44 protein-coding genes, 1 tRNA gene and 1 other RNA gene (1 of these 46 running past the window's edge) are annotated in these 57,671 nt (G+C 69.3%); 25 read left to right on the forward strand and 21 right to left on the reverse strand.

Annotated features, from left to right (window positions below; genetic code table 11):
- Positions 1-77: 77 nt before the first annotated feature.
- Together QMO76_RS27660 and tgt are read left to right on the forward strand one after the other, a co-directional pair.
- Entirely contained in the window at positions 78-2,039 is a 1,962-nt protein-coding gene (locus QMO76_RS27660; protein WP_306364274.1) for an ABC transporter ATP-binding protein, read from the forward strand.
- Between the two features lie 75 nt (positions 2,040-2,114).
- Entirely contained in the window at positions 2,115-3,365 is a 1,251-nt protein-coding gene (gene tgt / locus QMO76_RS27665; RefSeq protein ID WP_306364275.1) for a tRNA guanosine(34) transglycosylase Tgt, read from the forward strand.
- Positions 3,366-3,412: 47 nt separating this feature from the next.
- Here the strand turns inward: tgt and QMO76_RS27670 are convergent, their stop codons facing one another.
- Positions 3,413-4,183, reverse strand: a complete 771-nt coding sequence (locus QMO76_RS27670; RefSeq protein ID WP_306364276.1) for a queuosine precursor transporter — start codon at positions 4,181-4,183, stop codon at positions 3,413-3,415.
- 49 nt (positions 4,184-4,232) lie between these two features.
- Here QMO76_RS27670 and QMO76_RS27675 point away from each other — a divergent pair, with 49 nt between their 5' ends.
- Positions 4,233-4,814: a DUF4190 domain-containing protein gene (locus QMO76_RS27675; protein WP_306364277.1), complete on the forward strand. Its 582-nt coding sequence runs from the start codon at positions 4,233-4,235 to the stop codon at positions 4,812-4,814.
- A 76-nt stretch (positions 4,815-4,890) separates the two neighbouring features.
- Here QMO76_RS27675 and QMO76_RS27680 read toward each other — a convergent pair whose 3' ends face one another.
- From QMO76_RS27680 to QMO76_RS27690, 3 genes are read right to left on the reverse strand one after another with little or no spacing between them, the layout of a single operon-like run.
- On the reverse strand, positions 4,891-5,610 hold the full coding sequence (locus QMO76_RS27680) for an RDD family protein (protein ID WP_306364278.1): 720 nt from the start codon (positions 5,608-5,610) through the stop codon (positions 4,891-4,893).
- Positions 5,611-5,663: 53 nt separating this feature from the next.
- The gene (gene gluQRS / locus QMO76_RS27685; RefSeq protein WP_306364402.1) at positions 5,664-6,620 is read right to left on the reverse strand and encodes a tRNA glutamyl-Q(34) synthetase GluQRS; all 957 of its coding nucleotides are present in this window, start codon (positions 6,618-6,620) and stop codon (positions 5,664-5,666) included.
- A 17-nt stretch (positions 6,621-6,637) separates the two neighbouring features.
- The gene (locus tag QMO76_RS27690; RefSeq protein WP_306364279.1) at positions 6,638-7,165 is read right to left on the reverse strand and encodes a DUF309 domain-containing protein; all 528 of its coding nucleotides are present in this window, start codon (positions 7,163-7,165) and stop codon (positions 6,638-6,640) included.
- A gap of 393 nt (positions 7,166-7,558) precedes the next feature.
- Between QMO76_RS27690 and QMO76_RS27695 the strand changes: the two genes are divergently transcribed.
- A complete protein-coding gene (locus QMO76_RS27695) occupies positions 7,559-7,768 on the forward strand; it encodes a DUF397 domain-containing protein (RefSeq protein WP_306364280.1) in 210 nt (69 codons plus the stop codon).
- A 116-nt stretch (positions 7,769-7,884) separates the two neighbouring features.
- On the opposite strand, the gene QMO76_RS27700 is transcribed toward QMO76_RS27695, so the two are convergent.
- Positions 7,885-9,513: a cytochrome bc complex cytochrome b subunit gene (locus QMO76_RS27700; RefSeq protein ID WP_306364281.1), complete on the reverse strand. Its 1,629-nt coding sequence runs from the start codon at positions 9,511-9,513 to the stop codon at positions 7,885-7,887.
- 105 nt (positions 9,514-9,618) lie between these two features.
- Here QMO76_RS27700 and QMO76_RS27705 point away from each other — a divergent pair, with 105 nt between their 5' ends.
- Positions 9,619-11,196: a WS/DGAT domain-containing protein gene (locus QMO76_RS27705; protein ID WP_306364282.1), complete on the forward strand. Its 1,578-nt coding sequence runs from the start codon at positions 9,619-9,621 to the stop codon at positions 11,194-11,196.
- Between the two features lie 22 nt (positions 11,197-11,218).
- Here QMO76_RS27705 and QMO76_RS27710 read toward each other — a convergent pair.
- A tRNA-Ser gene (locus QMO76_RS27710) sits at positions 11,219-11,304 on the reverse strand.
- A gap of 53 nt (positions 11,305-11,357) precedes the next feature.
- The gene (locus QMO76_RS27715) at positions 11,358-12,431 is read right to left on the reverse strand and encodes a hypothetical protein (RefSeq protein WP_306364283.1); all 1,074 of its coding nucleotides are present in this window, start codon (positions 12,429-12,431) and stop codon (positions 11,358-11,360) included.
- 99 nt (positions 12,432-12,530) lie between these two features.
- On the opposite strand from QMO76_RS27715, the gene ffs reads away from it, so the two are divergent.
- Positions 12,531-12,625: signal recognition particle sRNA small type (ffs, locus tag QMO76_RS27720), an RNA gene on the forward strand.
- A 149-nt stretch (positions 12,626-12,774) separates the two neighbouring features.
- On the forward strand, positions 12,775-14,070 hold the full coding sequence (locus tag QMO76_RS27725) for an aminotransferase class I/II-fold pyridoxal phosphate-dependent enzyme (protein WP_306364284.1): 1,296 nt from the start codon (positions 12,775-12,777) through the stop codon (positions 14,068-14,070).
- A 233-nt stretch (positions 14,071-14,303) separates the two neighbouring features.
- On the opposite strand, the gene QMO76_RS27730 is transcribed toward QMO76_RS27725, so the two are convergent.
- Entirely contained in the window at positions 14,304-15,146 is an 843-nt protein-coding gene (locus QMO76_RS27730) for a methyltransferase domain-containing protein (RefSeq protein ID WP_372342107.1), read from the reverse strand.
- A gap of 161 nt (positions 15,147-15,307) precedes the next feature.
- On the opposite strand from QMO76_RS27730, the gene QMO76_RS27735 reads away from it, so the two are divergent.
- The gene (locus QMO76_RS27735; RefSeq protein ID WP_306364286.1) at positions 15,308-15,886 is read left to right on the forward strand and encodes an HhH-GPD-type base excision DNA repair protein; all 579 of its coding nucleotides are present in this window, start codon (positions 15,308-15,310) and stop codon (positions 15,884-15,886) included.
- Between the two features lie 162 nt (positions 15,887-16,048).
- Positions 16,049-18,004 carry a GMC family oxidoreductase N-terminal domain-containing protein gene (locus tag QMO76_RS27740; protein WP_306364287.1) on the forward strand — a complete coding sequence of 652 codons (1,956 nt, stop codon included), beginning with the start codon at positions 16,049-16,051 and terminating at the stop codon, positions 18,002-18,004.
- Between the two features lie 23 nt (positions 18,005-18,027).
- Here the strand turns inward: QMO76_RS27740 and QMO76_RS27745 are convergent, their stop codons facing one another.
- From QMO76_RS27745 to QMO76_RS27755, 3 genes are read right to left on the reverse strand one after another with little or no spacing between them, the layout of a single operon-like run.
- Positions 18,028-18,402 carry a DUF742 domain-containing protein gene (locus tag QMO76_RS27745; protein WP_306364288.1) on the reverse strand — a complete coding sequence of 125 codons (375 nt, stop codon included), beginning with the start codon at positions 18,400-18,402 and terminating at the stop codon, positions 18,028-18,030.
- The gene (locus QMO76_RS27750; RefSeq protein WP_306364289.1) at positions 18,399-18,815 is read right to left on the reverse strand and encodes a roadblock/LC7 domain-containing protein; all 417 of its coding nucleotides are present in this window, start codon (positions 18,813-18,815) and stop codon (positions 18,399-18,401) included. The genes QMO76_RS27745 and QMO76_RS27750 overlap by 4 nt, the downstream gene beginning before the upstream one ends.
- A gap of 20 nt (positions 18,816-18,835) precedes the next feature.
- Positions 18,836-21,292, reverse strand: coding sequence for a nitrate- and nitrite sensing domain-containing protein (locus QMO76_RS27755; RefSeq protein WP_306364290.1), 2,457 nt, complete (start codon positions 21,290-21,292; stop codon positions 18,836-18,838).
- A gap of 459 nt (positions 21,293-21,751) precedes the next feature.
- Between QMO76_RS27755 and QMO76_RS27760 the strand changes: the two genes are divergently transcribed.
- Positions 21,752-23,011 carry an ROK family protein gene (locus tag QMO76_RS27760; protein ID WP_306364291.1) on the forward strand — a complete coding sequence of 420 codons (1,260 nt, stop codon included), beginning with the start codon at positions 21,752-21,754 and terminating at the stop codon, positions 23,009-23,011.
- Between the two features lie 19 nt (positions 23,012-23,030).
- Here the strand turns inward: QMO76_RS27760 and QMO76_RS27765 are convergent, their stop codons facing one another.
- Positions 23,031-24,629 carry a DUF2207 domain-containing protein gene (locus QMO76_RS27765; protein ID WP_306364292.1) on the reverse strand — a complete coding sequence of 533 codons (1,599 nt, stop codon included), beginning with the start codon at positions 24,627-24,629 and terminating at the stop codon, positions 23,031-23,033.
- Between the two features lie 78 nt (positions 24,630-24,707).
- On the opposite strand from QMO76_RS27765, the gene QMO76_RS27770 reads away from it, so the two are divergent.
- Positions 24,708-25,910, forward strand: coding sequence for a neutral zinc metallopeptidase (locus QMO76_RS27770; RefSeq protein WP_306364293.1), 1,203 nt, complete (start codon positions 24,708-24,710; stop codon positions 25,908-25,910).
- Between the two features lie 58 nt (positions 25,911-25,968).
- On the opposite strand, the gene QMO76_RS27775 is transcribed toward QMO76_RS27770, so the two are convergent.
- Entirely contained in the window at positions 25,969-27,270 is a 1,302-nt protein-coding gene (locus QMO76_RS27775) for an ammonium transporter (protein WP_306364294.1), read from the reverse strand.
- A 107-nt stretch (positions 27,271-27,377) separates the two neighbouring features.
- Complete coding sequence (locus QMO76_RS27780; RefSeq protein WP_306364295.1) at positions 27,378-28,259, reverse strand: hypothetical protein; 882 nt, start codon at positions 28,257-28,259, stop codon at positions 27,378-27,380.
- 443 nt (positions 28,260-28,702) lie between these two features.
- On the opposite strand from QMO76_RS27780, the gene QMO76_RS27785 reads away from it, so the two are divergent.
- The 4 genes from QMO76_RS27785 to QMO76_RS27800 all read left to right on the forward strand — a co-directional run bounded on the left by QMO76_RS27785 (position 28,703) and on the right by QMO76_RS27800 (position 40,164).
- Positions 28,703-32,554, forward strand: coding sequence for a DNA polymerase III subunit gamma and tau (locus QMO76_RS27785; protein WP_306364296.1), 3,852 nt, complete (start codon positions 28,703-28,705; stop codon positions 32,552-32,554).
- A 255-nt stretch (positions 32,555-32,809) separates the two neighbouring features.
- Positions 32,810-34,021, forward strand: coding sequence for an acetyl-CoA C-acetyltransferase (locus tag QMO76_RS27790; protein ID WP_306364297.1), 1,212 nt, complete (start codon positions 32,810-32,812; stop codon positions 34,019-34,021).
- A gap of 111 nt (positions 34,022-34,132) precedes the next feature.
- Positions 34,133-36,286 carry a 3-hydroxyacyl-CoA dehydrogenase NAD-binding domain-containing protein gene (locus QMO76_RS27795; protein WP_306364298.1) on the forward strand — a complete coding sequence of 718 codons (2,154 nt, stop codon included), beginning with the start codon at positions 34,133-34,135 and terminating at the stop codon, positions 36,284-36,286.
- A 371-nt stretch (positions 36,287-36,657) separates the two neighbouring features.
- Positions 36,658-40,164, forward strand: coding sequence for a serine/threonine-protein kinase (locus QMO76_RS27800; RefSeq protein WP_306364299.1), 3,507 nt, complete (start codon positions 36,658-36,660; stop codon positions 40,162-40,164).
- Between the two features lie 21 nt (positions 40,165-40,185).
- On the opposite strand, the gene QMO76_RS27805 is transcribed toward QMO76_RS27800, so the two are convergent.
- Both QMO76_RS27805 and QMO76_RS27810 read right to left on the reverse strand, forming a co-directional pair.
- Complete coding sequence (locus tag QMO76_RS27805) at positions 40,186-41,502, reverse strand: class I SAM-dependent methyltransferase (protein ID WP_306364300.1); 1,317 nt, start codon at positions 41,500-41,502, stop codon at positions 40,186-40,188.
- On the reverse strand, positions 41,499-42,935 hold the full coding sequence (locus QMO76_RS27810) for an FAD-binding oxidoreductase (RefSeq protein WP_372342104.1): 1,437 nt from the start codon (positions 42,933-42,935) through the stop codon (positions 41,499-41,501). Before QMO76_RS27810 ends, QMO76_RS27805 begins: the two co-directional genes overlap by 4 nt.
- Positions 42,936-43,213: 278 nt before the next feature.
- On the opposite strand from QMO76_RS27810, the gene QMO76_RS27815 reads away from it, so the two are divergent.
- Positions 43,214-43,648, forward strand: coding sequence for an SRPBCC family protein (locus QMO76_RS27815; protein WP_306364404.1), 435 nt, complete (start codon positions 43,214-43,216; stop codon positions 43,646-43,648).
- 9 nt (positions 43,649-43,657) lie between these two features.
- Here QMO76_RS27815 and QMO76_RS27820 read toward each other — a convergent pair whose 3' ends face one another.
- Positions 43,658-44,470: a MerR family transcriptional regulator gene (locus tag QMO76_RS27820; protein WP_306364301.1), complete on the reverse strand. Its 813-nt coding sequence runs from the start codon at positions 44,468-44,470 to the stop codon at positions 43,658-43,660.
- Between the two features lie 127 nt (positions 44,471-44,597).
- On the opposite strand from QMO76_RS27820, the gene QMO76_RS27825 reads away from it, so the two are divergent.
- Together QMO76_RS27825 and recR are read left to right on the forward strand one after the other, a co-directional pair.
- On the forward strand, positions 44,598-44,939 hold the full coding sequence (locus tag QMO76_RS27825; protein WP_306364302.1) for a YbaB/EbfC family nucleoid-associated protein: 342 nt from the start codon (positions 44,598-44,600) through the stop codon (positions 44,937-44,939).
- 12 nt (positions 44,940-44,951) lie between these two features.
- Positions 44,952-45,560 (forward strand): recombination mediator RecR, encoded by a 609-nt coding sequence (gene recR, locus QMO76_RS27830; protein ID WP_029932835.1) that lies wholly within the window; start codon positions 44,952-44,954, stop codon positions 45,558-45,560.
- Positions 45,561-45,594: 34 nt separating this feature from the next.
- Here the strand turns inward: recR and QMO76_RS27835 are convergent, their stop codons facing one another.
- The 3 genes from QMO76_RS27835 to QMO76_RS27845 all read right to left on the reverse strand — a co-directional run bounded on the left by QMO76_RS27835 (position 45,595) and on the right by QMO76_RS27845 (position 46,858).
- Complete coding sequence (locus QMO76_RS27835) at positions 45,595-45,816, reverse strand: hypothetical protein (protein ID WP_306364303.1); 222 nt, start codon at positions 45,814-45,816, stop codon at positions 45,595-45,597.
- 160 nt (positions 45,817-45,976) lie between these two features.
- Entirely contained in the window at positions 45,977-46,621 is a 645-nt protein-coding gene (locus QMO76_RS27840; RefSeq protein WP_306364304.1) for a hypothetical protein, read from the reverse strand.
- A gap of 24 nt (positions 46,622-46,645) precedes the next feature.
- Positions 46,646-46,858 carry a hypothetical protein gene (locus tag QMO76_RS27845; protein WP_306364305.1) on the reverse strand — a complete coding sequence of 71 codons (213 nt, stop codon included), beginning with the start codon at positions 46,856-46,858 and terminating at the stop codon, positions 46,646-46,648.
- Positions 46,859-47,141: 283 nt separating this feature from the next.
- Between QMO76_RS27845 and leuA the strand changes: the two genes are divergently transcribed.
- Together leuA and QMO76_RS27855 are read left to right on the forward strand one after the other, a co-directional pair.
- Positions 47,142-48,956, forward strand: a complete 1,815-nt coding sequence (gene leuA, locus QMO76_RS27850) for a 2-isopropylmalate synthase (RefSeq protein WP_306364306.1) — start codon at positions 47,142-47,144, stop codon at positions 48,954-48,956.
- A gap of 363 nt (positions 48,957-49,319) precedes the next feature.
- Positions 49,320-51,101 carry an AAA family ATPase gene (locus QMO76_RS27855; protein ID WP_372342105.1) on the forward strand — a complete coding sequence of 594 codons (1,782 nt, stop codon included), beginning with the start codon at positions 49,320-49,322 and terminating at the stop codon, positions 51,099-51,101.
- A 68-nt stretch (positions 51,102-51,169) separates the two neighbouring features.
- Here QMO76_RS27855 and QMO76_RS27860 read toward each other — a convergent pair whose 3' ends face one another.
- Positions 51,170-52,078, reverse strand: coding sequence for a LysR family transcriptional regulator (locus tag QMO76_RS27860; RefSeq protein ID WP_306364406.1), 909 nt, complete (start codon positions 52,076-52,078; stop codon positions 51,170-51,172).
- A 177-nt stretch (positions 52,079-52,255) separates the two neighbouring features.
- Here QMO76_RS27860 and QMO76_RS27865 point away from each other — a divergent pair, with 177 nt between their 5' ends.
- The 5 genes from QMO76_RS27865 to QMO76_RS27885 all read left to right on the forward strand — a co-directional run.
- Positions 52,256-53,215, forward strand: a complete 960-nt coding sequence (locus tag QMO76_RS27865; RefSeq protein ID WP_306364307.1) for an EamA family transporter — start codon at positions 52,256-52,258, stop codon at positions 53,213-53,215.
- Between the two features lie 27 nt (positions 53,216-53,242).
- Positions 53,243-55,012 (forward strand): FAD-dependent oxidoreductase, encoded by a 1,770-nt coding sequence (locus QMO76_RS27870; RefSeq protein WP_306364308.1) that lies wholly within the window; start codon positions 53,243-53,245, stop codon positions 55,010-55,012.
- Between the two features lie 52 nt (positions 55,013-55,064).
- Positions 55,065-55,688, forward strand: a complete 624-nt coding sequence (locus QMO76_RS27875) for a pyridoxamine 5'-phosphate oxidase family protein (protein WP_306364309.1) — start codon at positions 55,065-55,067, stop codon at positions 55,686-55,688.
- Between the two features lie 129 nt (positions 55,689-55,817).
- The gene (locus QMO76_RS27880) at positions 55,818-57,065 is read left to right on the forward strand and encodes a MurT ligase domain-containing protein (protein ID WP_306364310.1); all 1,248 of its coding nucleotides are present in this window, start codon (positions 55,818-55,820) and stop codon (positions 57,063-57,065) included.
- A protein-coding gene (locus QMO76_RS27885; protein WP_306364311.1) for a type 1 glutamine amidotransferase crosses the window boundary here: on the forward strand, positions 57,062-57,671 show its 5' portion. 272 nt of this gene lie beyond the right edge of the window; only the first 610 of its 882 coding nucleotides appear in the window; its start codon is at positions 57,062-57,064; its stop codon lies off the right edge, out of view. Before QMO76_RS27880 ends, QMO76_RS27885 begins: the two co-directional genes overlap by 4 nt.

The following is a 57,671-nucleotide window of genomic DNA, read 5'->3' on the forward strand; positions in this document are numbered from 1 at the left end:
GGCGCGATGAGACACACTGGGCGAAGCCTCTTGTCGCGCCGACCGGGTGCGGGTGTCTCGCGGGTAGGAGCGGCGCGATGAGGCCCGGGGCACCGAATCCCGGCGCTCCGGACGCGAAAGCGAAATCGTTCGGACCGTCGCTGAAGCGGCTGCTGCGGCGACTCGCGCCCGAACGTTCCTCACTCACGGTCATTTTCGTGCTCGCGGTGGTCTCGGTGGTGCTGAACACCCTGGGTCCGCAGATTCTCGGCAAGGCCACCAACCTCATCTTCGACGGCGTGGTGGGCAAGCAGCTCCCGGCTGGACAGTCCAAGGAGCAGGTGGTCGAGCAGCTGCGCGCCAGCGGTGACACCACCTTCGCCGACATGCTCGCCAGCATGGACGTGGTTCCCGGTGTCGGCGTGGACTTCTCGGCCGTCGGCATGGTCCTCACCGGGGTGCTGTTCCTGTTCATCGGCGCGTCGCTGTTCGGCTGGCTGCAGTCGTATCTGCTCAATATCGTCATCAACCGCACCGTGAAGCGGTTGCGCGGCGATATCGAGGCCAAGGTGCACCGGCTGCCGCTGCGCTACTTCGACCAGATGCCGCGCGGCGATCTGCTCTCGCGCGTCACCAATGACGTCGACAATGTGTCACAGACGTTGCAGCAGACCATGAGTCAGCTGGTCACCTCCACGCTGACGGTGATCGGCGTGCTGTTCATGATGTTCTGGATCTCGCCGCTGCTGGCGCTGATCGCGCTGTTGACGGTGCCGCTGGCGGTGATCGTGACCGCGCAGATCGCCAAGCGCTCCAAACCGCACTTCGTGGACCAGTGGAAGTACACCGGGCAGGTCAACGCCCAGGTCGAGGAGGCGTACACCGGTCACGAGGTGGTCACCGCCTTCGGTCGCGGCCGCGAGGTCGGTGAGGAGTTCGACAAGACCAACGCGAAGCTCTACCACGCCGCGTTCCGGTCGCAGTTCATCTCCGGGCTGATCATGCCCGCCATCATGTTCCTGGGGAATCTGAACTACGTGCTCATCGCCGTGGTGGGCGGTCTGCGCGTGGCCTCGGGCAATCTGTCGCTGGGCGAGGTGCAGGCGTTCATCCAGTACTCGCGCGGTTTCACCCAGCCGCTCACCCAGATCGGCTCCATGATCAATCTGTTGCAGTCGGGTGTGGCGTCGGCCGAGCGCATCTTCGAGATCCTGGACGCCGAAGAGCAGGTGCCCGATCCCGAGGTGGAGGACTCGCGGCCGGTGGACCGCGGCCGGGTGGCCTTCGAGGAGGTGTCGTTCCGCTACGAGCCCGATACCCCCGTCATCGAGGATCTGTCCCTGATCGCCGAGCCCGGTCACGTGGTCGCGATCGTCGGCCCGACCGGTGCGGGCAAGACCACGCTGGTGAACCTGCTCATGCGCTTCTACGAGCTGGACGCGGGCGCGATCACCATCGACGGCGTGGACATCACCCGCATCACCCGCGACCACCTGCGCGAACGCCTCGGCATGGTGTTGCAGGACACCTGGCTGTTCGGCGGCACCATCCGGGAGAACATCGCATACGGCGATCCGGACGCCGCCGAGGAGGAGATCCTGGAGGCGGCGCGGGCGGCCTATGTGGACCGGTTCGTGCACGCGCTGCCGCACGGTTACGACACCGTCATCGACGAGGAGGGCTCCGGCGTCTCGGCGGGCGAGAAGCAGCTCATCACCATCGCCCGCGCCTTCCTGGCCAAGCCGTCCATCCTCATCCTGGACGAGGCCACCAGTTCGGTGGACACCCGCACCGAACTGCTGGTGCAGCAGGCCATGGCGGCGCTGCGCCGGGATCGCACGAGTTTCGTCATCGCGCACCGGTTGTCGACCATTCGCGATGCGGACCAGATCGTGGTGATGGAGCAGGGCCGGATCGTCGAGATCGGCACCCACGAGCGGCTGCTGGCCGCCCGCGGCGCGTACTACCGGCTCTACAATGCCCAGTTCGCCGCCGCCCTCACCGACCCGGACGGTGCGGACGAGCCGGACGAGGACGCGGTACCGCTGGCGAAGACCTGACGATCGGCCGCCACAGGGACGGGCGTGTTCGTGACCCGTCTCGGGTGCGCGGCGGGGAGCTGGGAGGATGGTCGGGTGTCTTCCCCCGAATCCTTCGCTTTCAAGGTCGGCACCCGGTTGGACGGCCGGCACGGCCGCACGGGTGTGATCAGCACTCCGCACGGTGATATCGCCACGCCCGCCTTCATTCCGGTGGGCACCAAGGCGACCGTGAAGGCGGTGCTGCCCGAGGCCATGAAGGAGTTGGGGGCGCAGGCGCTGCTGGCCAACGCCTACCACCTGTACCTACAGCCGGGCCCGGACATCGTGGACGAGGCCGGTGGGCTGTCCGGCTTCATGAACTGGCCGGGGCCGACCTTCACCGACAGCGGCGGTTTCCAGGTCATGTCGCTGGGTGTGGGCTTCAAGAAGGTGCTCGCCATGGAGGCGGTGGGCGTGCAGAACGACGACGTGATCGCCAAGGGCAAGGAGCGGCTGGCCCATGTCGACGATGACGGCGTCACCTTTCGCTCGCACCTGGACGGGTCGAAGCACCGCTTCACCCCCGAGGTGTCCATGGGCATCCAGCATCAGCTGGGCGCGGACATCATGTTCGCCTTCGACGAGCTCACCACGCTCATGAACACCCGCGGCTACCAAGAGGAATCGCTGGAGCGCACCCGGCGCTGGGCACAGCGCTGCCTGGACGAACACGAGCGGCTCACCGCGGCGCGCTCGCATCGCCCCTATCAGGCGCTGTTCGGCGTCATCCAGGGTGCGCAGTACGAAGACCTGCGGCGCAAGGCATGTCGCGATCTGGAGGAGTTGCGCGGCGCCACCGGAACGGGTTTCGACGGGTACGGCATCGGCGGCGCGCTGGAGAAGCACAATCTCGGCACCATCGTGGGCTGGTGCTGTGACGAGCTGCCCGAGCAGAAGCCGCGGCACATGCTCGGCATCAGCGAACCCGAGGACATGTTCACGGCGGTGGAGAACGGCGCCGACACCTTCGACTGCGTGAACCCCTCCCGGGTGGCGCGCAATGCCGCCATCTACGTCGACGAGGGTCGATTCAATATCAACACCAGCCGCTTCCGCCGCGACTTCACTCCCATCGACGACACCTGCGACTGCTACACCTGCGCCAACTACACCCGGGCCTACCTGCACCACCTGTTCAAGGCCAAGGAGATCCTCGCCGCCACCCTGTGCACCATCCACAACGAACGCTTCACCGTCCGGCTGGTGGACCGCATCCGCGGCAGTATCGAACGCGGTGAATTCGACGACTACAAGACCGATTTCCTCGGCCGGTGGAAGGGCCGAATCAAGGCCCCGGCCAACTGATCTCGGCCGGTCAGGGGTGCGGGGGCCGGACCCCGCACCCGCGCCGGTCAGCTCGCGAGCGCCGATTCCCCGGTCGGCGCGTAGGACGGCTCGTGCCGCTTCAGGTACCCGATCACCCAGTAGGTGAGGGGCAGCACGATGACCTCCGCCAGGGTCTTCCACAGGAACCCGACGATCACGTAGTTGATGAACGAGCCCCACGTGCTGATGCCGATGGCCGTCGCCGCGATGGAGCAGAAGATCAGCGTGTCACCGAATTCGCCGACCACGGTGGAGCCGAGCAGTCGCGCCCACAGGTGCTTCTCCTTGGTCTTCTCCTTGATCGCGACCAGCGTGGCGGAGTTCAGCATCTCGCCGACGAAGTATCCGGCCAGTCCGGCCAGCACCAGTTGCGGCGTGGTGCCGAGCACGCTGCGGAATGCCTCCTGGTTCTCGTAGAACCCGGCCGGGGGCAACTCGATGGCGATCTTGAACGCCACCACCATGACCAGCAGGATGCCGAAGCCGTAGTAGATGGCCCGCCGCGCGGCCTTGAAGCCGTACACCTCGGTGAGCACGTCACCGATGATGTAGGCGAGCGGGAAGAGGAACCACGCGCCGTCGGTGGTGATCGGCAGCAGCTCGATCGGCCCGAGGGTCAGCGAGTGGTCGGTGAAGAACTGCACGCCCTTGGTGGCGCAGATATTGGAAATGATCAGAACTGCCGTGAACAGTGCCACGACCGGTGTGTAGTAGCCCCCCGCCGCCTTCGCGAATGCCGCGTGTTCGGTGGCGGGGCGTCCAGGTCCGACCGTCTCGGTCGGTAATGCATCACTCACGAAGAGAACAGGATACCGTTCACCGCCGTCGGTGGAATAGGCTGGCCGGATGACGAACAGCGGCGGCTCCGACGAGTGGTGGAACCACTACGGAGATGAGGGCGTCACGCCCGATTCGCCTTCCTCGCCGTCGGTACCGCAGCCCCCGGTCGCCGGTTATTCCTCGGCACCGCAGTACCAGGCTCCGCCGATGACGCCTCCGCCGCAGCCGCAGTACCCGAATTTCCCGCCGCCGCAGGCGAATCCGAGCGCGCCCGGATACCAGCAGCAGGCTCCCGCACCCGGCCCCGGACCGGCGTACGGCTATCAGTCCGGCGGTCACGCGCCGCCGGGTTATCCCCAGAGCGGCTACACGCCGTACGGGTACGCGCCCCAGCGGGCCACCAATGGCATGGCGATCGCGTCACTGGTGGTGTCGATCCTCGGCCTGGCGACCCTGTTCTTCTGCTTGCTGCCGATCGGTTCCCTGGTCGGCCTGATCCTGGGTGCGGTAGCGCTCAACCAGCTGAAACAGTCTCGACAGGAGGGCCGCGGCCTGGCTCTGGGCGGCATCTGGGTCGGCGCGGCCGGACTGGCGCTGGGCGTGCTGCTGTGGGTGCTCATCGGGGCGGCGGTCGTCTCCGGAGCCTAGTCCACCACGGACGACGAAAGCGGGTGCGCATCCCCTCGGATGCGCACCCGCTTTCGTCCGTGCCGACGTGGTGTCGTCAGCCCTTGACGACCTGGGTGCCGCCCGCGAACTTGTCGTGCCAGCCCTGCTTGTTCGGGTCCTGTTCGATGGTGACCGCGATGTAGATGGACATACCGATGTAGGCGATCGTGCCGAGGCACGGAATCAGGTTCGCCAGCATGAACAGGTTGCGCTTGGCCGAGACCGCCGGGTCCAGGACGCCACCGCCGGGCGCGACCACCCGCAGGCCGAGGAGCTTCTTGCCGAGGGTCTGGCCGCCCTGCTGCGTCTCCATGAAGATGAAGTAGCCGAACAGCAGCAGCGGGGTCACGATCGACCACAGCGTGCCGAGCGCGCTGGAACTCGAGTTGAGGACGTAGCCGATGATGGCCGCGGGGATGCCGACGATCAGGGAGTCGATGATGCGCGCGCCCAGGCGGGTCCACACGTCGGCGGGCGTCCCACCGCCGAATCCCGGTGCGCCGTAACCGGGCTGCTGCCCGAACGGCGGCTGCTGGCCGTAGGGCTGCTGCTGACCGTAGGGATCGGGCTGCTGTCCGTACTGCGGTTGCTGGCCGTAAGGGTCGGACGGCTGCTGCCCGTACTGCGGCGGCTGCTGGTTGTAGGGGTCGGACTGGCCGTATGGCTGCTGACCGTACTGTGGCTGGCCCTGACCGTAGGGCTGGTCGCCGGGTTTCTGCCCGTACGGGTCGCCGCCCTGCGGATACTGATTGGGGTCGTACCCACCGCTCGTCATTGTCTCGCCGTCCTCATGTGAAGTTTCGTCCGGTGTGGTGTCGAATCCGTACGTTACGGACCTGGACTGCTCGCAACAAGCCAATCGGGATCGAGTGTCCACGGTTCGCGTGGCAGGTCGGCGGGGCGGAAGCGGGGCAGCAACTCGGCCGGGCTGCTCGCCGCGTAGCCGAGCGACCCGGCCAGGAATCCCACCACCTGTTCGACGGTTTCGCCCCGGTCGAGGCGGTCGCCGAGGGTGACCGCGCCGTCGCGTTTGGCCAGCCGCTGCCCAGCCTGGTTCAGCACCAGTGGCACATGTGCGTACCGCGGCACGGGTAGGCCGAGCAGAGTCGCCAGATACGCCTGCCGGGGTGTGGAGGGCAGCAGGTCGTCACCGCGCACCACCTGGTCGACGCCCTGCTCGGCATCGTCCACCACCACGGCCAGGTTGTAGGCCGGGACGCCGTCGCCGCGTCGCAGCACCAGATCGTCCACCGCGCCGCGGTAGGGGCCGTGCAGTTCGTCGGTGATCTCGAAATCGTGGACGCCGGAACGCAGGCGCAGCGCCGCGGGCCGTCCCGCGGCGCGGCGTTCGGCGCGCTGGCGTGCGGTCAGGTCGCGGCAGGTGCCCGGATACGCGCCCATGGGGCCGTGCGGCGCGGTGGCCGCCTGCTGGATCTCCCGGCGTGTGCAGAAGCATTCGTAGCTGAGCCCGGCGGCGGTGAGCCGGGCGATGGCCGCCTCGTAGCGCGGTATCCGCTCGGATTGCCGCACGACCGGCGGATCCCACTCCAGTCCGATGGCCGCCAGGTCCGCCAGCTGCCGTTCGGCGGCGCCGGGTCGCACCCGGTCCAGATCCTCGACGCGCATGAGGAAGCCGCGGCCGGTGGAGCGGGCGAAGAGCCAGGCCAGCAGGGCGGTGCGCAGATTGCCCAGGTGCAGATCGCCCGAGGGGCTGGGCGCGAACCGGCCGTTGCCCACGGTGGCGTCGGCGGTGGCCGGGCGCGGGGCGGGCGCGGTCTGGTCGATGGACACGTCGGTCCATGCTAGTGGCGGCGGTCCTCGGTCCGAGCGGTCGGTGACGGCAGCGTCAGCCGCACCCGCAACCTCTCCTCGGCGATGGGCGTATCGGTGTCGAAGATTGCGAGGAGCTCCTTCGCACGGGCGACGAGTCCGGCGCTGTCGATACCGTACGGCGGTGGTCCGAAGGCCGTGAGGCGGTGCACGGCGCGCTCGAGCAGGGTGCGCGCGCCCTTCCTATTCCCTCGCTGAATGTGGGTCAGGCCAACGGCATATTGGGCCAATCCCTGCCACAGCATCCTTTCGGCGAACGGCCCGTTCTTCCAGGCGGCCTCCAGGACCTCATGGGCATTGAAGGCGAGCCCCGCATCGAGGAGTTGCTGGGCGTACTCGAGCGTTTCCGCAGGCGGGAGTTCGAGATCGTCCGGTATGCGAGGTACGCCGACGCTGCCCATGGGCAGCGGGCGACCAAAACGATCACGGGGACGTGCATTCCGCGCACGTCCGCCCTCGTCGCGGTCACGGGAGTCGTCGGCATCGGGTGCGTCGGCCATGACCTCCATCATCCCGGATGTGCGCGACCGCGGCCGCGGCCCGGTTTGCCGCCGGGACTCGCAAACGCACCCGCAATAAACATGCGCCATCCGATATTCGCATGTTTTGGGATTCTGCAATTATGTGGCAAATAGTTTGCCAGCAAACTTTGCCACGCATTCGCTGGTTGAATTCGAAAGAATGCGATCTCCTGTTGACGAACCCTGCTACTGTTTAGCCCGGGAATGGTCATCGGGGGAGCATTCCCATCGTGAAGTGCAGAGAACGAGTTGACGGCACAGTTGCGTGCTACCTCAGGCGCACTGCGGAAGCCGGATTCCAGCCGCTTCCAGCCGGTCACGAGAACGATGCCAGCAAGTACTCACGCATGATGCAGCAAAGGAGCTAGAACCGTGAAGGTGGATTTGGCAGGCGCCTCATGGCGCAAGAGCAAACATAGCGGCCCGAATGGAAACTGTGTTGAAGTGGCGTTTCTGCGGGACGGCAACATCGCGGTCCGTGACAGCAAGGACCACGGCCACGGCCCGATCCTGGCATTCACGCCGGGCGAGTGGGATGCGTTCGTGATGGGCGTATCCGACGGAGAGTTCAAGAGCGCCTGATCCGACGAACAGGTGGCCCCGAGTCAACGCGGACTCGGGGCTGTGTTTTTTGCCCTCCGCTTCGCTGCGGGCTGGGTTCGCGGCGTGTATCGGTCCGGGTCGGAGGAGGTGCTGGGTCAGTCCGGGTGGCCGTTGCCCTCGTCTTGGGCGCGGCGGAGGACGGCTAGCTGTTTGTGCTCTTCCTCTTGTTCGGTGGCGCGGTGCAGCTCGCGCTCGGCGTCGGGGTCGGGGCGGAAGAAAGCGCCGGTGCCGGGACGCCCCGCGATGCCCAGTTCGTTCATCTTCCGGGGGACCCGCGCGCCCTGATACTCCAGGGGGATCGGGTGGCCGTGGGCGTCGACGGGGCCCAGGGGCTGGTGCAGTTCGATGTATTCGCCGTGCGGAAGTCGGCGCACCACACCGGTTTCGATACCGTGCTCGAGAATCGCGCGGTCACTGCGTTGCAGGCCCAGGCAGAGCCGGTAGGCCACGAAGTAGGCCAGCGGCGGCAGCAGGAGCAGGGCGAAGCGGAATCCCCAGGTTGTCGCGTTGAGCGAGATATTGAATCCCAGCGCGATAATGTCGTTGACGCAGGCCAGCGTGAGCACGACATAGAAGGTCAGCGACATGGCCCCGATCGCCGTGCGGGTGGGTACGTCGCGGGGTCGTTGCAGCAGGTTGTGGTGGGCGCGGTCGCCGGTGAGCCGTTTCTCGATCCACGGATACGCGATGAGCAGCACGAAGATCAGCGGCATGAGGATGGCCACCGCGAACGCGCCGGGCACCGTATGGCCGAAGATATACAGCTCCCACGGCGGGAACAGCCGCAGGAATCCGTCGGTCCACATCAGGTAGAAGTCCGGCTGCGTGCCCGCCGACACCTGGGAGGGGTTGTACGGCCCCAGATTCCAGATCGGATTGATCTGCAACAACCCGCCCATGAAGGCGAGGATCGCCAGGTTGAAGGCGAAGAACGCACCCTGGTCCAGCGAGAACACCGGCACGATGCGGGTGCCGATCACATTGCGTTCGGTGCGTCCCGGGCCGGGGTACTGGGTGTGCTTCTGGTACCAGACCAGCGCGATGTGCGCGGCCACCAGCGCGATCATGATGCCGGGGAACAGCAGCACGTGCGCGATGTAGAGCCGCGGAATGATGATGGTCCCCGGGAAGTCTCCGTCGAACATGAGCCAGTGCAGCCAGGTGCCGATGATCGGCGTGCTCATGGTGATGCCCGCGAAGGCGGCACGCAGCCCGGTGCCGGAGAGCAGATCGTCGGGTAGCGAATAGCCGAAGAACCCCTCGAACATGGCGATGATCAGCAGCAGCGATCCGAGCACCCAGTTGGCCTCACGCGGACGGCGGAACGCGCCGGTGAAGAAGACGCGGCACAGGTGCACGATCATGGACGCGGTGAAAAGCAGCGCGGCCCAATGGTGTACCTGCCGCACGAACAGTCCGCCGCGCACGTCGAAGGAGATCTCCAGGGTGGATTCGTAGGCGCGCGACATGGTGACGCCGCGCAGCGGCTGATAACTGCCGTCGTAGACGACGTGCGCCATGGACGGATCGAAGAACAAGGTCAGATACACGCCGGAGAGCAGCAGGATGATGAAGGTGTAGAGCGCGATCTCCCCGAGCAGGAACGACCAGTGGGTCGGAAACACCTTGTTGACGGATCGTTTCAGGAATGCCGCGGCTTGGTACCGCTCATCCATGGCATCGGCTTGTTCGGCCGCTCGACGGCCCGCACGTGAAGTTGCCATTAGCGGTCACCCCGCCCCCGCAGGAGAGTGAAAGACTTCTACTACAGACGGTAGCACGCAGTGCCGTTGGGCGGGACCGGAATTCCGACCGATATGGTCGCGGGCGTGAACTCGCTGGCGCCCTGGGACGCGACCATGTATTGGCTGTCCGCTCGCACCCGCAATGATCTGTTCCTGCTGTACTGCTTCGCCGACACCGGTGTGCCCACAGCGGAATTGCGCGCCGCCATCGCCGAGCGAACCGCGCGCATTCCAGATTTGCTGGTCCGCGTGCTGGACGTTCCTGCGAATCTTGCGTATCCCCGCTGGGTGTCCTGTGAGTTCGCCGACGGCCAAATCGTCGAATACGCACTCGAAGAATCCGACTGGTCTGAACTTCTCAATGCCCTTGGCAAACTCGTGGACACCAGCCTCGACCCCACCGACCGCCCCTGGCGCCTGCACCTGTTCCGGCATGTCACCGCCGCCCCGACCGCGAGCGGCCCCGCCCTGGTCGCGGTCCTCCAGCTCTCCCACGCCCTCGCCGACGGCCGCCGCGCCGCCGACCTCGCCCGCGCCCTGTTCACCGAGCGCGACGGCACGGCGCCGATTCCCCTGCCGCGCAACGGGAACAGCGTGGGCGCACAACGGGGGAATGACGCGGTCCGGCCGGAGGGGAGCGAGCGGCTGTCGAAGCGGTCGGACGACCGTCGACACGGCGGCGCGGCAGGGCCCACCCCGTGTGGCACGACGGACCAGCGGGGGAGCGGCAGCCCGACCGAGAGGCGGGCCGCGGTGTTCCCCGATCGCGTGCGGAGGTGGTTCGCGGCGGCGGTCGCGCTGCCCGGCATACCGCTAGGCATGGCCCGCACCGTATTTCGCGGCTACACCGCCTACCGCGCGCAGCGTGAGCTGGCGGAGCTCACCGCGCGGGGCCGACTTCCGCCACCGGCCTCCGGCTACCCACCGAACCTGCTGCACGGCAACGGCGCGATCCCCGGCCACGCGGTCCGCATGCTCGTGTTCGACACGGCGGACCTGCGCACCCCCGGGCACACCGTCACCGTCGTCGCGCTCACCGCGGTGTCACTGGCCGTGCAGCGCTACCTCCGCGCCCGCGGCGAACCGGCCGACGCCCTCGGCGCGCAGGTCCCCATGGCCGTATCCGGCGACTCCGGCGACCAGCGCAACAGCTACCGCGACCTCTCGGTGGATCTCGCCGCCGACGAGCCCGACCCGCACCGCCGCGCCGACCGCATCGCCGCGACCATGGCCACCCGCCGCACGCGAGCGACCCACCCCCTGCACGCCGCCCAGGACGCGGTCACCGCCGCCCTGCCCGCACCCGTGCTGCACCGCGACGTCACCACCTACCCGATGGACGTCCTGCCCGACCGGATCTCGGGCCACACCGTCGTCTCCAGCGTCCACCGCGGCCCCGCCGACCTGACCCTCGGCAGCGGCCCCGTCCACTTCACCGCCGGTTTTCCGGCACTGGGTTCCGTCATGCACCTCACCCACGGCATTCACGGCCTCGGCGACACCGTCACCTTCTCCATCCACGCCGACCCCGCCGTCATCCCGGACCTCGACACCTACGCACAGCTGCTGACCACCGCCGTGGCCGATGTGGTCACGGCGCTGCGCTGCGCACCGGGGAAAGCCGAGGGGCCGGGGAATGCCGAAGGGCCCCGTCCGGAGTGATCCGGACGGAGCCCTTCGTGAGCGGAGGATAGGGGATTTGAACCCCTGAGGGCTGTTAACCCAACCCGCGTTCCAGGCGAGCGCCATAGGCCACTAGGCGAATCCTCCGCTGAGCAATATAGCGGCTGATTCGGGTGTACGGCAAAACGGGCAGGTGGCGGCTACTTTTGCGGGAGTGCGGTGAGGGCCTTCTGGACCTGCTCCTTGGCGATCTGGCCGACCTCCTCGGTGCTGATCGTGTCGGCGCTGGCGCGCGCGATGCTGATCTCCACCTTGACCGACACATTGCTGTCGCGCACCGCGACCGTGTAGTCGAGGTTGTTGCGGTAGCTGGAGTCGCGGGTCTCGGTGTGCCAGTAGCCCTCCTCGCCCAGGCCCGTCACATCGCCGGAGGCCAGGCCGCTGCCGGTGGAGCGGGTGTCATATTCCTTCCAGCGCTTGTAGTCCGGATCGGGCTGGTAGTACTTGCTGCCCGTGGCCAGATAGGACACCTCGAGTGTGATGTCGGCGTCATTGTCGATGTACTTGTCGGAGCTCGGCTCGGTGTAGCCCGCCTTGCATTCGAGCTTGCCGCCGGAATACGAGGTGGGTTGGGTCTCGGTGTGCGTGGGCGTTCCGTCCGGGGTGCTCGACCACCTGGTCAGCGCGGTGGGGTCGATCAACGAGCAGGCGTTGGTGACATTGTCCATCGTGTACTTGCCGTCGGCGTTCGCGTTCTCGGTCTGCTCGCCCGCGGTGTTCGGGGAGTCGTCGTCACCGCCGGCGAGGGCGATGACGCCGATGCCGATGCCGACGATCACCACCAGGCCGAGGACGGCTGCGACGATCAGGCCGGTCTTGTTGCCGCCGGACGGTGGGGGCGTCGGATAGCCGGGGTAGCCGGGCTGGGGAGCCGGGCCGGAGGCGAAGGGCTGCGCGGGTCCGGCGGCGAACTGCTGCACCGGGGCCGGGCCGGAGGTGTAGCCCGGCTGGTAGGTCTGCTGCGGGGGCGGCGTGTAGCCCGGGCCCCCGCCGTAGTTGAGCATGGTCGGATCCGGTGCGGACGGCGGCGGCGCGCCCTGGTTGAGCATGGTCGGATCCGGAACCTGTTGTCCCGGAGCGTAGTTCAGCATGGTCGGATCACCGGCGACCGGCTGGGCGTCGATTCCGGCCGGTGGCGTGGACCACCACTGGGCCGTCTCGGGGTGATTTCCGGGGTTCCGGTCGCCGCCCGGTGGTGGATTCGTGCCTGTCACTGCCTGTTCCCCTCGATGTAGAGCGGGCCCTCCCCGCAATGTTCGACAGATCGTAGCTACCCCGGGCGGCGGACGGCTCGGCGAGCGGCTACACTGGCCGACGGATCCAGCGCGGCGCGCATCCTGTGAACTCCCCCAGGGCCGGAAGGCAGCAAGGGTCAACGGGCTCTGCCGGGTGCGCTGGGTCCCCTTTCGTTTCCGGGCCGTTCTCCGATCGCCGACCGGGTCCGCGTATATCCCTCCCACTTCCGCCTGCTCGCCGAGTAACGTGGGCGGCTGGGTCCGCGGACCCCCATCGCGGACCCCAAGGAAATCGACCCCACGCCGTTGGAAAGGCCCGAGGATGCCCCGGCAGACGCAAATCGGTTTGATGAGCCACGCGGAACTCGTATCGGAACACGAGACGCAGGACGCGAACTACGCGAAGCTCCGGACCGAGAAGCTCACGCTGGATCTGACCCGGGGCAAGCCCGCGCCCGAGCAGCTGGATCTGTCCGCGGATCTGCTCTCGCTGCCGGGCGTCGACGACTACCGGGACGGCTCGGGCACCGATGTGCGCAATTACGGCGGACTGCACGGTCTGCCGGAGCTGCGCGCCATCTTCGGCGAACTGCTGCACATCCCGGTGGAGAATCTGCTGGCGGGCAACAATGCCAGCCTGGAGATCATGCACGACGTGATCGTGTTCGCCATGCTGCACGGCACCGCGGATTCGGAGCGGCCGTGGGTGCGCGAGCCGGTGCGCAAATTCCTGTGCCCGGCACCGGGTTACGACCGGCATTTCGCCATCACACAGTCGCTCGGTTTCGAGATGATCCCGATCCCCATGCGCCACGACGGTCCGGACGTGCACGCCATCGCCGAGCTGGTGGCCGCCGATCCGACCGTCAAGGGCCTGTGGGCGGTGCCGAACTATTCCAACCCCACCGGTGTCACATTCTCCGAAGAGGTGGTGCGCGAACTGGTTTCGATGCCGACCGCGGCCGCCGACTTCCGGCTGTTCTGGGACAACGCCTATGCCGTGCACCCGCTGACCGACACCGCCGATCCGGTGCAGGACGTACTGGGCATGGCGGCCGCCGCCGGTAACCCCAACCGCCCCTTCGTCTTCGCCTCCACCTCGAAGATCACCTTCGCGGGTGCGGGCGTCAGCTTCGTCGGTGCGTCCACCGCCAACCTGGACTGGTACCTGAAGCACGCCGCCAAGCAGAGCATCGGCCCCGACAAGGTGAATCAGCTGCGTCACCTGCGCTTCTTCAAGAATGCCGAGGGGGTGCGCGCGCATATGCAGAAGCACCGCGCCATCCTGGAGCCGAAGTTCAAACTGGTGCTGCGCATCCTGGAGGACCGCCTCGGCGCGTCCAAGGTGGCGTCGTGGACCGAGCCCAAGGGCGGCTACTTCATCAGCCTCGACGTGCTGGAGGGCACCGCCAGCCGGGTGGTGGCGCTGGCCAAGGACGCGGGCATCGCCCTGACTCCGGCCGGTGCGTCCTTCCCGTACGGCAAGGACCCCGACGACAAGAACATCCGCATCGCCCCGAGCTTCCCCAAGGAGGCGGAACTCGAGAAGGCCATGGACGGCCTGGCGACCTGCGTCCTGCTCGCAGCCACCGAGAAGCTGCTCGCGGACGGGAAGTAAGTGCCGGTCGCGCGGGAGGCGTGCTACCGGTGCACGCGTCCGGCTCACGAGTCACCTCCCGCCGGAGGCGTGGTCGCCGCGCCCGCGATAGCTCGGGCCTCGATTCCGGGTGGCCGTGTTCGCCAGCCTTCCGGTTTGTCCGCGAACAATTGTCGCTGGCTGCCCGCGAACACACGACGGCGCGCACCGGATATCGGTGCGCGCCGCCGGACTTCTCCGAATGAACTCCGCCGTCAGGCGGGTTTGTGCGCGAGGACGGCGAAGATGGTCACCGACAGGTGGATGTCGCCGGAGGCGGCACCGGCCTCCAGGTCCGCCACCAGTTGGTCGCGCTGCTCCTGGGTGATGGCGCGGCGGGCGACGGCCATATCGGCGACGCGGGCGACCAGTGCGCCCGCGCCCGCGCTGCGGTCCTGGACCAGCGCGTGCGAGCCGATGTCGTCGACGACCAGTCCCGCCTTGGTGAGCTGCCCGGCGAGCTGGCGGCCCGCGTAGGGATTGGTGGTGCTGGCGATCATGGTGTCGATGACCTCGTTCACCACGCGGCGGTCGCCGGGGTGCACGATGGCGGTGCCCCAGTCGCTGTCCATCACCACGACGCGGCCGCCGGGCGCGAGCACGCGGGCGATCTCACCGGCGGCGCGGGCGGGTGCGGTGAGGTGCTGGAAGACGCGCTCGCACAGGGCGACGTCGAAGGTGTCGTTGCCGAACGGCAGTCCGTAGGCGTCACCGGAGCTGAATTTCGCGCCGGAGCCGTGGTTGGCGGCCCGCCGTTCGGCGGCGGCCAGCAGGGCGGGGTCGGGTTCGACACCCACGGCCAGGCCGGTGGGGCCGACCCGGTCGGCGAAGGCCAGCACCTCGGATCCGGTGCCGGAGCCGATGTCGAGGGCGCTTTCGCCGGGCCGCGGGGCGAGCGCCTCGTGCGCCCAGTGCCGCAGACTGCGGATGGCGGGTAGTGCCGCGCGTAGGTCGCGGACATCGACGAGTTGGTCTTGGCCGTTCTTGTCGAACCGATCCGGTGCCAGCCCGGACCGCGTGCCGTTATGCGGCACGGAGCCCACTGTGGGGGAGGCCATAGTGTCAGGCATGGGCCGAGCCTACTTGTGTTCGAGGGCGACGCATCACCAGGTCTGTGATATGTGTCACGATAACGCTCTTCGCCCGGTTGCGCACGGATGCGGCCGCCGCCGCACCCCTTTCCGCTCGACCGTGGGGGCCGAAGTGCGATGATCGATGCATGCCGACCCGCAAGCTGTGTATCGCGCAGGATCCGCAGGCCGATGAGCTGCTCTCCACCGACGACTTCGCATTGCTCGTCGGCATGGCACTGGACCAGCAGTTCCCCATGGAGCACGCGTTCCGCGGCCCGCAGAAGATCGCGGACCGGATGGGTGGTTTCGACATCCGCCGCATCGCCGCCGCCGATCCCGCCGAGTTCGAGGAGATCGGGGCCACGCCGCCCGCCATCCACCGCTACGGGCGCTCCATGGCGCGGCGGGTGCAGGAGCTGGCGCGCTACATCATCGAGCACTACGACGGCCGCACCTCCGGCCTGTGGACCGACGGCGACCCGGACGGCAAGGAAGTCCTGAAGCGCCTCAAGGCCCTGCCCGGTTTCGGCGACCAGAAGGCCCGCATCTTCCTGGCGCTGCTGGGCAAGCAGGACGGCCTGGCCGCGAAGGGCTGGCGGGAGGCCGCCGGCGCCTACGGCGAACGGAATTCCCGCCGCTCGGTCGCCGATGTCACCGATGCCGAATCCCTGGCCCAGGTCCGCGAATTCAAGAAGCAGGCCAAGGCCGCCGCCAAGGCGGGCTGACCGGGGCGGCCCGGCCCGCCCCGCCCCACTGCGGCGTGGGTGCTGATGTTATTCGCCATTCCCATCGGAGATCTGGCTAAAGCCCCGTTGTCGCCATGAAAAGTGACCGAGTATTCACAATCGTGTGGTACAACTCACTCGGTTACGAAGGGTGGATTCGTCATGGAACCAACGGCCCGTCAGCGCGCGGCACTGGGCATGATCTGCGATACGTTCCTGCCGGGGGACGGGGCGGCGCTGCCCGCGGCGACCGAACTCGGGGCGGTCGACACGATCTTCGCGTTACTGGGCCGCAATCCGCGCGAGGCCGAGCTGAAGCAGCTGGCCACCCTGCTGGACCTGTGGGATTCCCGGCTGGCCGGACTGCTCACCGGCAGCGGCCCGCGCCGCTTCTCGTCGCTGTCGCAGGAGCAGCGCGAACGGGCCCTGCTGCGTCTCGGTGACTCCGGGCTCGGACCCGTTCGGGCCGTCTTCCAGGCGCTCGAGCAGGCGGCCCTGCTCGCCTACAACGTCACGCCCGGCCCGACCGGGTCCAATCCGCTCTGGGGGCGGATCGGCTACCCCGAGCCCACCGGCCCGCTGCCGTCGGCCCCGCCGCCCGCGCTCACCCCGCTGCGTTGCACCGAGAACACCTCGCTCACCTGCGATGTGGTCATCGTCGGATCGGGTGCGGGTGGCGGCGTGGCGGCGGCCGTGCTCGCAGAGGCCGGTCTCGACGTGGTGGTGCTGGAACGCGGAAACTATTACGACGACCGTGATTTCGGCGGGGGCGAGCTCGACGCGCTGACGAAGCTGTACGCGCCCGGACCGTCCGCCACCGCGGAGGGACAGCTCACGCTGGTGGCCGGCACCTGCCTCGGCGGCGGCACCGTGGTCAACTGGAGCACCTCGCTGCCCACCCCCGACGCCATCCGGCAGGAATGGGCCGAACTGGGTGTCCCACAGTTCGCCGACGCCGAATTCGGCGACGCACTCGAGGTGGTGCGCAAGCGGATCGGGGTCACCGAGCAGCGCTCGCCGCTCTCGGCCCGCGACAGCGTCCTCGAACGCGGCGCGCGGGCACTGGGCTGGGCGGTGGATCCGTTGCCGCGCAATGTGTCCGACGCCTGTGACGCCGGGATCGAATGCGGCCGATGCGGTTACGGCTGTCGCCTCGGGGCCAAGCAGACGGTGACCAAGACCTGGCTCGCCGACGCCGCCGCTCGCGGAGCGCGCCTGGTGGTCGATGCCGATGTGCGCCGCATCGAGGTGAGAAACGGCCGCGCCGAAGCCGTTTCGGCCCGCACCTCGACCGGCGTGGAGATCGACGTGCGGGCGCGTGCCGTGGTGGTCGCCGCCGGCGCGATCCAAACCCCCGCCCTGCTGCGCCGATCCGGCCTGCGCAACAAGAACATCGGCAGATATCTGCGGTTGCATCCCGCCGCCGCCGTCTTCGGGGTGTTCGACGAGGACATCCGGCCGTGGGAGGGCGCGCTCCAGGGACGGATCAGCCGCCACCACGCCGACCTGGACGGCAAGGGCTACGGCGTCATCTACGAGACCGGGCCGATCCATCCCGGGCTGGCCACCGGTTTCATGAACTGGCGCGGCGCGGCGGGCTTCCGGGACACCATGCTCGACTTCGCCCGGTCGAACTCGGTCGGTGTCATCACCCGTGACCGCGATCCGGGTACCGTCACCGTGGACGGCAGCGGCGAACCGATCGTGAAGTACCGGCTCTCCGACTACGACGCCGCGCATCTGCACACCGGAATCGTCGGGGCCGCTTCGATTCTCGAGGCCGCCGGGGCGCGCCGGATCTTCTCGGGGCATCAGGCGGGCATCGACTACGAGCCGGGGGTGCGCGGCTCGCACGACGAATTCGCCGCCGCGTGCCGCCGGGCGGGCTACGCGCCGGGACGGTGCGCGATGGGCGCGCTGCACATCATGGGTTCGGCGCGCATGGGCGGCACCCGCGAGTTGTCGGCGGTCGATCCGGACGGCGTCACCTGGGATGTCGCCAATATCGTCGTCGCCGACGGCTCCTGCTTCCCGACCGCGCCGGGGGTGAATCCCATGGTGACCATCGAGGCGATCGGCTATATGAACGCCGAACGCCTCGCCGCGCGATTGGCGTAGTCCCGCACGGCATCCGGGACCGGTCACAGGGCTCGGATGCCCTCCAGCAGCGTATGCAGGACGCCGGTGTCGGCGTGCCCGGTCGGCGCGGGCGGCGGCGATCGGTGCATCAGCCGCCCGTCGTCGATGAGGTCGCCGATCAGCACCTTGGTCACGGTCAGCGGCAACCGCAGATGCGCCGCCACCTCCGCCACCGACAGCGGGGTGCGGCACAGTCCGATGATGGCCGCGTATTCGGGCTCGGTGCGGCGCGTCGCCGCGCCCCGGTGGATGTCGACCACGAGCGTCGTCATATCCAGATCCGGTCGCCGGACCCGGCCGCGACCACGGGTGACGGCGTAGAGGCGGACCAGCGGACCCGCGTCCTCCTCGTACCAGTGCTCGCGCGCGTCACTCATGGCTGTGGCCGGTCGACCGCCGTGAACCGCGGATCCACCGACAGATGGGTGCCGACCCGCTGCACCGTCTGATTCATCTCGTAGGCCACCAGACCCATATCGGCGGTCTCGGCCGCCAGCAGGGCCAGACAGGCATTGGCGCCGGCGGCGGTGATGAACAGCACGGCGTGGTCGAGTTCCACCACGGTCTGGCACACCCCACCGGCCTTGAAGTGGTGACCGGCGCTGCGCGCCAGACTGTGCAGAGCCGAGGCCATGGCCCCGAAACGGTCGGCGTCGGCGCGGTCGAGTCCGTTGGAGAAGCCGAGCAGCAGGCCGTCGGCGGACAACAGCACCGCCGATTGCGCGTCGGGCAGCCCGCTGACCAGTTCGTCGAGCAGCCAGCCGAGGTCGATTCGCTGAGAAGTGGTCATCGTCGCCTTCTGTGGTAGAGCTATTCGGTTGAGGTGGACCCGGTTCCGGTGCGCGGCCGACGGCCCTGGCGGGTGCCCTTGGCGATCGCGCTCATGAGATCGCGCGCCTCGTCGGCGGTGCGCCGGCGCGGCGGAGCGGGGGCCGCGGGGTCGCAGTTCGCCTCCGGGCCGGGGTGGCGGTGGCGGCGCGGCAGTTCCGGCCGATCGTCGCGCGAGGGCCGCGGCCGGGTGGGCGAACGCGGTGTGGCGGGCGGCGCGACGTCGACGGTGCTGTTCAGCGTGATCGGGCTCATCGGCAGGATGCCCGGCCGCGACTCCCGCAGCGGTGGCATGGGCGGCATGGTGATCTCGGCGAGCCGTCGCATATCCACCGGGGTCGGCCCGACGGGAGCGATGACATCGGGGACCGCGATCACGCCGGGGACCGCGATGACGCCGGGGACCGCGATGACGCCGGGGACCGCGATGACATCGGGAACGCCGGTGCCGTCCGGCCGCGCGGTCTCCAACACCGAGTGCGGCACCAGCACGACCGCGCGCACCCCGCCGTAGTCGGATTCGGTGAGCCGCACCGAGATCCCGTGGCGTCCCGCCAGTTTCGCCACCACGAACAGGCCGAGCCGGGTATCGCTGGACAGCGCCGCCACACTGAAGTCCGGTGGATCGGCGAGCATGGCATTGCGTTCGGCGAACTCGGTCTCCGACATGCCGAGGCCCTGGTCGGTGATCTCGATCGCCACCCCGCGGCCGACCACCAGCGCCGATACGGTGACCGGTGATTCGGGTGGCGAGAACGCGGTGGCGTTGTCCATCAGCTCGGCCAGCAGGTGGATCACATCGGCCACCGCCTTGCTGGTGATCCGCGCCTCGGGGATGCGGCCGGTCGAGATCCGGGTGTAGTCGAGGCTTTCGGCGACCGCACCGCGAATCAGGTCGATGAGCAGCACCGGATTGCGCCAGCGGCGGCCGGGCTGCTCACCGCCGAGAATGACCAGGTTCTCGGCGTTGCGGCGGGCCCGGGTCGCGAGATGGTCGAGCTGGAACAGCAATTCGAGCTGATCGGCGTCGGTCTCCTCGCGTTCGGCGCGGTCGAGCAGGGTGAGCTGCCGGTGCACCACCACCTGGCTGCGGTGGGCGATATTGAGGAAGACGGCATTGATGCCGGTGCGGGTCTTGGCCTCCGCCACCGCGGCCGCCACCGCCGCCACGTGGGCGCGGTTGAAGGCGTCGGCCACCTGGCCGAGTTCATCGGTGCCGAAGTCCAGCCGGGTGGCGTCCCGCTCGGTGTCCACCGCCGCGCCGGATCCGGCGCGGCGGACCAGTTCGGGCAGGCGCTCGTCGGCCAGTTCCAGGGTGTGGCGCCGCAATCGGCGCATCCGGCCGATGAAGCGGTTGGCCAGCAGCAGCGCCAGCAGGAAGGCGATGCTGGCCACCAGCAGCACCGCGCCGCCGCCGAGCAGGGCGTTGCGGGTGGCGTCGGTGCCGCGCTGGGTGGCGACGGCGTGGGCGTCGCGGCTCTGGTCCTCCCACAGTCGCTGCAGATCGGCATTGACCTGTGTGGTCGCCGACTGCCAGGTGATCAGGTCCAGGGGGAGCGTGGTTCTCGGCTCGGCGTCGTCGGTGACCGCGCCGCGCAGCACGATGGCGTCCTGCATGGCCGTGACCTGCTGCCAGGCCGGACCGGCGGTGATGGCGTTCAGCTGGTCCAGCCGTTCGCCCCGCAGCACCGTGGCGGAATAGGCGACCTGATCGCGGAATTCGCCTACCCGGCGCGAGAATTCGAGCAGTTGCGGCTCGGACAGCTCACCGGTGGTCAGCGCCACCGAGCCCAGGGTGTCGGCCTGCGACAGCGCCTCGGCCGCGCGCAGCACCTCCACGCCGTAACCCAGTTCGACCGCGATCTCGGCGTCCGGGGCCACCCGGGCGGCCAGCATGGACGCGGCGATGATGGTGCCGATCACCTGGGTGAAGAAGGTGAACACCTGATCGGCCGGAACCCGCTGTGCGTCGACACCGGCGCGCAGCGTGGGCACCATCTCGAAAAGCCGGTTGTAGCCCTCGATATCGGCCGCGGAGTTGTTCGGGTTGAGTTCGGCGGCGGCGTCGCCCTTGGCCTCCAGCGCGACCAGCGCGGCATCGGACTGCTGGCGAGCGACGACCAGCTGTTCGGCCGCGCCCTCGTCACCGGCCAGTCGCAGCAGGGACAGGCGGCGCTCCTCCGCGAAGGCCGAGATCATGAGGATGGCCGGGCCGGTGGTGCTGCCGGCCAGTTCCGCCCACTCCGTGGACTTGCGCGCGCCGTCCACCAGGTACACGGCCGCGCCGCCGCCGATGGCCAGCAGGGTGACGCTGGAGATGAGCACGATGGACAACAGTCGGGCGCGGATGCCGATCCGGCCCCGCAGGTCGCGGAGGTCGCGCGCCAGCGCATCGGACCGTGCGGCGGACGCCGTGCGCAGGTTGTGCCGAATGCCCACGTAGATCTTCCCTGCTTCCGGATGGCGCGTCCGCCCGTATGCAATGCCCGTCTGCTCGAGATGAGCGCAAGGTCACACTTTCTCGACGAAAGAGTAACGGAAACATGCCGACGCAACCACACGTCTCACCGGTCGGCAGTCGGCGAATTTCCGGCAATCGCAGGGGATTCGGCGTGCGGCCCGTTCCGGAAGCGATGCTCGAGGCTGGCGGGCCGGATTCGTGGGATGTTATGTTGATCGACATGACTGCTGGCCGCCCTCGCGCCACGCGGGTCACCTATGTGACCGTCGCGCTGGGTGTGCGGCTGCCGCGCCAGCGCGAGCTGTGTTGCTCCCGCCGCCGCGCAGTCGAGTTCTGATCCCGGGTTCCCGTCGTATCCCGGGCTCCTCGCTGCCCCGCCGATAGCTCCTGTCGACATGTCCCGTCCGGGTACGGGACCGCAGCAAGGAATTCGCGTCATGTCCGGTCCCGCACTCGAGCGCTCGCATTCCCCGGCTCAGGCCACCCGCCCGGCCCAGGCACGTCCGGCCGTGCCGCCGGAACTGCGCATCTCCGATAATCCGGCCGCCGCGGTGCTGCGGGCCGCGGCGCGCGGCCCCATCTTCCGCGATACCGCCGCCCGGACCACGGGCGCGAGTATCGCCACCGTCAATCGTCAAGTGTCCGCGCTGCTTTCGGCCGGGCTGCTGCGGGAACGCGCCGACCTCACGGTATCCGGCGCGGTCGGTCGGCCACGGGTGCCCGTGGAGGTGGACACCGACTCCTTCGTGACGGTCGGAGTGCATATCGGCTGCACCGTCACCCGCATCGTGGCGGCGGATCTGTCCGGCCGGATGCTGGGCGGCCTCGAGATCGCCACGCCGCGGACCGGGCAGGACGCCGCGCTGACCATTGTCGCGCGCAGTGCCAAGGCATTCCTGGGCCGGCTGCCGCGGCGACGGCCGCTGTGGACCGGGGTCGCCGTGTCGGGCCGTGTGGAGGCCGCCGCCGGGGTCGTCGACCATCCCCGGCTCGGCTGGCGGGCCGCGCCGGTGGCCGCCGTCTTCGGTGCCGTGCTGGACCTCCCGGTGTCGGTGTCCGCACATGTGGAGGCCATGGCCGCCGCCGAACTACTGCTGACGCCACGCGAGCCGGACAACCGCCCCGGCAGCGCTCTGTACCTCTACGCGCGCGAAACCGTCGGTGTCGCGGTGACATTGGACGATCGGGTGCATACGCCCGCCAACGGCCCCGGGTCGATCGCTCATCTGCCCACCGGTTCGGACGCGGAATGCCCGTGCGGCCGTCGCGGCTGCCTGGAGGTCACCGTCGGTGAGCGCGAACTGCTGTCGCGTGCCGTGCGGCAGGGTGTCCTGCCCAAACCGGAGGCGCACCGCCGCCCCCGCGTCACCGACCTGTACCGGGCCGCCGAGACCGACACCGGCGCGCGTGCCCTGCTCGCCGAAAGGGCCGAGATACTGGGCCGCACCGCCGCGCTCATCCGCGACATGTTCAACCCGGACCGCGTCATCCTGGGCGGCCAGGCGTTCACCGGCTACCAGCCCGGAACCGCCCGCATCGCACGGGCTTTCCGCGCGAACACCAGCCTGCCCGATGCCGACCTGCGCATCAGCCGCTTCGGCGGCCGGGTGCAGGAGAGCGCCGCCGCGGTCACCTCGCTGAGCATCTTCTACGCCGACCCGCTCTCGGCCGTCCGCCGCGCCGTCCGTACCCGGTGAGCGGCACGGGTCCGCCGCGCTACTTCCCGGGCGTGAACAACCCCTCCAACGCCGTGATGAAGTACGGGAAGTGTCCGGCGAACTGATACAGGTCGCGGTCGCGTTCGAAGCCGCCGAACCAGTACAGGCCGGGACGGCCGTCCGAGTGCGGGTTGAGGTCGCGGAAGGCGCGGGTCCAGTGGTCGGTGCGGCCCGCGGCCACCGCGAAGGGCAGTGCGCGGGAGAAGACCAGTTCCTGGTCCGGCGGCGGAATCTGCTCGCGTGACAGCCCGTCCAGGGCACGCTGCATGCCGCGCACGCGGTCGGTGAGTTCGCGACCGGCCGCGGTGCGCGCGGGCAGATAGCGGGGGAGCAGCAGGGCCGCCACACCGCCGAGCGCGATCGCCACCCCGACCAGGGCGTGACCGGGCCCCAGCGCCAGCCCGACGGTGGCCGCCGCGCCGACGGTGACCAGCCCGACCCCGAGCCAGAATTCGGTGCCGCGGCGGGCGCGGTCCACGTACAGCCCCTGGGCGACCGCGTCGGCCACCAGCGCCTTGCGCACCGCCGTGGCGTCCAAGCGTCCCCGCAGCTCCGACAGCAGCACCGACTCCGCGCCCTCCGGCAGCAGCGCCGCGTACACCGCCCGCTCATGGTCGGTGAGCTGTCCGTCGGCCGGATTCAGCCGGGTGATCCGCCAATCCGTGTCGTCGATCGCGGTCACCCACAGGTACCGCCGCACCGCCAGATCCACCACCGTCGCGGCGAGATCATGCGGATCGACATAGCCGTCCAGCAGCAGCCCCGCCGTACCCGGCAGCACCCCGTCCGGCGAGGTGAACAGCACTCGTTTGCCCTCGCGCAGCAGCGGATCGACGATCTCGGCGTCCTGCGGCGCGGCCTGCCCGCGCGACCACACCACGAATCCGGCGGCCACCGCCAGGCCGAGCAGCAGGACCGCGAAGGCGGCGAGCACCGGAGTCGTGACGGAGAACGGACCCGGCGCGTCGGCATCGTCGATATCGGCATTGGCCGCCACCGTTCCGGGCGGCAGTTGCAGGGTTACATCGATGACATCGCCCTTGCGCAGATCGGTCTTCTCCAGATGGGCGAAACCGTCCGGTTCGACACGGATATCAGCGCAGTCCTGCGGCTGCCCGGGCGGCCCGATGGTGCACTTCGTCACGCCCATGCGGAAGTCCGGGCTGCTCACCGTCGCCAGCACCGACGCCACATCGGTGTTCAGCACACCGGTCCAGTGGAACACCTGCGCTCCGGTCGTATCGCTGACCGTGTTGTGCACCGTGTACTCGAACGTCGACTCCCCGGGGCGCGCGGTAACGGTGAAGCGGTCGTCGGCGACGGTCGCCTCCCCGGGGCCGGTCGAGCGCACGTCGGTCACCCGGAAGGTGCGCGCTACACTCTCGCTGACCTGCACCCGCAGCGGCAGTACCTGGCGGAACTCCTCACCTTCGGGCACCGTCACCGTCTCGGTGACCCGCAGCAGCCCGTCATCGCCGAGGTCGACAGCGGCGACGATCCGCACCCCATCCGGAGCGGGCTGGGCTTGGGCGGCCGGGGCGAGCAGGCTCGCCAGGGCGAGCAGCATGACGACCAAGCCCCCCCGAAAAATCTGCATGGAAGGGTACTTTAGACAGCTTGCTATCCTTCCTCAGCGGCTGTCGGTGATATCGAGGTGACGAGGGGGTCCGGGGGAATGACTCGACCACCGTACGGGCAGGGACCGATTTCCCCAGGCGGGCGGCCCGTTCCGCCGCCGCCCGGCCGCCGTCCCGGCACTCCCGGCCCGCGCCCGGACCCGGGTTATCCACAGCGTCCAGGTCCCGGTTATCCACAGCGTCAGGGATTTCCGCCGCCACCGGGGTACCAGCCGCGCCCCGGACAGGCCGGACCGCAGGCATCGCCGTACGGCATCCCGCTCGCGCCGCCGCTGCCCCCGGTCGGCTACACACCGCGCCAGCGCCCGCAGACCCCGCCGCCCGCACCGCAGGGCCCCACCCCCTACGGCCCCACCGTGCGTCCGACCCCGCCGCCGCGCCGCCGTCGTTGGGGCACAGTGCTGTTGATCGTCATCGTGGTGGTGACCGGCGTGCTGCTGCGCACCGCCCTCAGCACCGGACTGGACAATATCGGGGCGGGCGACTCGGTGGACACCGGATACGGCCCCGATGTCGGAGCACTCGGCGTCGCCGAGACGGCGGGCAATCCGCTGCTCACCGATACCGACGCCACTCTCGTTCCGGCGGACTGCGATTACGCGCCGTGGAGCACCAGGGTGGATCAGGCCCGCGCCTTCTTCGACTCGGCCGCGATCTGTCTGGAATCGGGCTGGCGCGCGGTGTTCGCCGAAGTGGGGCTGTCCTTCGAAGCGCCGAAGGTCGACGTCACCGCCTCCACCACCGGCATCACCACGTTGTGCACCGGCAACAGCAGCAATTTCGCCGCCTTCTACTGCTCCGCCGACAAGACCATCTACATGCCGATCAGCCAGTTGCAGACCGACGTCTTCAAGAACAACTGGGTGGTCTACCTGTCGGTGTTCGCACACGAGTACGGCCACCACGTGCAGGCGCAGGCCGGCATCCTCGGCAAGGTGCACGCGCAGCGGCGCGAGGCGGGCGTCCGCTCCGACACCGGTCTCGAGCTGTCGCGCCGAACCGAGTTGCAGGCCAACTGTTTCGACGGCATGTACCTGTCGTCCTCCCGGGGCGGCGGTGCGCTCACCTCGGCGCAGATCAGCGTGGCGCGCAACGACGCCTACCACCGCGGTGACGCGCCGGGCGATATGCGCGACCACGGCACCACGCAGAACGGCGGAGCCTGGTTCGAGGTGGGTCTCGACGAGAACCGCACCTTCGCGTGCAACACCTTCACCGCCCCGGCGAGCGCGGTGAACTGAAGAACTCGAGCCCGTCGCGGGGCGACGGACTCGAGTCGTGCATCGCGACCCCGCGGGATCAGTGCCCGAGCGGCCCCTCACCGCTGCGGCGCGGTGAATGTCCGTGCACCCCTTCGGCATAGGCGGTCTCGGCGTGCAGGGCGAAGTCGATGCCGCCCACCTCGTCCTCGCGGGAGACGCGGAAGCCGATCGTCGCGTCGATCACCTTGCCGATCAGGAACGAGATGCCGAAGGCCCACGCGGCCACCGCCAGGACGCCCACCGCCTGCTTGCCGAGCTGGGTGAGCCCGCCGCCGTGGAACAGGCCCGCCGCGCCGCCCGCACCGGTCATCGTCTCGGTGGCGAGCAGACCGATCAGCATGGTGCCCACCACGCCGCCGACGAAGTGCACGCCCACCACATCGAGCGAATCGTCGTAGCCGGCCTTGAACTTCCAGCCCACCGCGAACGCGCAGACCACACCCGCGGCCAGCCCCACGGCCATCGCGCCCAGGGTGTTCACGAAGCCGCAGGACGGCGTGATCGCCACCAGACCGGCCACCACGCCCGACGCCGCGCCGAAGGTGGTCGGGCGACCGTCGCGCACCTGCTCCACGGCCAGCCAGCCCAGCATGCCGAGGCAGCCGGCCACCAACGTGTTCAGGAAGACCGCGGCGGCGGTGCCGTCGGCCGCCAGTGCCGAACCGGCATTGAATCCGAACCAGCCGAACCACAGCAGGCCCGCGCCGAGCAGCACGAACGGCAGATTGTGCGGCCGCATGGCGTCCATCTTGAAACCGACGCGCGGACCCAGCACCAACGCCAGTGCGAGCGCCGAAGCGCCGGACGCGATCTCGACCACCAGGCCGCCCGCGTAGTCGAGCGCGCCGAATTCGGCCAGCCAGCCCTCGGAATTCCACACCCAGTGCGCGATCGGCGCGTACACCAGCGTCGCCCAGACCGGCACGAAAATCATCCACGCGGAGAATTTCGCGCGATCGGCGATGGCGCCGCTGACCAGCGCCACGGTGAGAATGGCGAAGGTCAGCTGGAAGGTGACGAACAGCAGATCCGGAATGCCGGTGCCGGCCTCGGTATCGGTCACCCGCACCGTGGCCGGATCGAATCCGGAGAGGGCGAAATGATCGAGTCCGCCGATGAATCCCCCGCCCGCGTCCGGACCGAAGGCCAGCGTGTAGCCGACCAGCAACCACGCCACGGTGACCAGCGGAATGGAGATGAAGCTCATCATCAGCATGTTGAGCACGCCGCTGGAGCGCACCATGCCGCCGTAGAAGATCGCCAGGCCGGGCGTCATGAGCAGCACCAGCGCGGTGCTGGCCAGCAACCACGCGGTGGCGGCGGCGTCGATTGTGGGCACGGGGGTAACTCCTTCCACGCGTTTCGCGTTTCAGGGAAGTTACCGAAACCTCACGTTTCCGTGCTGTTACGAAGAGAGTCCGTGTGTTACGGATTGTGCACGGGATGTTACGAAATGCTCACACGCGCGCCGGAACGCGGTTTTTCCTGGGCCGGACGCCGGGATTTCTTGTTCAGTGCGCGCAGACCGCGCGGTCCCGGCAGGGGGAGACCGTCGTCACGCAGCACCATCCATTCCGCGGTCGTCATCCACTGCTGCTGGGCGCGGGCATCGGCGGTGTCGTTGAATACCCGTCGCCCGCGATCGTCGCGCAGTTCATGGGCCAGCACCGACCAGCGCGGCGGGCGGTCGTGTTCGGCGAACTGATCGCGCAGATACGCGGCCACCAGGGTGCCGATCGCGTTCACCGGCCGTAGCGACACCCGATTTCCGTATTTCGCCGAATAGAAACGCCGACCGGCACACAGGGAGCGCGGGGAATCGTTGTAGGCGATCCAGCCCGCGCGCTGGGCGCGCTCGATGAGCCACAGATGTTTCACGGCGGTCGGCGGAATATCGCCGACGTACTCGCGAACAAGTGCCACAACGGGTTCCGACAGCAGGATGTCGCGGCGGGTCGGACCCTTTCCGTGCAGTGTCCAGTATTCGTCGGTCAGTGTGGCGATCACCCGGCCGAAATCGTCGATACCGCGCTGTGCGCGGCGACCGAGCCGCTCGATGCGGTCGGCCTCGCGGCGCATGTCGTTCTGGGTGATCAGGGTGCGGATGGCGGGCAGGGTGGGTACCTGGCCGCGATGCAGGAGTTCGAGGATCGCACCGGCGGTGGCGGGGTCGGCGGCTGCCGTGACCGGCAGCGACTCGCGGTTCAGATCGAATTCCCGCGGGCTGATGGCCCGGCTCAGCAGGTCGGCCGCGGTTCGATTGCCGGCGAATTCGGTACCGGAAAGCCAGGCGGCTGCGATGTCGTCATGCGACGGCACGTTGGGCATTTCCTCCGAGAGATTTGGTTGCGCCCCGGTCGGGATGAGGGACCGGCCGGGGACACCAACCTGATGAAGGTTTGGCTACCGAAGTTGCCGATGTCCACGGTAGCCAAGCAATTGCGATCTTGCCGCATCCGTTGACGGTATCGTTATGTCCGTAATGCCGAGTTGAAACCGGGCGCAGGTCTGTAGACGACGATCATGCACTACAGCGTTGTCCGGCAAATTCCGTTCCCGAACTACGCTGAGAATTTGCTGTGCATTCTTCCCGCACCGGGGGACTGCGTGACGTCGGCGAACGGGGCGCCCGGTTCTGACGTGATTCACATCACGTTTGCGTGCCGATGGTAAACGGGAATAGGGACGGATTTTCGGTCGAATCGGACGCGCCGAACCGGGTCGGGACATCGGCGCATGCGCTGTCGGTGTCCGCCGGTAGCCTCTTGGCCGTGGCTCTCTACCGGAAGTACCGACCGGCAACGTTCGCTGAAGTCGTGGGGCAGGAGCACGTCACCGATCCCCTGAGTACGGCGCTCGACACCGGCCGCATCAGTCATGCGTACCTGTTCTCGGGACCGCGCGGATGTGGCAAGACCTCATCCGCGCGCATCCTGGCGCGCTCGCTCAACTGTGTGGAGGGCCCGACGTCCACGCCGTGCGGGGTGTGTTCGTCGTGCGTGGCGCTGGCACCGGGCGGACCGGGCAATCTCGATGTCATCGAACTCGACGCCGCGAGCCACGGCGGCGTCGACGACACCCGCGAACTGCGCGACCGCGCCTTCTACGCGCCCGCCGAATCCCGCTACCGCGTGTTCATCGTCGATGAGGCGCACATGGTGACCACCGCGGGATTCAACGCGCTGCTCAAGATCGTGGAGGAGCCGCCCGCCCACCTCATCTTCGTTTTCGCCACCACCGAACCGGACAAGGTGCTGCCCACCATCCGGTCCCGCACCCACCACTACCCCTTCCGGCTGCTGCCGCCCGCCACCATGCGCGCGCTGCTCGGCCGCATCTGCGATCAGGAGGGGGTGCAGGTCGAGGAATCGGTGTACCCATTGGTGATTCGCGCGGGCGGCGGCTCGCCGCGCGACAGCCTCAGCGTGCTGGACCAGCTGCTGGCCGGCGCCGGATCCGAGGGGGTCACGTATCCGCGCGCGGTGTCGCTGCTCGGCGTCACCGATATCGCCCTCATCGACGACGCCGTCGAGGCGCTCGCGACCGATGACGGCGCCGCGCTGTTCGGTGTCATCGACCGGGTGGTCGAATCCGGCCACGACCCGCGCCGCTTCGCCACCGACCTGCTCGAGCGCCTCCGCGACCTGATCCTGCTGCGCGCCGTCCCCGACGCCACCGACCGCGGCCTGGTCTCCGGCCCCGGCGACGTCCTCGACCGCATGCGCGTCCAGGCCGACGCCATCGGCCCCGCCACCCTCACCCGCTACGCCGAACTCCTGCACGAGGGTCTCGGCGAAATGCGCGGCGCCACCGCCCCCCGCCTGCTGCTCGAGGTCATCGCGGCCCGCATGCTGCTGCCCTCGGCCACCGACACCGAATCCGCGGCCCTGCAACGCCTGGAACGCATCGAACGCCGCCTCGCGGGCGGCGCACCCCTGCCCCCGGCCTCCGGCAACACCACCGCGGGCGACCCGGCCGCCGGCAACCCAGGCTCCGCGGGTGGCGCGCCCCCGCACCCCGGTGCGCAGTCCGCGGCCGGAGCCCCCGCCGCGCAGCCGAACCCCGGCGGGTCGCCGCGCCGCCGCGGCGCGGAAGCCCTCGCCGCTCTGCGCGCCGAGAAGTCGGGAACCGCGCCGGCGAACCACGCGGCGGGTTATCCCGCGCCGACCTCCCCGAACAGCGAGCCGGGGGGTACCTACGCCGCACCGGACGGCGCACGCCCTGTCGCGAATCCGGGTGGCGGCGCGGCCGACGCGGGTCGCGGCGCGCCGGAACTCGGTGACACCGGGCAATCGGGCGACCCGGCGGCCCGGCAGTCCTCGGCGCGCCTGCCGTCCGGCACCTCCGCCGCCCGCCCACCCGAGCTCGACCCCGTGACCGGTGGCCCGTCCGACTCGCCCAAAGCCACGGGCCATCCGAATACCGCTGCCTCACAACAGCAGTCACCCTCCGGAACGACCGCTACCCCGGGCGGCGGCGCTACCCGGAGCGGCGCGGAGTCGGGGGCCGGATCTCCGGCCGCCTCGGTTGGCACCACTCCGGTTGGCACCGGCTCGGTTGGCACTGCTTCGGATGCCGCTACTTCGGCTGCCGCCCAACCGGTTTCGTCCGCGCCGTCCGGCGCGTCCGCCGATTTCGAGCGGGCCCGCGAAACCCTGCTCATGCTGGTCGGCTACGCCAGCGCCCGCGCGGTCGCCGAGCCGCAGTGGACCGAGAAGCTCACCGGCTGGGCCGCCCGCCTGCACACCCTCACCCCGGCCGCCACCGCCGAAATCCAGACGGTGCTGACCGAGGACGCCGCCGCCCTGCGCGAACTGCTGGGCTCCGCCGCGTCCGTCGTCCACGGCCCGGGCCCGGCCACCCCGGATGCCACCGGCGCCCCCGGGGCACGGGCGGATTCGGCCATCGGAACGAGTGCGCCCGCCGCAGCGCAACGCGCCACGCAGCCCTCCGCTGCCGCACGGGACGACAGCCCGGCCACGCGATCGGATGCGCCCGCCCGCGAACAGGCGTCGGAGGGCATCGGTGGTGCCGCCGCGCAGGGTGCCGTGGACGGCGCGTCGCGGGGCACCGCCACTCCCGCCGAAGGGGTGGACACGCAGGCCGTGCCCGCCTCCGTGATCGCTGCCGGACTCCAGGATTCGGGTGCATCGGCCGATCCCACTGCCGGGCGCGGTGCCTCCCGTGGCGGGGAGCACGGTGTGGCTGGGGAGCACGGGCAGCCGCGTGACCGGGCCGTCGACGCGAGCACTGCGACGCAGCACCGGACCGCCGACGCGCTCGCGCCGGAAGGCGATTCGGAATCAGCCGGGTCGGCCGATCCGTCGACCGGTGGCGATTTCACCGGTACGGGCGCGAACGCTGCCGTTGCGCCGGTAGGGCATTCGGCCGGGGCGGCCGGAAGGGCGGAGGCCCGGGCCGTGTCGGATCCGGCGGCAACCGCGGATCGTCGCGTCGGGGCCGCTGTCGATGAGACCGGGGCTGTCGAACCCGCTGCCGAGTCCGGCGCATTCGGCACGGCCGGAGAAGGGGCCCGTGGGTTTTCCGGCGACAGCGCGTCGGTCGCGCCGGAACCGGCCGGTGCGCCTGAAGTGGTCGGTGGCACGGCGGAATCCGGGGCGGGCAGTGGTAGGCCGGATGCCGGGCCGGGTGCTGCCGCCGCGATGGCCGCGGGTGCGGAACACGCGGCGGGTGCGGGGGGACCCGAAGGCGCGGGCGCGAGCGCGGACGCTGACCTGCTCGCGGGAGCGGCGGAGTCGGCGGGTGCGGACACGGCTGGAGACACCGCCCACACCAGCACAGCCCACGCTGCCAACGGCACCGCCGACACTGCCGCCAACGGCACTGCCGACACTGCCGCCAACGACACCGCCGCCAACGACAGTGCCGACACCGCGGCCGCCGGCACCGATGTGACCGCGATGGTGGAGGGTGCCTGGGTCGAGATCAAGGCGAAGGTCCGCGAGTTCGGACCCGCGCTGCCCGCCCTGCTGGCCGCCGCCGCGGTGGCGCGGGTGGAGGGTGACGTGATCGTGCTGGCGCATCAGCACGCGGCGCTGGCGCAGCGGTTGTCGGAGGCCAAGAATCTGGAGGCGGTGCGCTCCACCGTGCGGGCGGTGCTCGGGCGGGAGTTCGAGGTGCGCTGGGAGGTCGGGGGCGCGGCGCAGGGCGGCGCCGGGCGGAGTGCCGGGAACGCCGGGCGCGGTGCGGGCGTCGGGGGCGGACCGGCTCCGGCGAAGAAGGCTCCGCCGAAGTTCTCCCGGCCGAGTCAGGCCAAGGCCGCCGCGGCGGGGGCGGCCGAACCGCGGACCGATACGTCCGGCGGCTGGGGTGCGCCGTCCTCGGGTTCCCGGGATGGCGAATCGTCCGGAGGCGCTCCGGCGGCCCCGCCGGACGACGACATTCCGCTGCCCGACGGGCCGGACCTTCCCGATGACCCGGGGCCGTCGGACTACTCGCCGGTAGGTTATGACAGGGTCCCACCTGCTTCGACAGAGGAGGAGGAGCGGGAGATGCTGGCCGACGCGGCCGTGCCCGTCCCGGCCGGAGATCGCCGCGACCCGGATGAGATGGCCTTGGAGCTCTTGCGGTCGGAGTTGGGCGCAACCCCGCTGGAGGGTTGACAGACCCCGTGTGAGGCACATTAAGTTAACCGGAGTTCGCATACGGCGGTACTATGATCGGGTGGCCGTGAGTTCTGGCTCGGCGAGGTTCTAAGGTATGCCCAGGCGCAAGGGCTACCGGAGCGTCAACAAGCCGGTTCGTGACGCGGTTTGTACAGCGTCAGGACGGTCGGTCGACAAGGCCGGTCGGCGAGGTAACCGCGGCCGCTCCGCACAACGCGGTGACGGCGCACCTTCAGAGAGGACAACTCCGATATGACCACAGAGGCCTACATTTACGAGGCCATCCGCACTCCGCGCGGCCGCAACAAGAAGGGCTCGCTGCACTCGGTCAAGCCGATCGACCTGACCACCGGTCTGGTCCAGGAGCTGCGTAACCGGTTCCCGAACCTGGACGAGGACCGCATCTCGGACATCATCCTCGGCGTCGTCTCGCCGGTCGGTGACCAGGGCGCCGACATCGCCCGCACCACCGTGCTGACCGCCGGCCTGCCCGACACCGTCGGCGGCATCCAGATCAACCGCTTCTGCGCCTCCGGCCTCGAGGCCGTCAACCTGGCCGCGCAGAAGGTCCGCTCCGGCTTCGACGATCTGGTCGTCGCCGGTGGCGTCGAGTCCATGTCCCGCGTGCCGATGGGCTCCGACGGCGGCGCCATGTTCATGGACCCGGCCACCAGCTTCGACAACTACATTGTCCCGCAGGGCATCTCGGCCGACCTCATCGCCACCATCGAGGGCTTCTCCCGCGAGGACGTCGACGGTTACGCCGTGCGCTCGCAGGAGCTGGCCGACACCGCGTGGAAGAACGGCTACTTCGCCAACTCCGTGGTCCCGGTCAAGGACATCAACGGCCTGACCGTGCTGGACACCGACGAGCACCGCCGCCCCGGCACCAAGGTCGAGGATCTGGCCAAGCTGAACCCGTCCTTCGCGGGCATCGGCGACATGGGCGGCTTCGACGCCGTCGCCATGCAGCGCTACACCTATGTCGAGAAGATCGACCACGTCCACCACGGCGGCAACAGCTCCGGCATCGTGGACGGTGCCGCGCTGGTCCTGGTCGGCAACGAGGACGCCGGCAAGGCCTCGGGCCTGACCCCGCGCGCCCGCATCGTCGCCACCGCCACCTCCGGCGCCGACGCCACCATCATGCTCACCGGTCCGACCCCGGCCGCCGAGAAGGCCCTGGCCAAGGCCGGTCTGAAGCGTGAGGACATCGACCTCTACGAGATCAACGAGGCCTTCGCCTCCGTCGTCCTGAAGTTCCAGAAGGACCTGCAGATCCCGGACGAGAAGCTGAACGTCAACGGCGGCGCGATCGCCATGGGCCACCCGCTGGGCGCCACCGGCGCCATGATCACCGGCACCATGGTCGACGAGCTGCACCGTCGCAATGCCCGCTACGCGCTCGTGACCCTGTGCATCGGCGGCGGCATGGGTGTTGCCACCATCATCGAGCGCGTCTGACGCCCGCCGCGACGTGAGCGCTGGGCCCGGAGGCGGCAGCTTGCGTAACCACGTAGGGCCCAAGCGAACGTCGCAATCGACACAGACTTTTCTCTAGGAGAACGAGAATCAATGACTGAGAACATGATCGGCTGGGAGAAGGACGCCGACGGCATCGTCGTGCTGACCATGGACGACCCCAACCAGGGCGCCAACACCATGAACCAGCTGTACAAGGACTCGATGCGGGCCACCGTGGACCGCCTCGTGGCCGAGAAGGACGACATCGCCGGTGTCGTCATCACCTCCGCGAAGAAGACCTTCTTCGCCGGCGGCGACCTCAAGAACATGATGCAGACCACCCCGGCGGACGCCGCGGCCATCATGGAGGAGCTGACCTTCATCAAGGACGACCTGCGTCGTCTGGAGACCCTGGGCAAGCCGGTCGTCGCGGCCATCAACGGCGCGGCCCTCGGCGGCGGCCTGGAGATCGCGCTGGCCACCCACTACCGCATCATCGCCGACGTCAAGGGCGCGCAGGTCGGCCTGCCCGAGGTCTCCCTCGGTCTGCTCCCGGCCGGTGGCGGCGTCACCCGCGTCACCCGCATGCTCGGCATCGCCAACGGCCTGATGCAGGTGCTGCTGCAGGGCAACAAGTTCAACGCCCAGAAAGCCAAGGCCACCGGCCTGGTCAACGAGGTCGTCGCGTCCGTCGAGGAACTGGTCCCGGCCGCCAAGGCGTGGATCAAGGCCAACCCGGACTCCGGTGTGCAGCCCTGGGACGTCAAGGGCTACAAGATCCCGGGCGGCACCCCGTCCACCCCGGCCCTGGCCGCCAACCTCCCGGCCTTCCCGGCCAACCTGCGCAAGCAGATCAAGGGCCAGAACATGCCCGCGCCGCGCGCGATCATGTCCGCCGCGGTCGAGGGTGCGCAGGTCGACTTCGACAACGCCTCGCTGATCGAGTCGCGCTACTTCGTCTCCCTGCTGACCGGCCCGGTCGCGAAGAACATGATCCAGGCGTTCTTCTTCGACCTGCAGTCGATCAACAACGGCGGTTCGCGTCCCAAGGACGTGCCGAAGCGTGAGATCAAGAAGGTCGGCGTGATCGGCGCGGGCATGATGGGCGCGGGCATCGCGTACGTCACCGCCAAGGCCGGTATCGACGTCGTCCTCAAGGACGTCACCATCGAGGCCGCCAACAAGGGCAAGGACTACTCGGTCAAGCTCGAGGAGAAGGCCCTCTCGCGTGGCAAGACCACCGAGGAGAAGTCCAAGGCGCTGCTGGACCGGATCACCCCGTCCGCCGACGCCAAGGATTTCGCGGGCGTCGACTTCGTCATCGAGGCCGTGTTCGAGAACCCGGAGCTGAAGAACAAGGTCTTCCAGGAGATCGAGGACATCGTGGACGCCGACGCGCTGCTCGGCTCCAACACCTCGACCCTGCCGATCACCCTGCTCGCCACCGGTGTGAAGCGGGCCGAGGACTTCATCGGCATCCACTTCTTCTCGCCGGTCGACAAGATGCCGCTGGTCGAGATCATCAAGGGCGAGAAGACCTCCGACGAGGCGCTGGCCCGGGTGTACGACTACACCCTCGCCATCCGCAAGACCCCGATCGTGGTCAACGACTCGCGCGGCTTCTACACCTCGCGCGTCATCGGCAAGTTCATCAACGAGGCCATCAAGATGCTCGACGAGGGCATCGACCCGCAGACCATCGAGCAGGCCGGTCTGCAGGCGGGCTACCCGGCGGCTCCGCTGAAGCTGTCGGACGAGCTGAACTTCACCACCATGCAGAAGATCTACAAGGAGACCGCGGAGGCCCTCCAGGCTTCGGGCGGCGAGATCGACGCCGCTTCCGCCGCGACCGCCGGAATCCTGGACAAGCTGGTGGGCGAGTTCGACCGCAAGGGCAAGGCCGGCGGCGCGGGCTTCTACGACTACGAGAACGGCAAGGCCACCAGCCTGTGGTCCGAGCTGCGCTCGCTGTTCAAGACCTCGACCGAGCTGCCCGAGGGCGTCACCTTCCAGGATCTGAAGGACCGCATGCTGTTCGCGGAGGCCATCGAGACCCAGAAGTGCTTCGACGAGAACGTGCTGACCTCGACCGCCGACGCCAATATCGGTTCGATCTTCGGCATCGGCTTCCCGGCCTGGACCGGTGGCACCCACCAGTTCATCGTGGGCTACCCGGGTGGGCAGGAGGCCTTCGTGGCCCGTGCCGACGAGCTGGCCGCCAAGTTCGGCGACCGCTTCCAGGTGCCCGCGTCGCTGCGCAAGTAACTCTCCTGCGGGCGCATATGCGCCACTGACACGGTGCGTACCGTGTCTGCCGGGGTGAACCACACGGCCCGGATCGCGAATATCGCGGTCCGGGCCGTGTTCCGTTTGCTGACCTTGCTGCTTCGAATCGGCCGGCACGCCGACAGACGCGGCGAATCGTCCACACGCCCCGCGGCCCCGCGCTACGTTTGAAATATGCGCGGGTAGAACGCTGGACTGGCCCGTACGTTCGGTATGCGCTGGTTCCGAGTTCGAGGTGGGCGGAGATGAATCCACGGTCACGTTCGGGGAAACCCCGGGCAGACACAACTCCAGCCGACACGAACACGCAGAACTACCTTCCGGTCGGCCTGGTCGACGAGCTCGAGCTGATGGGACTCTTCGACGCCGAGGAGATCGGACGGGGCGGGTTCGGCGTGGTGTACCGCTGCGCCCAGCGCGCCCTGGACCGCGAGGTCGCGGTGAAGGTGCTGTCCTCGGAGATCGACGCCGAGAGCCGGGAGCGCTTCCTGCGCGAGGAACAGGCCATGGGGCGGCTCTCCGGGCATCCCAATATCGTCGACATCCTGCAGGTGGACGTGACGGCGAGCGGGCAGCCGTTCATCGTCATGCCCTTCGCCACGCACGGCTCACTGGAGCGGCTTGTGCGCGAACGCGGTCCGCTGAGCTGGTCGGATACCGTCCGGGTCGGGGTCAAACTGGCCGGAGCCATCGAGAGCGCCCACCGGGCGGACGTGCTGCACCGCGATGTGAAGCCCGCGAACGTCCTGCTCAGCCGGTACGGGGAACCGCAGCTCACCGATTTCGGCATCGCGCGCATTCCGGGCGGATTCCGCACCTCGACCAGCATGATCACCGGGTCGCCCGCCTTCACCGCGCCCGAGGTGCTCAAGGGCGAGGAGCCGACCGTGCGTTCGGATGTCTACGGTCTCGGAGCCACCCTGTTCGCCCTGCTGACCGGGCACGCCGCCTTCGAACGGAAGGTGGGGGAGAAGGTCGTCTCGCAATTCCTGCGCATCACCAGCCAGCCGCTGCCGGATCTGCGCGAGCAGGACATCCCCGCCGACGTGGCCGCGGCCATCGAGGCGGCCATGGCGCCCGATCCACGCGACCGCCCCGCCAGCGCGGTGGAGTTCGGGGAGCTGCTGCGCACGGTGCAGCGTGAGCACGGTCAGGTTCCCGATGAGATGGCGCTGCTCGACTGCGGCCCGTCCGATCCGGATGCCGCGACGGAATCGCAGGCCGCCCAACCGTATTCGCCGGTGCGCAGCGGCACGGTGGTGACGTCGCCGCGGCGGTCGCTGAGCTTTCCTCCGCTCGGCGAGAACCGCACCGCCACCGGCAATCATGTCGCCCATACCGGCACCACGCTGCCGCCCACCGCCGTCACCAAATTCCGGCCGCCCACCCCGGCGCGGGAACCGGTGGCGCGCCCCCGGCTGCTGGAGCCGCTGCGGTCGGCCGGGCAGCGGCGGCTCGCGCTGATCCACGCCCCGGCGGGCTTCGGCAAGAGCACCCTGGCCGCCCAGTGGTGTGCCGAACTCACCGATCGCGGCGTGGCGGTGGCCTGGATCGGCATCGACAGCGACGACGACAACGAGGTGTGGCTGCTCGCCCACATCATCGCCGCCATCCGGCGGGTGCGGCCCGAGATCGGCGCGGGTTTGGAGCAGGTCCTCGAGGAGCGGCCCGCCGACGCGGTGCCGTTCGCGGTGTCCACGCTCATCGACGAGTTACACGCCGGTGGGTCCACCGTGGTCGTGGTGGTGGACGACTGGCATCGCATCACCGACACCGGTGCGCAGCGGGTGATGGAGGCGCTCCTCGACAATGGCTGCCATCACTTGCGTTTCGTCGTCACCAGCCGGGAGCGGGCGGGGTTGCCGCTGAGCCGGATGCAGGTGGCCGACGAACTGGTGGAGATCGGGTCGGGGCAGCTGCGGCTGACCGAGGCGGAGACGCGGGGCATGCTGGCCGACCGGTCCACCTGCGATCTCACCGACCGGCAGGTCGAGCAGATCCACACCGCCACCGACGGCTGGCCCGCCGCCCTGCAACTGGTCTGCATGACACTGCGCAAGGAGCACGACCCCGAACAGCTCATCGCGCGACTGTCCGGCGATACCAAGGCGATTCGCCAATATCTCGCCGAGAACGTGCTCGACGCGCTGGAACCGCGCATGCTCGGCTTCCTCAGCGCGGTGGCGGTGCCGGAACGGGTGAACGCCTCGTTGGCCGCCGCGCTCACCGGCGATCCGGATGCCGCCGGACTCTTGGAGCAGGCGGAGGAGCGTGAGCTGTTCCTGCACCGGCTCGACGACGATCCGACCTGGTTCCGGATGCAGCCCATGTTCGCCGAACAGCTGCGGGCGCGGCTGGACCGTACCGCGCCGGGCGAGCAGAAGACACTGCACCGCAAGGCGGCTCGCTGGTTCGCCGAGCACAATATGCTGCGTCAGTCGGTGGATCACGCGCTGGCCGCCGCCGATTTCAAGATGGCGCTGGATCTGGTCGAGAACGGCGGCATGGACCTCATCGACCGCTCCCGACTGGCGACCCTGTTCGGCACCGTGTCGAAACTGCCGGTGCAGCAGGTGACTTCGCGTTCCAAGCTGCTCATGGCCCTGGCGCGGGCGAATGTGAACCTACAGCAGTCGAGCGCGGCGCGAACGGCGCTGGGGCGGCTGTCGAATCTGCTCGCCCGCACCTCGCCGACCGACGCCGAGGCGGTACGGCAGCGCTGTCAGGCCGCGGTGCTGGCGGCGGTCGACCAGGTGGCGCGCGACCGCACCGAGGGGGTGGCCGAACGCATCGCCGAATGTCTGCGACTGGCCGACGAGCTGCCCGCGTGGACGGTGTCCACGGCCGCGAATCTGGCGTCCTTCGTGCGGCTGTGCGCGTTCGACTTCGACGGCGCACGGGAGATGCAGGAGTGGGCGGCGACCTATCACGCGCGCTCCGCCGATCCGCTGGGCGAGGTGCTCGGGTTGTGCGGGCTCGGCGCCGCGGCCTACGAGCAACTCGAGATCGCCACCGCCACCAGGTCTTTCGAGCAGGCGTGGCAGACCGCGCGGGATCGGTCCGGCCCGCGCTCGCATGCGGTGCGGGTGGCGGCGGCGCTGTTGGGTGAGCTGACCTATCGGCGCGGCGATCTGGAGGCCGCCGAACGGCTGCTCGATCAGAGCCACCAGCTGACGGCCCGAATCGGCCCGGTGGACTTCCTGATCACCACCTTCGTGATCGGTGCTCGGGTCAAGGCCGTGCGCGGTGATCCGGAGACCGCCGCCGCCCGCCTCGACGAGGGGGCGCGCATCGCCGCCGACCGCAAGGTGGCCCGCCTCGCGGCCCACATCCGCGCCGAACGCCTGCGCCTGGGTCTGCCCCCCGATCCGCTCACCGGTGGCCAGGTCACCGAACCGCTGGTGCGCGCCGTGCGCCACACCACCGGAACCGCCTGGCTCACCGCGGAAGCCGAGGAGATCGCCACCATCCGCGCGCTGCTCGCCCGTCACTACCGCGGTTCGGACGGCTACTTCGGCGCCGACGACATCGCCCCGCTCGGCACCGATGACACCGCCGTCAAACGCGCCCGCGCCCTGCACGCCCGCATCCGCGAACAAGGCCGCCCCCGAGCCGAATTGGATGCCGCCCTGCTGCTGGCCGAATGCCTCTCCACCGCGGGCTGGGCGGGCGAATCCATCAGCGTGCTCACCCCGGCCGTGGTGCGCTGCGCCGAACTGGGCTGGCCCCGGCCCCTGCTCGACGCGGGTCCGGGCGTTCTCGGCATCCTGCGCACCCTGCGCCACGAAATGCCTTTGGGCACCGGAGGACAGGAGCCGCAGGAGCTGCCCCGCCGGTTCCTGGACTCACTGCTGTGACGGGGCGGTACGCGGCGAGGTCTAGGGCTGCCACCAGGGGCGCAGCGGCACCGTCCATTCCTGGTCGGCGCCGAGCTTGACGCCCAGCACCTGGTGTAGCTGCACCACATTGCGTTCGAAGCCGAGCTGACAGCCCGCCATGTAGAGGCCCCAGACCTTGGCGGTGCCCTCGCCGACCTCGGCCACCGCCTTGTCCCAGTTCTCGACCAGGTTGTCACACCATTCGGCGAGGGTGAGGGCGTAGTGGCGGCGTAGGTTCTCCTCGTGCAGAACCTCCAGGCCGACGTTCTGGATCTCGGAGATGATGCGGCCGGAGCCGATCAGCTCGCCGTCGGGGAACACGTAGCGGTCGATGAAATCGCCCGCCTTGGTGGTGCGGGTGTTGTCGGGCCGGGTGATGCAGTGATTGAGGAACAGGCCGCCGTCGCGCAGCTTCGACTGCATGAAGCTGAAGTACGCGGGATAGTTGGCGACGCCGATGTGTTCGGTGAGGCCGATGGAGGAGATGGCGTCGAAGTCGCCCTCGGGCACGTCGCGGTAGTCGGAGTGGCGCACCTCGGCGAGGTCGGTCAGGCCCTCCTCGCGAATCTTCCGCCGCGCCCATTCGGCCTGCTCGGCCGACAGCGTCGCGCCGATGACCTTGACCCCGCGCTTGGCGGCGTAGCGCACCATGCCGCCCCAGCCGCAGCCGATATCGAGCAACCGGTCGCCTTCCCGCAGCCGCAGCTTGTCGAAGACCAGCCGGTACTTGTTCTCCTGTGCCTCTTCGAGTGTCTGCTCCTCGTTGTCGTAGGCGGCGCAGGTGTAGGTCATGGACGGGCCGAGCACGTACTCGTAGAAGGTGTTCGACACGTCGTAGTGGTGGTGGATGGCCTCGGCGTCGCGCAGTTTGGAATGCCGCAGCCCCTCCAGCGCCACCCGCCGCCAGCGCGGCATCGCCTCCTGGGGCGGGGGCGGCACCGGCTTCATCAGCTCCCAGCCCAGCGAGCGGGCGATCACCACCAGTTGCAGTGCGGTCGGACGGCGGAACTTCAGGCCCGCCATGGCTTTCAGCAGCGCGTACGGGTCGCCGGGGTGCACACCGTGGGCCACCATGTCACCGGCGATGTAGGCCCGGGCCATCCCGAGGTCGCCGGGGGCGGTGGCGATGTAGTTGACGCCGCGCGGGTTCTTGATCTCCAGGCCGAATTCCGAATCCGCGGGCCCCGTCGTGCTGCCGTCGTAGGCGGTGAACCGGATGGGCATGTCACCGTCGATCAGGGTCTCGAAGATCTCGGCAATGGTGAGTTTGGTTCCGAGTTCCGCGAAGACATCGGAACGATCCTTGAATGTCGTCACTTGCGTTGCACCGCCTTCGAATACAGATCCAGTAATCGATGCTGGGGGTCGTAGCGTTCCTTCAGCCCGGTGTAGGTGTGCCCGCCGTAGAGCGCCGCGAACTCATCCTGGCCGTAGTAGGCATCCGAGTACAGGGATTTATGACCGTCCAGTTCGGAGACTTTCCGCTCGATGGCGCGGTTGGCCGCGCCCTCGGGCTGCCCGAGCACGGTCGGGACGGCCGACCAGAAGCCCACGTTCACATAGGTCCGCTTCGGCTCCAGGGGGTACAGGGGCCAGGGCCGGTCGCCCTGCTCGCGGTCGGTGTCGCGCAGGCGCAGGGGGCACAGCCAGATCGGCTCGATGGGAATCTCGCGCAGGAACCAGTGCATGAACTCCGCGGTGCGCTCGATGGGCACCTCGATGTCCTGCACCACCCGCTCGCGCGGCGGATTGCCCTTGCGGGCCTCGAGCTTGTCGCCGATGTCGTACTTGTGGTCCAGGGCGATGAGCTTCCAGTAGAAGCTGCTGCGCCGGTACTGCCGGGGCCAGAAGCGCCGGATCCGCGGATTCTGGGCGCCGAACGCGCGAGAACACCAGAACCAGTCGGTATCCCAGCGCCACAGGTAGTCGTGGATGGTGAGCCGGTCGCGCTTCGGCGTGGGTCCGTCGTGCTGGATGGACCGGTAGTAGATGTCCATACCGGTGTAATCGCTGACCGGTCCGGGCTCGTCGGTCTGCCGGCCGAGGATCAGGTAGCTCTCGTCGGCGGTGAACACCACGCCGTCGAGGTAGTCGACCCGCTCGCCGTCGTGGGCGCGGTCGGTGACGATCCGATCCATGGCGGCCTCGAGTTCGCCCAGGTCGTGGAAGCGCAGGTGGCGCAGGGCCACGTAGGGCGGCACCGGTTCCAGTTCGATCTTCAGGCGGGTCGAATAGCCGAGCGTGCCGTAGGAATTCGGGAATCCCCGGAACAGGTCGGCGTGCTCGTTGTCGGGAGTGGCGGTGATGATCTCGCCCGACCCGGTGAGGATGTCGATCTCCAGCACCGATTCGTGCGGCAGGCCGTTGCGGAAGGAGGTCGATTCGATGCCCAGGCCGGTCACCGCGCCGCCCAGCGTGATGGTCTTGAGCTGCGGCACCACCGGCGGGGCGAGTCCGTACGGCAGCGTGGTGGCCACCAGGTCCTCGTAGGTGGTCATCCCCGCCACGTCGGCGGTGCGGGCCTCCGGGTCGACCGCGATGACCTTCGTCAATCCCGAGACGTCGAGTCCGGGGGCGCGGTTCTCGGCGCGCGCCCGGAACAGATTGGAGGTTTTCTTCGCCAGCCGGACATCGGCATCGCGGGGAATGGCGCGATAGGACGCCAGCAGTCGTTCGACCCCTGCCTCGTGCGCGGCGAAACCCGATTCCACTGCGGCCGGTGCGCGGCCGGCCTTCCCCAACAGACTCACTGCCACCTTTGGAACCTATCGCGGACCCGGCGAGTCGGCCAGCAGGATCGCACCGGCGGGGCGGTTTTTCACGCACAGTTTGCATCCGCGTCGAGGGGCGCTACCTGCGGCGGGGCGAGAATATTCCAACCCGAGCCGTGATGATAGTTACTCTAGCTAACTTTACGATCCGGCATGTCGCCCCGACATCGGAGCGGACCGATCCCGTCGCACCGGCGGCGGCGTAGCATAACCGAGCGGCAAAAGGCCGAGAGCCGGGAATCAGTAAGGAGCTCATGGTGGGACAGGTCAGCGCGTCCAGCTCGATCGTGGTGGCGGCCGAACCGAAGCGGGCGCTGGAAGCGATCGCGGACTACGAGACGGTGCGCCCGCGCATCCTCTCCTCGCACTACCGCGACTACAAGGTGGTCGAGGGCGGCAAGGGCACCGGCACCGTGGCGGAGTGGACGCTCCAGGCCACCGAGAAGCGCTCCCGCAACGTGCGCGCCGCCATCTCGGTCTCGGATTCCATGGTGACGGAACGGGATTCGAACTCCTCCATGGTCACCACCTGGACCGTCACCCCGGAGAGCGGCGGTTCCCTGGTCACCGTGCGCACCAGCTGGAAGGGCGCGGGCGGCATCGGCGGCATCTTCGAGGGCATCTTCGCCCCGCTCGGCCTGAAGAAGATCCAGGCCGAGGTGCTGGAGAACCTGAAGCGCGAACTGGCCTGAGAGCCCGGCTCAGAGTCGGCCGATAGGCCAGCAGATCTCGGTGTGGTAGTCGGCCGGCGCGGCGTCACCCGGACCGATCAGGTAAACCTCGCGGATGGGTTCGGCCAGGGCGCTGTCGTGTTCGGCCACGTGGCTGCCGAGGGCGCCGTAGGTGCGGTCGAAGTCTTCGAACGGGCCGTGGTGGACGGCGATGGCGAAGCGGCGGGCCGGGAGGTCGACGACCGAGCCCAGCGCGGCGGCGCGTTCCCGGTCGCGCTCGGCGACGGGAATGTAGGCGACCACCTCGCCCTTGGCCTGCTCGAAGAACTCCACCGCGTAGGTGGCCCCGGCCGGGCCCGCGGGTGTGAGCCCGGCCGCGCCGAGTGATTCGGTGAGCGCGGTGAACGCCGTCGCGCACCAGGCGTCGATGCCATCGCACGCCACCGACTCGGCCATGGCCAGGGCGGGGAAGCTCGGGACCGAACGGTATTCCACGGCGACCGCGGTGGACGGCGTCAGCAGCGCGCGCAGCGAGGCCACCACGTCGCGGGTGCGCAGCAGCTCCGCCTCCATTCGCTCCAGATGTCCGCGCAGCGCCGCGTCCCGCGCGTCCCGGTCCGGGGCGGCCAGCACCTCCTGGACTTCCGGCAGCGGCATATTCAGATCCCGCAGGCGCCGGATCAGATGCGCCCGTTCCACCTGATCCGTGGAATACCGCCGGTACCCGCTGTGCGCGTCCACCACCGCGGGCTCCAGCAGTCCGATGTCGTGGTAGTACCGCAGTGCCTTCACGCTGAGATGGGTGAGCCGGGAGAACTCCCCGATCGGAACGATCGCTGTCATGTCACCAGGGAACACCTTCCCACCGGGGGAGAGTCAACGACCCTCGGTGAGTGGGGCCGCGCGGGTCACCATCGTCGCGCGCACGACTACGCTGGGGAACGATCCCCACTCAGAGAGGAACACGTCCGTGGAACCCGGTGGACAGTTCGACATGCAGGCGTTGCTCGCCCAGGCCCAGCAGATGCAGGAAGCGGTGATGGCGGCGCAGCAGGAGATCGCCGCCTCCGAGGTGGAGGGCGAGGCCGGGGGCGGGCTGGTGCGCGCCAAGATTCGTGCCACCGGCGAGGTGCTGTCGCTGGACATCGATCCCGAGGTTGTCGATCCGGGGGATGTGGAAACGCTCCAGGATCTGGTGATCGGCGCGGTCAACGACGCCATGGCCAATGCGCAGAACCTGGCCGCCGAGCGGCTGGGTCCGCTGGCGGGCGGCATGGGTGGCATGGGCGGCGGCGCGCTGCCCGGCCTCTGATCGAGGACGCCGGTGTACGAGGGTCCCGTTCAGGATCTCATCGACGAATTGGGCAAACTGCCCGGTGTCGGCCCGAAGTCCGCGCAGCGCATCGCCTTTCACCTGCTGGCGGTGGAGCCGCCGGAGATCGACCGGCTCCAGGCCGCCCTGCAGAAGGTGCGCGACGGCGTGCGCTTCTGCGAGGTCTGCGGCACCGTCTCCGATGGCGAGCTGTGCCGTATCTGCGCCGATCCGCGCCGCGATCTCAGCATGATCTGCGTGGTGGAGGAGCCCAAGGACGTGCAGGCCATCGAGCGCACCCGGGAGTTCCGGGGGCGCTATCACGTGCTGGGCGGCGCGCTCGACCCGCTCAGCGGCGTCGGCCCGGACCAGCTGCGCATCCGGGAACTGTTGACCCGCATCGGAACCCAGGCCGACGGCGTGGACGTCACCGAGGTGATCATCGCGACCGACCCGAATACCGAGGGTGAGGCCACGGCCACGTACCTGGTGCGCATGCTCCGCGACTTCCCGGGCCTGTCGGTCACCCGGCTGGCCTCCGGCCTGCCGATGGGGGGCGATCTGGAATTCGCCGACGAACTCACCCTGGGCCGCGCGCTGTCGGGGCGGCGCGCGCTCTGAGCGGGCTGCCCGAGTGGGACACCGACCCGGCCGCTCAGCTTCGGGCGTCGCCGACCAGGTAGCGGACACCGCCGGTCCAGATCTCCAGGGCGGCCGGTTCCGGGCACGGGATCTGCTGGTGATTGCGGGTGATGCCGGGGCCGGTGCCGGAGACGAGCAGCGACGCGACGCCGACGCTCGCGGCGGCCACGGTCGCGAGGACGACCAGACGCTTGCTGATCAGCGCCGGAGGGCGCGTTTGCTGGCGTAGCTCCATGGTTCTCCCTCGTCGGGTGGACATGGGAAAAGCGGGAACGCACGTGATGCGGGCAGCGAAAGGCTAACGCTCGCGGGCGGCGCGAGCCGGACTACTCCGGGTCGCGAGGCCGAATCGAGACGTGTTCGATCGCATTACGAGACCGACCGGTCGGCCCTGATCAGAGTCGCAGCCGCTCCCAGTCGAGCGCGTCGAACCCGGCGCGATCCTCGGTGGTCCACTCCCACATGAGATCGGCCACCGCCGGTGCGTCGTCCACCGAGGTGGCGAAGTGCCGGTCGGGGGAGCCGTCGCGGTATTCGAGCGTGAACCTGCCGTCGGGGTGGCGGTAGGTCTGGACGTACTGCTGATCCGCCCGCTCCACGATCAGATAGGGTCCGGGATCCGCCAGTGTCGGCAGCCAGAGGTCCAGCAATGCCTTTGTTATATAAGGGAATTCGCCCGCGCCGCCGTGCGTGACCGTAGCCGGGACATGTCCGGCGGGATCGGCCAGCCAGGTCAGCTGCGGGTCGTAGACGGCGTATCCGCGCGGCGTGGCCAGCTCGAAAAGCAGCGCCCGGACATGGCCGATGGCGTCGTACGGCGTGGAGACGACCAGCGTGGCACCGTTGTCCTTACCGCCGAGCGGGGTGGAACTCAGGAAGCTGTCGGCTTCGGGCAGTTCCCCGTTGCGCCGCTCCAGCTCCGCGGCGATCTCGGCCACGACCTCGGACTCCGGTTGCCCCTCCTGCGCGGTCAGGTAGGCGTCGACCTCGGCGGGCGTGCGCGCCGCACCCGAGGGCAGCAGAATCTGGTCGTAACTCACCCGTGCCAGGCTAGCCGTGCCGGGTCAGCCGGTGCGGTGCAGGCGGGTGGGCTCGGTCGACGCGCAGCGGCAGCCGCCCGCGATGTCGCCGCAGTCCACCACGAACGTGTGGCGGGCGTGCGCGAAGTCGAGACAGTCGGCGTCGGTGCATTCCACCGAGCGGTCGGCGTGTTCGACCAGGGTCCCGTGACAGTGGTCGAGGGCCGATGTGCAGGACGAGCAGACCGAGTTGGCCATGGAGCCTCCTTCAACCGTCCCCTAGGTCATAGCACCGGGCACCGACAGCGTCGGCATCGGACACGCGTGTCGGGCCGGGTGGTGCGCGGGCGCGCGATGTGGCGCGCGTCGCCCCCGCTTCCACACGAGTATTGCCGCCCTGTAAACTCCGATCATCATGCAGCGGGCACTTCTCCTTTGCCGCCGCGACGGGGTCTGATTCGGACCGGCTCCTGTCGCGGGGATCTGCCGTGCCGGTCAACCCATAACACTGGGATCCAGTCACACTTCGGAGAGAACACGCATGTCACCCGCTGACGCCTTCACGTCTTTCAATTCCGCGGCCGGCACACGCACCATCGCGCAGCCGTCCAAACCCGCGCCCGCCGACCAGCCCGCGTGGAACAAGCAGAAGAACTCCTCCATGCCGGTCTTCCGGTACCGGCCCTTCGCCGAGGAGGTCGAGCCGATCACCCTGCCCGACCGCACCTGGCCGGACAAGGTCATCGACCGCGCGCCCTCGTGGTGCGCCGTCGACCTGCGCGACGGCAACCAGGCGCTCATCGACCCGATGAGCCCGGCCCGCAAGCGCCGCATGTTCGACCTGCTGGTGCGGATGGGGTACAAGGAGATCGAGGTCGGGTTCCCGTCCGCCTCGCAGACCGACTTCGACTTCGTCCGCGAGATCATCGAGGACGGCGCGGTGCCCGACGACGTCACCATCCAGGTGCTGACCCAGTGCCGTCCCGAGCTGATCGAGCGCACCTTCGAGGCGTGCAACGGCGCTCCCAACGTGATCGTGCATTTCTACAACTCGACCTCCGTCCTGCAGCGGCGGGTGGTGTTCCGCGCCGACCGCGAGGCCGTCAAGAAGATCGCCACCGACGCCGCCACGCTGTGCCTGGAGGTGGAGAAGCGGTACCCGGACACCAACTGGCGCTACGAGTACAGCCCCGAGTCCTACACCGGCACCGAGCTGGACTACGCCCGTGAGGTGTGCGACGCGGTCTCCGAGATCATCGCGCCGACCCCCGAGCGGCCGCTGATCATCAACCTGCCCGCCACCGTCGAGATGGCCACCCCGAACGTGTACGCCGACTCGATCGAGTGGATGAGCCGCAATCTGGCCCGCCGCGACGCCATCGTGCTGTCGCTGCATCCGCACAACGACCGCGGCACCGCCGTGGCCGCCGCCGAACTGGGCTACCAGGCCGGCGCGGATCGCATCGAGGGCTGCCTGTTCGGCAATGGCGAGCGCACCGGCAATGTCTGCCTGGTGACGCTGGGCATGAACATGTTCTCCCGCGGCATCGACCCGCAGATCGACTTCTCGAATATCGACGAGATCCGCCGCACGGTCGAATACTGCAACCAGCTGCCCGTGGCCGAGCGCCACCCGTACGGCGGCGACCTGGTGTACACCGCCTTCTCCGGCAGCCACCAGGACGCCATCAACAAGGGCCTGGACGCCATGAAGGCCGCCGCCGACGCCGCGAACGCCGATGTCGACGACATCACCTGGGAGGTCCCGTACCTGCCCATCGACCCCAAGGACGTGGGCCGCACCTACGAGGCCGTCATCCGGGTCAACTCGCAGTCCGGCAAGGGCGGCGTCGCCTACATCATGAAGACCGACCACGGTCTGGTGCTGCCGCGCCGCCTGCAGATCGAGTTCTCGCAGGCCATCCAGCAGATCACCGACGGTGAGGGCGGCGAGGTGACGCCCAAGCAGATGTGGGACGTCTTCTCCGAGGAATACCTGAACCCGATCACGCCGCTGGAGCGCATCCGCCAGCGGGTCACCGCCTCGGAGACCGACAACGGTGTGGACCACATCGAAGCCGTCGTCAAGGTGGACGGCGTCGAGCAGGAGATCTCCGGTGAGGGCAACGGCCCGCTCGCGGCCTTCGTCGACGCCCTGTCCGGCATCGGCTACGACGTGCGCATCCTGGACTACTCCGAGCACGCCATGTCCGCCGGCGACGACGCCCAGGCCGCGTCGTACGTGGAGATCGCCATCGGCGACACCGTGACCTGGGGCGTCGGCATCGCGACCTCGATCACCACCGCCTCGCTGCGCGCCGTGGTCTCCGCGGTGAACCGCGCCGAGCGCTCCTGACACAGTGACTACCCCGATCCTCCGCGACTCGCCCGACGCCGACGCCGTGACCAGGACGGCGAACGTGTCAGCGACCACGGCAGCCGACGCCGGGAGCAGGCCGGACCGCGTTCGGAACGGGCCGCCTGACGCCGCGAGCGGTACCGACCGTCTTCGGAACGGGCCGCCTGATCTCGTGAGGATCGGGGTAACTCGTCGGGTACGCCCGAAATCATCGACGGCATGCGACCGCCGGCACGCGTGCATGATCGGCGACGGCTCACAGTCGTGCGCTGAAGGCGCGGAGAGGCGGGGAAGGCTGCTAGCGTTGGAACGCATTAGCGCCGAGCTCTCTGTTCGCGCCGTCGAACAGATGGGGGACACGTGACCACGAAAGACCAGAATTCGACCTCGCCACCCTGGTTGCAGGGGCCGGATGCCGACGAATCCGCCGCGGCCGACACCGCGGTGACCGCCGATGAACAGGAGCCGGTGGCCGAGGTCGCCGACGATGCCGTCGATGCGAAGGAACCCGCGGGCGAGCCGGAGCCGGCGTCCGGGTCCGGGTTCTTCCCTCCGGTGCCCGATGCCATCGACCAGACCACCGCCTTCCAGCCCGACGGTCCGTTCGCGCACGGACAGTCGGGCGGTTTCCCGCAGCCGGGGCCATTCGCGCCGCCCGGCGCACCGGGCGAGGGGCCGCATCCGTACGGACCGAACGGGCAGTTCCCGCCCGGCCCGAATACCGGCGCGTACCCGGCGCCGGAGCAGGGCTCGTGGGCCCCGCCCGGCGGGCCCGGCTTCCCGCCCACCGGCGCGTATCCGCCGCCGGGCTTCAATCCCGGTGCGGGCGAAGGCGGTCCGCAGTCCGGCCCGTACGGCGAGATCAGGCAGGAGACCCCGTACGGGGAGATCCGGCAGGAGATCGGCGCCGACGGCATGGTGCGCCGGGTCTTCGACCAGCCGGGCGATCAGCCCGCCGGCGGTGAGCAGACCGAGCATTTCGGCGCTCCGGGCCAGAGCGGGCAGCCCCCGGCGGGCGCGGACCACTCGGGCGGCCCGATCTACAGCTGGTCGCCGCCGCCGGCCGCACCGCCGCAGCAGCCACAGCATCCACAGCAGAACTTCCAGCAGCAGCCCGGGCAGAACTATCAGCAGCCGGGGTGGAACCAAGCCCCGCCGGGCTTTCCGCAGCAGGGTGGGGCGCAGCAGCCGCCGCCGGGCCATTCGGTCAACGACCTGAACCTGTTGCGCCGGGCCCGGCGGGCCCCGCGCGGCGGGTGGCGGCGCGCGGTGCACAAGATGTCGGGCGGTGCCATCAATCCGGGCGAGTCGCCCGCGGACATCATCCACAACGAGCTTGTCGACCGGGTGAACCAGCCGGTGCGCGGCGACTACCGGATCGCCATCCTGTCGCTCAAGGGCGGTGTCGGAAAGACCACCACCACGGTGGGTCTCGGCTCCACCTTCGCCTCGCTGCGCGGTGACCGGGTGATCGCCATCGACGCCAACCCGGACCTCGGTACGCTCGCGCACCGGGTGCCGCGGCAGACTCGCTCCACCGTGCGGAATCTGCTGGAGGACAACCACATCACCCGCTACTCGGATGTGCGGGCGCACACCTCGCAGGCCCCGAGCCGCCTGGAAGTGCTTGCCTCCGAACAGGATCCGGCGGTCTCCGAAGCGTTCAGCGAGGCCGACTACCGCAAGGCCATCGGCATCCTGCAGCAGTTCTACAACATCATCCTCACCGACTGCGGCACCGGCCTCATGCACTCCGCGATGGCCGGTGTGCTGGATATGGCCAGCTCGTTGGTGCTGGTGACCTCGCCCGCCATCGACGGCGCCCGGTCGGCCTCGGCCACTCTGGACTGGCTGGACCACCACGGCTACCACAAGCTGGTGGAGCGAACCGTGGTGGTGGTCAACGCGTCTCGCAAGGGCTCGTCGACCGTCGACCTGGATCAGCTGCGCAAGCTGTTCCTGGACCGCACCCGCGCCGTGCAGGTGGTGCCCTTCGACGACCACCTGGCCGAGGGTGCGGAGATCGACCTGGAGCTGGTCGGCAAGCCGACCCGACGCGCGCTCCTGGAACTGGCCGCCATGGTCGCCGACGACTTCGGCTACCACGCCAACGCGCAGCGGGGCTACCAGCAGCCGCGCTAGCGGGCACCGCGGCCACACGATTCCCACGACAGGGCATGACCGGTCGATCCGGTTGTGCCCCTGTGGTGTCAGCGGGGCCGGTCGGGTGCGGTGGCGTGGTGTGCGGCGGCGCGGAAGGCGGACAGGACGGCGGCGACCGCGGGGCGCCGGTCGGCGTGCGGACGGGTGGCGAGGTCGTAGAGGCGGGCGGCGCGGACACCGGCCAGGCGCAGCATGACCAGGTTCGGGTCGCGGACGGCGAAGCGGGGCATCAGGGCGATGCCGCACCCGGCGGCGACCATGGCTTCGATCACGGAGAAGTCGTTGAGGCGCTGGGTGATTCGAGGCTGCACGCCGGTGACGGTGGCGATGGAGCGCAGCACGTCGTCCACGGGGAAGCCGCCGCGCACCGACAGCCACTCCTCGTCGGCCAATTCGGCGGGTACCACCGCGCCGCTGCGGGCCAGCCGGTGGTCGGGCGCGACCAGCACATCGATCGGCTCCCGCATGAGCACCCGGGAGTCGACCCGCGGCCCGGCCACCGACGGTGCGTGCTCATCGCGGTGGGTGAGCACCACGTCGTAGTCCGCCAGCAGCCGCAGCACCTCCGACGGCGGCGCGTCCTCGTCGGCGGCGACCACGTCCACGCCGCTGCCCGCCAGTTCGCCCAGCACCTGCGGCAGCAGCAGCGCCGCCCCCGACGGGAACAGGGCCACCCGCACCTGCCCGCGCGGTGAACCACGGTAGGACTCCATCTCGGCGACGGCCCGGTCCATGGCCGCCAGCACCTCGTCGGCGCGCACCACCAGCGCCCGCCCCGCATCGGTCAACCGCACCCGCCGCCCGTCCGGCTCCAGCAGCGCCACTCCGGCCTCTCGCGCCAGCACCTTCAACTGCTGCGACACCGCCGACGGTGTCATGGACAGGGCCGCCGCCACCGCCGCCACGGTCCCGCGATCCGCCAGCTCGCGCAGCACGCGCAGCCGCTCGACGGCCATCGCCGTGCCCACGGTCCGCGCCGGGGTCGCTGTGGTCTTGCTCTCCCGCGCCGTCCCGGTGGCGGGTGTATCGCCGGTGGTGGGCGGATGATGCTGCGGCATAGTTCAGTTCTACTACATTATTAGTGCACAACAATTCGATTGTTCTTACCTATGGGGCGCTTCACGATGCGGGGCATGAGTAGTCGTGACCGCTTGATCGGGCTCACCGTCGTCGTGTTGTGGGGGTTGAACTTTCTGGCGATCCGGGTGGGCCTGGACCATTACCCGCCGTTCTTCTTCGTGGGATTGCGGTTCGCGGTGATCGCGGTGCCGGTGCTGCTGTTCGTGCCGCGGCCGCGGGTGCCCCGGCGGTATCTGCTGATGTACGGGGCGGGGTTCGGGGTGTTGCAGTTCGCCTTCCTGTTCACCGCCATGCGGGCCGGGATGCCGACCGGGTTGTCCTCCCTGGTGTTGCAGTCTTCCGCTCCGTTCACGGTGCTGCTCGGCGCACTGCTGCTGCGCGAGCGGCTGCGCCCGATACAGCTGGTCGGGATCGTCGTGGCCATGGCCGGTATGGCGGTCATCGGCTGGGATCGCGCGCAGTACGCGGCGCTGGTGCCCCTGCTGCTGACGCTGGCCGGTGGTTTGGCCTGGGCATTCGGCAATATCGGGTCGCGGCTGGCGGTGGCGCATGCCGAAGGGGTGAACCCGCTGCACCTGACCCTGTGGATGACGGTGGTCCCGCCGCTGCCGATGTTCGCGCTCTCGGCGCTGACCGAGGGGCCGACCACGGGCTGGCGGGATCTGGCCGAGTCCTTCACCGCGACCGGCTGGCCCGCCCTGGTGGCCCTGGCCTACATCGTCGCGCTCGGCACCATCGCGGGCTCGGGCCTGTGGACCCTGCTCATGAGCCGCTACCCGGCGGGCACCGTCGCGCCGCTGTCGCTGCTGGTGCCGGTGGTCGGCATCGCCGCCGCCTGGGCCTTCCTGCACGAAACCCCGACCGCCCTGTCCCTGCTGGGTGCGGCCGTGGTCATCATCGGAGCCTTCACCGCCACCTCCGCCGGCCGCGCGCCCGTGAAATTCGCAAATTTGCTGGCTCTCGGTTCGAAATCCCGGACCCCAACCGACCACAGGGCTGAATCCGCTGCCTAGGATCGGTCCCGGCTGGGAGGTAAGGGAATGGCAGGACAGCGCATGTCCGTGTCGCGGCGGTCGGTGCTGCGCGGCACGGTCGCGGCGGGCGCGGTGACCGCGGGGGCACTGGCGACCGGGCTGCGGTCCGCCCCCGCGCGGGCGGCGGCGGGACGCCGGGTGGCGGTGCTGGGCGGCGGCGTGGCGGGGATGACGGCCGCGCACGAACTCGCCGAGCGCGGCTTCGAGGTCACCGTGTACGAGCGTCGGGCGCTGGGCGGCAAGGCGCGCAGTATGCGGGTGCCGGGCAGTGGGCGGGGCGGCCGCCCCGACCTGTGGGGCGAGCACGGCTTCCGCTTCTTTCCCGGCTTCTACCATCACATCCCAGACACCATGCGGCGAATCCCGTTCGCGGGCAACGCCAATGGCGTATGGGACAACCTGATCGCCGCACCCGAGGCGCGCTTCTCCCGACGCGACAACGACGACGTGATCATGCCGCTCGGCAGGGCGGGCCGGGTCTGGGCGACACCGGAGGACTTTCGCGAGACGGTCAGCTCGACCATCTCCACCACGGCGAAGATGCCCCATCAGGACGCCCTCTACTTCGCCAACCGGCTGCTGGTCTTCAACACCAGTTGCGACGCCCGCCGATACGGCCAGTGGGACAACGTGTCCTGGCGGGACTATGTGGGCGCGCGCAACCGGTCCAGCGAGTTCCGCATGCTCATGTCGCGCACCCTCACCACGCTGCTGGTGGCGGCGCGGGACGATCTGGCCAGCACCCGCACCATCGGCAATATGGGCGAGCAGTTCCTCGGCAACCCGCTCGAGATCGGCAATGACGGTGCGCTGGACCGGATTCTGGACGGCCCCACCAATGAGGCGTGGATCGACCCGTGGGCGGCGCGGCTGCGCGAACTCGGCGTGCGCTTCGTCGCGGCGGAGGTGCGCGGACTCGAGGTGAGCGGCAACCGCATCGGCTCGGCCCGGGTGGTGACCGCCGACGGCGCGGCCGAAACCGTGGCCGCCGACCACTTCGTCTGCGCCCTGCCCGTGGAGGCGGCCCGCACCCTGCTCACCCCCGAAATCCTGGCGCTGCGACCGGAATTGGCGGGGATGCACCAGCTGATGGTGGACTGGATGACCGGCCTCCAGTTCTTCCTGCGCCGCCCGACCGCCATCGCGCGCGGCCACGTCGCCTACGTGGACTCCCCGTGGTCGCTGACCTCCATTTCGCAGGGTCAGTTCTGGCCGCGCGTGCGACTGTCCGAACACGGGGACGGCACCGTCGTCGACTGCCTGTCGGTGGACATCTCCGACTGGAACACCCCCGGCACGCTGTACGGCAAGACGGCCAAGGAGTGCACCCACGACGAGATCGTCCGCGAGGTCTGGGCGCAGCTGAAGGCCCATCTCAACGACCGCTCCGAGTTGCTGCGCGACGAGGATCTGCACTCCTGGTTCCTCGACACCGGGATCACCTGGAATGCCGCCACCCGCCGCAACGAGAACGCCGATCCGCTGCTGATCAACACGGCCGGGTCGTGGGCGCTGCGCCCGGAGTCGCACGGTGCTATCGAAAACCTCTATCTGGCAGGCGATTACGTGCGCACCAAGGTGGATCTCGCCACCATGGAGGGGGCGTCGGAGTCGGCGCGCACGGCGGTGAACGCCATTCTGGACGTCACGGGTTCCACCGCCCCGCGCTGCCGCCTGTTCACCCTGTACCGCGCCGCGGAACTGGAGCCCTTCCGGCAGCTGGATGTCGCGCGGTACGCCAGCGGCCAGCCGAACCTCTTCGACGGCCCGGTCTGATTGTTCACAAACCCCTGGTGCCGCAGCCGGGCCGGCGAGTTCAATCGACTCCATGAGCGAGATCACCGACCCCGGGGAACTACGAGAGCTGTTGGGCGCGGTGAATCCTCGCGCCGCCGCCAAGGAGCGCGTCCAACTGCACCCGCGTGATCGCGAGTGGATCGCCGCATCCCCGTTCGTGGTGCTGGCGACCAGCGACGCCGCGGGCAATTGCGATGCCTCCCCGAAGGGTGACCCCGCCGGATTCGTCCGGGTCCTCGACGACCGCACCATCGCGATACCGGAGCGACCCGGCAACCGCCGCGCCGACGGCTACCTCAATATCCTGGACAACCCGCATGTCGGCGTGCTCTTCGTGATTCCCGGCCGCACCGAGACCCTGCGCGTCAACGGCCGCGCCCGCCTGGTCCGCGACGCCCCGTACTTCGACGACATGATCGTGCGCGGCCACCGCCCCGTCCTCGCCGTGGAGGTCGACGTCGACCAGATCTTCTTCCACTGCGGCAAGGCGTTCCTCCGCTCCAACCTTTGGCACCCCGACCGCTGGGGCCCCGACACCCTCCCCACCGCGGCACACCTGGTCAAAGAACTGCAACCCGATACACCCCAGTCCTTGGAAGAACTGACGCACTACTACGCCGAAGACAACTACTCCCGGTCCCTCTACAAGTCCTGACCCCGTGGGGAACGCCGGCGGGGGCCGCTCGTGCGATGCCGCCGCCCTTCCCCCGGCCGCTCGGTCGGTGCGGTGTGGTTCACGTGGACCGCGTGTGACGGGGTGCGGCGGCGGCAATACACTCGCGGCGTGGCAGACATTTCGGTGCGCGGGCGGGTGGCGCTGCGGGCGGCGACGGCCGCGTCGTGGGCATCGCAGAAAGCCGGGCGCGGTAAGGGCTCGATGATCGGCGGCCTGATCGCGCTGAAGATCGACCCGACACTCATGACGCAGCTCGGTCGGGGACGGCGCACGGTGCTGGTGACCGGCACCAATGGCAAGTCCACCACCACCCGGATGACGGCGGCCGCGCTCGGCACCCTCGGCCGGGTCGCCACCCAGGCGGACGGCGCGAACATGGACGCCGGCATCGTGGCCGCGCTGAGCGCGAACCGCACCGCGCCGCTGGCCGCGATCGAGGTGGACGAGCTGCATCTGCCCCATGTCGCCGACGCGCTGAACCCCTCGGCGGTGGTGCTGCTCAACCTCAGTCGCGACCAGCTGGACCGGGTGGGCGAGATCAATATGATCGAACGCCGCCTGCGTGCGGGCATGGCCCGGCATCAGCACGCCGTGCTCATCGCAAACTGTGACGACGTGCTGGTCACCTCCATCGCCTACGACCACCCGAATGTGGTGTGGGTGGCGGCCGGGAGCGGCTGGCAGGTCGACGCCACCAGCTGCCCGCGCAGTGGCGAGCCCATCCTGTGGGAGGGTGACCACTGGTACAGCACCGGCACGGATTTCAAACGCCCGCAACCTGATTGGCGGGTGGACGAGCACACGCTGCACGGCCCGGACGGCCTTGAGCTGCCGCTGCACCTGGCACTGCCCGGACGCGCCAACCGGGGTAATGCCGCGCAGGCCGTGGCGGCGGCCATCGCGCTGGGGGCCGATCCTGCGCGGGCCGTGGCGGCGGCGGCGACCGTGAAGGAGATCGCGGGCCGCTACCGCACCGTTCAGGTCGGCGATCACGCGACCCGGCTGCTGCTGGCCAAGAACCCCGCCGGTTGGCAGGAGGCGCTGTCCATGATCGACCCCGCCGCGAAGGGGCTGGTGATCGCGGTGAACGGCCAGGTGCCCGACGGCGAGGACCTGTCCTGGCTGTGGGACGTGCGTTTCGAACACTTCGAGGGCACCCGGGTGGTGGCGGCGGGCGAGCGCGCCACCGACCTCGCGGTCCGCCTCACCTACGCCGGGGTGCAGCACACCGTCGTCGCGGATCCCCTGCACGCCATCCGCTCCTGTCCGCCGGGGCAGGTGGAGGTGCTGGCAAACTACACGGCGTTCCGCGACCTGAACCGCGACCTGGAGGAGAAGGCGGGGGTGCGCGCATGAGCGAGCGAAACGACCGACCGGAAGCCGCCGCCGCGCAGGACACGGCCGACCGTGGGAGGTCCGCGGGCGTGCGGGACAGTGCGGCCTCGTCGGAGGCGGCGGATGTCACCGCGGCGCGCATCGCGGCCGCCGCGCGGGTGGAACAGGCCGCGGCGCAAGGGAAGCGATCGAGCGAGTCCACGGTGCGCATCGGTCTGGTGCTGCCGGACGTCATGGGCACCTACGGCGACGGCGGCAATGCGGTGGTGCTGCGGCAGCGGTTGCGCATGCGCGGGTACGACGCCGAGATCGTCGAAATCTCGTTGAGCGAACCGGTTCCCGATTCGCTCGACATCTACACCCTGGGCGGTGCGGAGGATTCCGCGCAGCGCCTGGCCACCCGTCATCTACAGCGCTACCCCGGCTTGCAGGCCGCCGCCGGGCGCGGAGTCCCGGTGCTGGCCATCTGCGCGGCCATCCAGGTGCTCGGCCACTGGTACGAGACCTCCTCGGGCGAACGCGTGGACGGCGTCGGCCTCATCGACGTCACCACCTCCCCGCAGGCCGAGCGCGCCATCGGCGAGGTGGTCACCAACCCGATCCTCGCCGGTTTGAGCCAGCCCCTTA

The sequence above is a fragment of the Nocardia sp. CC227C genome (assembly GCF_030767025.1).
In the GTDB taxonomy this organism is placed as follows: Bacteria; Actinomycetota; Actinomycetes; order Mycobacteriales; family Mycobacteriaceae; genus Nocardia.

Bases quoted from the DNA above. Each gene is read 5' to 3' on its own strand.
- QMO76_RS27660 (WP_306364274.1), top strand. From the start codon at position 78: ATGAGGCCCGGGGCACCGAATCCCGGCGCTCCGGACGCGAAAGCGAAA.
- QMO76_RS27675 (WP_306364277.1), top strand. From the start codon at position 4,233: ATGACGAACAGCGGCGGCTCCGACGAGTGGTGGAACCACTACGGAGAT.
- QMO76_RS27680 (WP_306364278.1), bottom strand. From the start codon at position 5,610: ATGACGAGCGGTGGGTACGACCCCAATCAGTATCCGCAGGGCGGCGAC.
- QMO76_RS27690 (WP_306364279.1), bottom strand. From the start codon at position 7,165: ATGGCCGACGCACCCGATGCCGACGACTCCCGTGACCGCGACGAGGGC.
- QMO76_RS27700 (WP_306364281.1), bottom strand. From the start codon at position 9,513: ATGGCAACTTCACGTGCGGGCCGTCGAGCGGCCGAACAAGCCGATGCC.
- QMO76_RS27725 (WP_306364284.1), top strand. From the start codon at position 12,775: ATGCCCCGGCAGACGCAAATCGGTTTGATGAGCCACGCGGAACTCGTA.
- QMO76_RS27730 (WP_372342107.1), bottom strand. From the start codon at position 15,146: ATGGCCTCCCCCACAGTGGGCTCCGTGCCGCATAACGGCACGCGGTCC.
- QMO76_RS27735 (WP_306364286.1), top strand. From the start codon at position 15,308: ATGCCGACCCGCAAGCTGTGTATCGCGCAGGATCCGCAGGCCGATGAG.
- QMO76_RS27740 (WP_306364287.1), top strand. From the start codon at position 16,049: ATGGAACCAACGGCCCGTCAGCGCGCGGCACTGGGCATGATCTGCGAT.
- QMO76_RS27745 (WP_306364288.1), bottom strand. From the start codon at position 18,402: ATGAGTGACGCGCGCGAGCACTGGTACGAGGAGGACGCGGGTCCGCTG.
- QMO76_RS27750 (WP_306364289.1), bottom strand. From the start codon at position 18,815: ATGACCACTTCTCAGCGAATCGACCTCGGCTGGCTGCTCGACGAACTG.
- QMO76_RS27760 (WP_306364291.1), top strand. From the start codon at position 21,752: ATGTCCGGTCCCGCACTCGAGCGCTCGCATTCCCCGGCTCAGGCCACC.
- QMO76_RS27765 (WP_306364292.1), bottom strand. From the start codon at position 24,629: ATGCAGATTTTTCGGGGGGGCTTGGTCGTCATGCTGCTCGCCCTGGCG.
- QMO76_RS27770 (WP_306364293.1), top strand. From the start codon at position 24,708: ATGACTCGACCACCGTACGGGCAGGGACCGATTTCCCCAGGCGGGCGG.
- QMO76_RS27780 (WP_306364295.1), bottom strand. From the start codon at position 28,259: ATGCCCAACGTGCCGTCGCATGACGACATCGCAGCCGCCTGGCTTTCC.
- QMO76_RS27790 (WP_306364297.1), top strand. From the start codon at position 32,810: ATGACCACAGAGGCCTACATTTACGAGGCCATCCGCACTCCGCGCGGC.
- QMO76_RS27795 (WP_306364298.1), top strand. From the start codon at position 34,133: ATGACTGAGAACATGATCGGCTGGGAGAAGGACGCCGACGGCATCGTC.
- QMO76_RS27800 (WP_306364299.1), top strand. From the start codon at position 36,658: ATGGGACTCTTCGACGCCGAGGAGATCGGACGGGGCGGGTTCGGCGTG.
- QMO76_RS27820 (WP_306364301.1), bottom strand. From the start codon at position 44,470: ATGACAGCGATCGTTCCGATCGGGGAGTTCTCCCGGCTCACCCATCTC.
- QMO76_RS27835 (WP_306364303.1), bottom strand. From the start codon at position 45,816: ATGGAGCTACGCCAGCAAACGCGCCCTCCGGCGCTGATCAGCAAGCGT.
- QMO76_RS27845 (WP_306364305.1), bottom strand. From the start codon at position 46,858: ATGGCCAACTCGGTCTGCTCGTCCTGCACATCGGCCCTCGACCACTGT.
- leuA (WP_306364306.1), top strand. From the start codon at position 47,142: ATGTCACCCGCTGACGCCTTCACGTCTTTCAATTCCGCGGCCGGCACA.
- QMO76_RS27860 (WP_306364406.1), bottom strand. From the start codon at position 52,078: ATGGCCGTCGAGCGGCTGCGCGTGCTGCGCGAGCTGGCGGATCGCGGG.
- QMO76_RS27865 (WP_306364307.1), top strand. From the start codon at position 52,256: ATGAGTAGTCGTGACCGCTTGATCGGGCTCACCGTCGTCGTGTTGTGG.
- QMO76_RS27870 (WP_306364308.1), top strand. From the start codon at position 53,243: ATGGCAGGACAGCGCATGTCCGTGTCGCGGCGGTCGGTGCTGCGCGGC.
- QMO76_RS27875 (WP_306364309.1), top strand. From the start codon at position 55,065: ATGAGCGAGATCACCGACCCCGGGGAACTACGAGAGCTGTTGGGCGCG.